Consider the following 47,759-nt stretch of genomic DNA (forward strand, 5'->3'; position numbering starts at 1 on the left):
CCACCTGTGACGGGCATCGGCGAAGTCCGATCAAGATTCCCCGCGCGGTGTCGAGAAGGCCGCCCGAGTTCGGGCCGTACGCCATCATTCTGTCGATACCTCCTGTTGCGCCCGAACGGAATCCGCCACGCATGGCGGCCAAAGAACCCGTGCGGTACGCATCGTCGCGCCTTGTCCCCTAGAAGGCGCCCTATGCCATGATTTGTGGATCGAAGGGCGTTGTGCCAGAGCAGCGCTGGAATCGATACCCGCTTGTGACCGATCCGGGATCGAGCGAATCAGCCTGCGAGAGCCAGTACTTCGTCGAAGCCGGCGACCAGGGCGTCGTAGAAGACGTCGAAATCCGGTATGGCAGTGGTGTCGACGTCGATGCCCAACGCGCACCTGTCGACATAGGTGAGCAGCGTGACGTTGACCGCCGAGCCGATGGTCGGACCGAAGGCGTACTGCGCGCGCACCGGCGCGCCGCCCAGGAATACCGGAACGGGTACACCCGGCACGTCGCTGGCGACGAAATCGACGTGACGCAGCACCGAGCCGATGTACCAGCGGGGCATCAGGTTGAGCACCCCGGCGATCCGCTGCGTATAGGGGACGGATTCCTCGTTGCGCACCGCGCCGGCGCGCTGATGGATTTCCTTGATCCGAGCAGCTGGGTCGGCCTCACCCGCGGGCACGTCGAAACGCATCAGCGTGATCCGGTTTCCACCCATGCCGTCGGCCTTGGTCCGCAGGCTGATCGGCATCGACAGATGCAGGTCGCCGACCTCGACGCCGTGCTTCTCGTGATACCGGCGCAGCCCACCGGCCACGCCCGAAACGAACGCGTCGTTGAGCGCACCACCGCACCGGTGCGCCGCCTCGCGCAGTTCCGGCATGGGCACCTCGTGCACCATCAGATGCCGGATCAGGCCGCGGTCGGTCACCAGTGAAGAGCCGGGCCGACTTATCGGTCGCATCATCCGGTAGACCGATCCCGCCATGGCCGCCGCGGATCGGGCCGTCGCGACGGGCCGGCGCACACCGCCGTAGACCAGCCGTGGTGCCGTTTTGGCCGCGCCGACAACGGCGTTCGCGAGCAGGCCGGCGTCGTAGCGCCAGGTGTCCCGGTAGCCGGCGACCCACGACGGCCTGGACGCCTCCGGCTCGGGCGGCAGCGGCTCGTGCTCATACAGGTCTTCGGAAAGGTTGAACAGGTTCATCGCGATCTGCACGCCGCCGATGCCGTCGGTGAGTGCATGGTGGAATTTGCAAATCATCGCCGCGCCACCGGTTTCCAGGCCGTCGATGAACGTCGTCTCCCAGAGCGCGCGGGCCCTGTCGAAGTCCTGCATCTCGGCCAATCGAGCCAGCTCGAGCACGTCGTCGAGCGTGCCGGCCCCCGGCGCCACACCGCGCCGGACGTGGTAGTCGAGGTCGAAGTCGGGGGCGTATTCCCAGCGGGGCGGGGCCGGGGGCGGAGAGGGCACCACCCGTTGCCGAAACATCGGGAGCTTGCGGCTGATCAGGTCGAAACGTTCGCGCACCTCGTCCCAGTCCGGGGACCGATCCAGCAGCACGACACTGACCACGGTCGATCGCAGCCGCGGATCGGTTTCCATCGCCCACGTGAACGCGTCGCTGTTGCGTAGAAATGCCGTCATGGTGTGCTCCGGGCCTAAACCTACGACCGGGGGCGGCAAAGGTCAGCACATCATTGGCAGCCAATGACTTTGGTCCCTCGACATCGGGCCATTCGTCAAGGCGTTAACGCCGCGAAATCATGTCCCCGGCTCGGCGTCGGCGAATTCGCAGAAGGCCGTGTAGGCCCGAGCGCCGTAAATGGTCGGCCGGCCCACCATGCATGAGGATGGTGACGCCGATGGCCTCCGCGGCCTCCTCCGGGGTGGCTCCCGCACGGGCGGCCGCCTGCGCATGCGACGCGATGCACCCGTCGCAGCCCTGGACGACCCCGATCGCCAGCGCCATCAGCTCTTTGACCTTGTGGCTCAGCGCCCCATCGGCCAGGGCAGCACCGCTCAGGGCCGCGAACCCCTTGTACACCTCGGGGATTTGCTTACGCAGCTCGCGGTGCTGGGGCAGCAGCTCCTGCAGGACGTCGTGATGATGATGTTGGTCTGACATGTCGGCCTACTCCGCGCTCACCGGCGAAGCGCTCTCGAGTGACCCGATCGCGGCTCGCAGCCGCTCCCCGACCTCTTCGGCGACCGGACGCAGCTCCGGCTCACCGGTGACCTCGACCAGCAGTCCGGGATTCATCGCCTCGACGAGCACCGTGCCGGCTTCCTGCGGGTCGGCGCGCACGACGACGTTGCACGGCAGCAGCAGGCCGATCTGGCGATTCGCCTCCACGGCGCGATGCGCCAGCGGCGGGTTGCAGGCGCCGAGGATCAGGTAGTCCTCCATGTCCTGCCCGAGCTTGGCCTTCATCGTGGCCTTCACGTCGATTTCGGTGAGCACGCCAAAGCCCTGCTCCGCCAGCGCCTCACGGGTACGCGCGACCGCGTCCTCGAAAGAGGTGCGCAGCGGCGTTGCAATCGCGATGTCCATCATGACTCCTTCCATTAGTGCCCGAAAACGCTCAGGCGAGCGCCAAGAACAGCTTCTCCAGCTCGGCCTCGCTCAGCGGCGCGGCGCCGTCGGCGGTGCTGCCCGTGACGCACTCCTTCAAGCCGGTCGCGACGATCTTGAACCCGGCGCGATCGAGGGCGCGCGAGACCGCCGCGAGCTGAGTGACGACGTCCTTGCAGTCGCGGCCCTGCTCGATCATCGAGATCACGCCGGCCAGCTGGCCCTGGGCGCGGCGCAACCGGTTGAGCACCGCGGCGATGCTGTCTTGATCGCCAATCATCTTGCATCCTCCGTCTCCCCGTGCCCGCTACCCACGCGGTACCCCAGGGGGTATTGATCGGTCCAAGCCGAATATACCCCACAGGGTATGGATTGTCACCCTAGACATCGAGCCGGAAGGACTCCACGGTGGCGACGGCCAACGCCCGGAAGGCCACCGAGGCTCCGGGCCTCAGAGGATGGCCCCGAGGTCCTTCGCCCGGGCGATGTCGTGCCAGTCGACGTCGAGCTCGAGCAGGATCTCCTCGGTGTGCTGCCCGTGTTCCGGGGCGCGGGCGGGCGCCGGCGGGGTCTCGTCGAATTGGACGGGCGCCGCGACGATCCGGTATTTCTCGCCGTGGTCGTCGACGTTGGTCACGACGTACCCGTTTGGTTCGACCTGCGGGTCGTTGAGGGTCTCCCGCGGCGTCGCGAGGGCGCCCCACACCCCCGGTTCGTCCGCGAGCACCGTTCGCCAGTGCGCAAGATCGTTGCGGGCGAACGCGTTCGCGAAGATCTCGGTCGCCGCGGCCGCGTTGGCGATCAGGTTGCTCGACGGCACAAAGCGTTCGTCGGTGGCCAACTCGCCCAGGCCCATCCGTTCACAGAAGCCGGCCCAGAACTTGTCCGGCTGCAGGAAGACCAGCTGAATCCACCTGCCGTCCTTGGTCTTGTACCGGTTCACCAGCGGATTGATGGCCAGCCCGGGCGGGGCGCCCGGAATGCCGTCGATGTCGAAGAAGTCGGCCGCCGAGATCGACGGCGCGATCGCCCACATCGCCTGCGCCAGCAGCGAAGAATCCACGATCGTCGGTTCGCCGGTGCGCTCCCGGTGAAACAACGCGGCACACACCCCGCCGGCCAGCGTCGCGCCACCCTGCAGGTCACCGAACCCGGGGCCCTGGACAGCCGGCGTGTCGGTGCCGAAGGGCGTCAACGTGTATGCCACCCCACCGCGCGCCAAGTAGGTGGCGGCGTCGAACCCGCCGCGATCGCGGTCCGGACCGCGGACCCCGAGCCCGGTGCCTCGCGCGATGATGATCTTCGGGTTGAACCCGCGGATGTCCTCGACGGTGAGCCGAGCCCGCTCCAGCGCGCCGGGCAGCCAGTTGGTCAGAAACACGTCCGCGCTGGCCAGCAAGCGGCCGAACAGGTCGCGGCCCACCTCGGACTTGATGTCGATGGCGATGCTGCGCTTGCCGCGATTGCCCAACTCGAGGATGAAGTCGGCGTCCGGGCGGGCCGCTTCGCGGGTGAAACCACCGACCACGAGCGCGCGACCGGGATCCCCAGCGGTGACGCCTTCCACCTTGATCACGTCGGCGCCCCAGTCCGACAGGGCCGCCCCGGCCGACGGCACGTAGGTCCACGACGCCAACTCGACCACACGGACACCGCTGAGTACCCGGGACAAGTCAGCTGCCTTTCTTGCTATTTTAAGTATTCTAGCTAGTCTCAGGGATATCGACAGCCCGGCTGCGGCCACGCGCGGTTTTCGTGGAACAGATGCGATGGGGCCGACCATTGGTCCGATCCCGCCCCGCGATGCGGTGAGTACGCGCCCCTCGAGCTCTTTGGTTACGAATAGCTTTGGCCCCCAACGAGGGTCGCTGGTTTAGGCTCCGCGGCAAAGGACGGGACATGGGCAGGGTGACGGGCAAGGTGGCCTTGATCAGCGGGGCCGCGCGCGGGCAGGGGCGTTCGCATACGCGGCTGCTGGCCGCGGAGGGGGCCGACATCATCGCGGTGGACATCTGCGCGGACATCGAAACCAACGAGTATCCGCTGGCCCGGCCGGAGGACCTCGACGAGACGGCGCGGCTGGTCGAGAAGGAGGGGCAGCGCGCGCACACGGCGATCGTCGATGTGCGCGACCGGGTGGCCCTGGCCGCCGCGATCGATCAGGGTGTGGCCGAGTTCGGCCACCTCGACATCGTGGTGGCCAACGCCGGCATCTGCCCGCTCACCGCGGGCCTTCCGCCCCAGGCATTCGCCGACGCCGTCGACGTCGACCTGCTCGGGGTCCTCAACCTGGTGCACGCGAGCCTCAAACATCTGCACGCCGGGGCGTCCATCATCGTGATCGGGTCCAACGCGGCATTCATGTCGTCGCTGAACACCGGCGGCGGCGTGTCCGGAGGTCCCGGAGGGGCCGGCTACGCTTTCGCGAAACTGGCTGCGGCGCACTATGTCCACGACTTCGCCCTGGCGCTCGCGCCGTTCAGCATCCGGATGAACGCGGTGCATCCGACGAATGTCAACACCGACATGCTGCACAGCGCGCCGATGTACCGCGCGTTCCGGCCGGACCTGCCCGAACCCAAGCGCGAGGACGCCGAACCCGTCTTCCCGGTGGTCCAGGCGATGCCCATCCCCTACGTCGAACCCGAGGACATCAGCGAGGCCGTGTTGTTCCTCGCCTCGGACGCGGCGCGCTACGTCACCGGCCAGCAGCTCCGCGTCGACGGGGGCGGCTTCCTGAAGGTCAAACCGTGGTCGGGCGGGTGAGGTTGATGCCGCCAGTCATCCTGCCGCGCAACGAAAGTGGAGGCTCGTGGTGAGCGTTGAGCGTCACCTCTACGAACTCATGGTCCTGATGAAGGCGGCCGACGACCGGCTTTCCAAGGGCATCGGCACCGGCGAGTTCATGTGCGTGTACTGGCCGTCGCGCGGCCAGGAGGCCATCGCCGCCGCGATGGGGGTGTCGCTGCGACCCGACGACCAGCTGGTGACGACGTACCGCGGGCTGCACGACCTGATCGGCAAGGGCGTCCCGCTCGAGGAGATCTACGGGGAAATGATGGGACGCACCGTCGGCGCGAGCCGCGGAAAGGGCGGCACCATGCACATCGCCAACCCCGCCAAGGGCGTCATGCTCTCGACCGGGATCGTCGGCGCCGGACCGCCGGTGGCCGTGGGGCTGGCGATGGCCGGCAAACGCAAGGGCCTCGACCGCGTGACGGTGGTCAGCTTCGGCGACGGCGCCACCAACACCGGCTCGTTCCACGAGGCCGCCAACATGGCCGCGCTGTGGGACCTGCCGCTGGTGTTCATGTGCCAGAACAACCTGTTCGCCGAGATGACGCCGACCTCGGACACGATGAAGCTCGAGCACGTCGCCCAACGGGCGGCCGGCTACGGCATCCCGGGGGTGCGCGTCGACGGCAACGACCCGCTGGCGGTGAAATCGGCCCTGGACGAGGCGCTGCGGCGGGCCCGCGCCGGCGCGGGTCCCACGTTCATCGAGTGCGTGACCTTCCGCTTCCGCGGCCACTACTTCGGCGACCGGATGCCCTACATCCCCAAGGAGCAACTGGCCGCGGCCATGGCGGCCGACCCGGTGCCGCGGTTCCGCAACCACCTCGCCGAAGCCGGCATCTGCGACGCAGACGAGCTCGACCGCATCGACCAGCAGGCGTCGGCGACGGTGGAGAACGCGCTGGCCACAGTCATGGCCGCCGAGCCACCCTCGATCGACGAACTCGACCACGACGTGTACGCGACCCCGATCAGGTACCCGGTGTAAACCCATGGACGACAAAGAGATGACGATGCGCGAGGCGCTGAACCTCGCGCTCGACGAGGCGCTCGCGGCCGACGACCGGGTGTTCCTGCTCGGGGAGGACATCGCCGATCCCGGCGCCTCGGGACCGACGGCCGGGCTGTCGACCAAGTACGGCCACGAACGGGTGCTGGACACGCCCATCTCCGAGGCCGCGATCGTCGGCGCCGCGATCGGTGCCGCGATCGACGGGATGCTGCCGGTCGCCGAGATCATGATCATGGACTTCATCGGCATCGCCGCCGACCAGCTGATCAACAACGCCGCCAAATTGCGGTTCATGACGGCCGGGCGGACGACGGCGCCGATCACCATCCGCACCCAGGTCTACGCCGGGCTGGCCACCGGCGCCACGCACTCGCAGAGCCTGGAGGCCTGGTTCATGCACATCCCCGGCATGAAGGTGATCGTGCCGTCCACCCCACGCGACGGGAAAGGCCTTCTCACATCGGCGATCTTCGACGAGGACCCCTGCCTGTTCATCGAGACGATCCGGCTGCAGGGCAAGAAGGGTCCCGTTCCCGTCGAACCCGGCTTCTCGATCCCCCTCGGCCAGGCCGACATCAAGCGGCCCGGCACCGACGTGACGCTGATCGCCTACGGCCGGCCCGTGCACGACGCGCTCGCGGCGGCCGACACCCTGGCCGAGCAGGGCGTCAGCGCCGAGGTCGTCGACCTGCGCACGCTGGTGCCGCTGGACGTCGAAACCCTCGTCGAATCCGCTCGCCGCACACGGAGAGTCGTCGTGGTGCACGACGCGGTCCAATTCGCCGGCCCGGGGGCCGAGATCGCCGCCACCCTGCAGTCGGAGTTGTTCGGCGAGCTGGCCGCGCCCATCGAGCGGGTCGCCGCCCGGTTCGTCCCCAACCCGGCCGCCGCGGCGCTCGAGGCGCAGGTGTACCCGTCGCCGGCGCGCATCGTTGCCGCGGCGCTCGCTACGTACCGGGGCGCCCTCGACCGGGCCAAAGTGCATGGCTGACTTCGTCATTCGCATTCCGCGCGTGTCGGTGGCCGTCTCGGAGGCCGAGCTGACCGGCCTCCTCGTCGACGCAGGCGAGCGCGTGGAGGAGGGCACACCGATCTATGTGATCGCCACCGAAAAGGTGGAACAGGAAATCGAGGCCGGTGCCTCGGGCATCGTGCAGTGGACCGGACAGGTCGGGACCACCTACGACATCGGCGCCGAAATCGGCGTCATCACGTCATAAGAAAGGGACGCAAACAGATGGATCTCAACGAGACCCGCGAAAGAATCGTCTACGAAAAGGAAGGCCCGATCGCCCGCGTCACGCTCAACTGGCCGGAGAAGGCGAACGCCCAGGACCAGAAGCTGGCCGAAGAAGTCGACGCAGCGCTGCTGGACGCGGACCGCGACTACGACATCAAGGTGCTGATCCTGAAGGCCAACGGCAAGGGCTTCTGCTCCGGGCACGCGATCGGCAACAACGCGGTCGACTACCCGGATTTTGCCACCGCCGCAGGGGTCATGGGCACACCGTGGAAGCCGCAGACCGACCTGTTCGTCAAGCCGATATTGAACCTCTGGGAGTTCTCCAAGCCGACGATCGCGGCCGTGCACGGCTATTGCGTCGGCGGGGGCACCCATTACGGGCTGACCACCGACATCGTGATCGCCGCCGAGGACGCGTACTTCTCCTACCCGCCGCTGCAGGGCTTCGGCATGCCGTCGGGTGAATGCTCCATCGAGCCATGGGTTTTCATGAACTGGCGCCGCGCAGCCTACTACCTCTACCTCGCCGAGGTCATCGACGCCAAGCGGGCGCTGGAGGTGGGGCTGGTCAACGAGGTCGTTCCGAACGACCAACTGGAGGCGCGGGCCAACGCGATCGCCCGCCACATCGCCCAGGCGCCGCTGACGACGCTGCTGGCCACGAAGGCCAACCTCAAGCGGGCATGGGAGCTGATGGGCATGCGGGTGCACTGGCAGAGCTCCAACGACCTGGTCGCGCTCGCGTCGATCAGCAAGGACGTGCAGCAGCTGATCCAGACGGTCTTCAAGGACAAGGTGCTGCCGTCCGAGCAGGCCCGGCGCCAGGCGGCGGCAGCCCAGACCGACGGCGCCGCAACCACATAGGCCCGCTGGTGAACATCGCCGACCACGCGAGCACCGCCGCCGAATCGCCGGCCCTGCTCGTCGCGGACGGGCGCACCATTTCGTACGGCGAGCTGTACGAAAAGAGCCAACGCGTCGCGGCCACCCTTCATCAGGCTGGGCTGCGGCGCGGCGACGGTGTGGCCCTGGTGCTGCCGAACCGGCCCGAGTTCTTCGAAATCACCTGGGGCTGCCAGCTTTCCGGGCTCTACTACACCGCCGTGAACACCCACTTCACCCCCGAAGAGGTCGCCTACGTCATCGACGACTCCGACGCCAAGGCGGTGTTCGTCGACGCGTCAGAGGCTTCCGGGGGTGACCTCGCCGAACACGTCCGCGCGGCCAACGCACGCGTCGGGATCCATGTGGCCGTCGGGGGCGCACTGCCGGGATGGCGTTCATACGACGACGCGCTGGCGGCGGCGGGCGACGCTCCGCCGCTGTCGGACGGGTCGGAAATGCTGTACTCGTCGGGCACCACGGGACGGCCCAAGGCGGTCCGGCGGTCGCTGCCGACCGACGGCAACGGGTCGTGGGCCCAGTCGGTGCTGGAGCTGGCGCTGATCCACAAGTACGGCATGGACTCCTCCAGCGTGTACCTCTCCCCCGCGCCGCTGTATCACGCCGCCGGGGTGAACTACACCATGGCGGTGCACCGCGTCGGCGCCGCCTCGATCCTGATGCGCAAGTTCGACGCCGAGGCCGTGCTGCGATTGATCGAGACCCACCGCGTCACCCACGCCCAGTTCGTGCCGACGATGTTCGTGCGCATGCTCAAGCTGCCCGAGGCGGTGCGGCGCAAGTATGACGTCTCGAGCCTCGAATGCGTGATCCACGCCGCGGCCCCGTGCCCGGTGGACGTCAAGCACCGGATGATGGACTGGTTCGGCCCGATTATCCACGAATATTACGGGGGCACGGAGGGATTCGCGGGCACGACGATCGGCCCCGAGGAGTGGCTCGCCCACCCCGGATCGGTCGGCAAGCCGTTCAGCCCCGTTCATGTGGTCGGCGATGACGGGGTCGAGCTTCCGGTGGGCCAGTCCGGCGAGTTGTTCTTCGAGGGCGGGCCCGAATTCGAGTACTTCAAGGATCCCGCCAAGACGGCGTCGGTCTCCAACGAGCGGGGCTGGCGGTCGCTCGGCGACATGGGCTACGTCGACGAAGACGGATACCTCTACCTCACCGACCGCTCGACGTTCATGATCGTTTCGGGCGGGGTGAACATCTACCCGCAGGAGGCGGAGAACCTGTTGATCATGCATCCCAAGCTCGTAGACGCGGCGGTGTTCGGCGTGCCCAACGACGAGTTCGGGGAGGAGGTCAAGGCCGTCGTGCAGCCGGCCGACGGCGTCACGCCCGGGCCCGACCTCGAGGCGGAGCTCATCGCGTACTGCCGGGCCCACCTGGCGGGCTATAAATGCCCGCGCACAGTCGAATTCGAAGCGGAGCTGCCCCGCGACCCGAACGGGAAGCTGTACAAGAGGCGCATCCGCGAACGCTACTGGCAAGGGCGGGCATCGCGGATCGTATGAACGAGGGAACGGACATGGTGACTACCGAAAGCACCCACACCGACGTGAACTGGACACCCCTACCCGTGCCGTGGGCGGTTCAGCGGCCCGACCGGATCCCCAAGCAGCGGTACTACGACCCGGAGTTCTACGCCCTCGAAAACGAGCTGCTCTGGCCACGCGTGTGGCAGATGGCCTGCCGCCTCGAGGAGATCCCCAAGGCCGGCGACTACGTCGAGTACGAGATCCTGGACGAATCGATCATCGTCGTCCGGCTGGACGCCGAAAACGTACGCGCCTACCACAACGCCTGCCGCCACCGCGGGGTAAAGCTGGTGGAGGGCAACGGAAACCGCCGCACCTTCGTCTGCCCCTTCCACGGCTGGTGCTGGGCCATCGACGGGCGCAACACCTTCGTCCTGCGGCCCGAGGAGTTCGCCGAGGAAAACCTGAGCCCGGACGACCTGCAACTCGTCCCGGTCAGATGCGAGCTCTGGGGCGGATGCGCGTGGATCAACCTCGACGACAACGCACCACCCCTGCGCGACTGCTTCGAGCCGTTCGCGTCGATCTATGACGCCTGGAAGGTCGAGTCGCTGCGCGTCGAATGGTGGCAGGCGTGCCGGCTTCCGGTGAACTGGAAGCTGGCGACGGCCGCCTTCATGGAGGGCTACCACGTCCCGCAGACCCACCCGCAGTTGCTGCCGTCCTCCATGCCCGCCACGTCGAAACCGCCGGGGCTGGCCCGGACGAACCTGTACTTCATGCGCACCCTCGGCGAGGGCATGGCCGGGATGACCCACGAAAACGACGTTCGCATCGCCGAGGGCCTGCAGACCATGGAGTTGCCGGCCGACCCGGCCGCGGCGATGGCCGCCTGGCGGGCCGCGCTCAACGACGCCATCGTCAACTGGCACCGCGCCCGGGGCTGCGACATGCCGGACCTCAACGAGCTGGAGCGGCGCGGCATCACCGAAGCGATCAACTTCGCGTTCCCGCACTACTTTCTGCTGCCGCAATACAGCAGCGCCTCGTCATACCGGATCCGTCCGCTCGGCCCGGAGGAGACGCTGTTCGAGATCTGGTCGCTCACCCGCATCCCGCCGGACCAGGCTACCGACAAACCCACCCCACCGGAGCCCATGGCGCCCGACGACCCGCGCTGGCCGCCCATCCCCGCCCAGGATTTCTCCAACCTGCCGCGTCAGCAGAAAGGCCTGCACTCCAAGGGGTTTGAATTCATGCGGCTGTCGGACCGGATCGAAGGGCTGATCTCGAACTTCGAACGGGTCATCGACGGCTTCCTGGCCGGCCTGCCCTACGACGTGCTAGTACCCGCGATCCAGAAGACCAACACCACCATCGACGTGCCGATCGCCGACCTGGGTTTCGGCTCGGAGGGGCGATGACCACCCGCTGGGACCGCTCCGTCGACCTGCTCATCGCGGGCAGCGGCGGTGGCGGCATGGTGGCCGGCCTGGCAGCGATCGACTGCGGCCTCGAACCGCTGATCCTCGAGAAGCAGGCGCTGGTCGGGGGCTCGACGGGCCTGTCGGGCGGCATCGTGTGGCTGCCCAACAACCCGCTGATGCGGGCCGAGGGCATCGCCGACTCGCACGAGGACGGGATGGCCTACCTGGCCGACGTGGTGGGCGACATCGGCGCCCCCTCCTCGCCCGCGCGCCGCGAGATGTTTCTCACCGCGGGCTACGAAATGATCAATTTCCTGATCCGCAAGGGCGTTCGGCTCATCCGTTGCGCCGGATGGAGCGACTACTACCCGAATCACAAGGGCGGCAACGAGTCCGGGCGCGCCATCGAGGGCATCCCCTTCGATGCCGCGCAGCTGGGCGATTGGAGCGACAAGGTGCAGCCGCCGCTGGCCAAGAACTATGGATTCGTGGTCCTGACCAACGAATTGCGTTCGGTCCAGTACTACAACCGGTCGCCGCGCGCGTTCGCCGTGGCGACCCGGGTGTTCCTGCGGACCGCGGCCGCGCGCGCTCGCCGCCGGCAGATCCTCACCAACGGCGCCTCGCTGATCGCCCAGATGCTCAAGGCGCTCATCGATCTCAGCGACGGGCAACCCCCGCTGTGGATCAACGCCGCGGTGGAGGACCTCATCGTCGAAGACGGCCGCGTCGTCGGGGCGCGGGTTTCCCGCGGCGGCGTGCCGCTGAACGTGGAGGCGCGCAAGGGGGTCTTGCTGGCGGCCGGTGGATTCGGCCACAACAAGGAGATGCGCCGCCAATACAGCGGCGATCAACCCAACGAGGCGCAGTGGTCGATCGCCAACGCCGGGGACACCGGCGAGGTGCTGCAGGCCGCCATGCGGCTGGGCGCCAAGACCGACCTACTCGACGAAGCCTGGTGGCTGCCTTCGGTTTTCATCAAGGACGGCGGTGCCGCGGCCGCCTCGCTCGGCTCGGGCCGGCAACGGCCCGGCGCCATCTACGTCGACGCGACCGGCCGGCGATTCTGCAACGAGTCGAACTCCTACGTCGAGGTCGGCAAGGCGATGTACGCCAACAAGGCGGTCCCCTGCTGGATGATCTTCGACGACGGGTACGTGCGCAGGTATGTCACCAGCACCAACCCGCTCAAGCGCAACCAGAACCTGCCGCCCCAGCTCATCGAGAACGGCGCGGTCAAACGCGGCGACACCATCGCCGACCTCGCCCGCCAGATCGACCTGCCCGCCGACGAATTGGCGCAAACCATCCAACGGTTCAACCGATTCGCCGCCAAGGGCCTCGACCCCGACTTCGGGCGCGGTCAGTCGGCCTACAACGACTGCCTCGGCGATCCCGGCTACCGGCCCAACGCCGCCGTCGGGCCGCTCGACCGCGCGCCCTACTACGCCACCAGGGTCTTCCCGGCGGACGTCGGGACATGCGGGGGCGTCGTCACCAACGAGCACGCACAGGTCCTCGACGAGCAGGACCTGGTGATCGAGGGCCTCTACGCCACCGGCAACACCACCGCGACGGTGATGGGCCGCACGTATCCCGGCGCGGGCGCCAGCATCGCCAGCTCGATGGTGTTCGGGTACGTGGCCGCGAGGCACGCCGCCGGGCGCCGGATCGCCGGCGAGAACGCCCGCTAAGTCCCGCGAGCAGACGCAGAATCGCACCATGCCGTGGCGAAATGCGCGATTCTGCGTCTGCTCGCGCTAGGAACTCTCGTCGCGGCCGACGAAATCCCTTGGCTTCATGCCGGATTGCATGAGTTCGGCCCGGCGGGCCTGCACGTCGGAGGCGGCGCCCACCATGTTCGTCAAAATGTGGCTGACCTGGAGGTGGACCCGCATTCCCATCAATTCCCAGGCCCGCTTCACGTTGTTCTTGACCGCCATCAGCGTCGTCAACGGGATCTGGGCGATCCTGCGCGCCATCTCCTCGACGGTGCGTTCCAGGTCTTCGCGCGGCACCACCTTGTTGAGCAGACCCCAGTCGAGCGCTTCCTGCGCCGAGAGGGTGGGCGCCAGCAGCAGCCAGTCCATGGTGCGATGCCAGTTCATCAGCAACCACGGCTCGATCATGGTGTGTCCGCCGGGCTCGCCGAGGCTTTGGGCAAGCGGCATCTGGAAATACGCGTCCTCGGACGCGACACAGAAATCGGTCAGCAGGCCGAGATAAATCCCACCGCCCATGCAATAGCCGTGGATCGCCGAGATCGTCGGCTTGGGAAACTCCCACAGATAGAGCGTGGGCCACAGAAACAGGTCGGCGGTCCCCTTGTACAGGTCCTCGAACGTGTTCCCGAAGTCCGGGTAGGGGTTCTCGTCCGGGCCCCAGCGCGCCACGTGTCCGCCGCAGAAGCCCTTGCCGTTGGCCTTGATGATGACGACCTTGATCTCTTTGTCGCGGTCGGCCTCGTGTAGGCAGTCGTCGACTTCGGTGACCAATACCGCGTCCTTGGTGTTGGCCTTGTCGACCCGATTCAGGATGATCCGCGCAATCGGCGGTTCGCGTTCATAGATGATCGCTTCGAGCACGCGCCGCTCCATCTCGGTGACATTACCGGACGCCCACATACCGGAATTCGCTTAGCGGTTGCGTTAAGTTCACGGCGGGAGTGAAGTGTATTTGGCGGCTCTGGACCGTGCCGCGGGGGAATCAAAGGCGGCCGCTTACATCCTGACGACGAAGGGAGCCCTGCTCATGACTCCTGTGGACCGGGAAGCCCAGCTGGACTTGGTAGCCCGGCTCAAGTCCTCCTATCCCGAACTCCCGGACGCGCCCACCCCCGATCTCATCGATCACGCGCGCTTCAGCGCCTACACCAAGACCCCGCACGATGTCGGAGGCGAGCCCGATGCGCCCCTGGAATTCGAGAACAAGCAGTACGAGGCCTGGGAAGAGAACACCTACGTCACGTGTGAGGTTCTCGGTTGGCGCGGCATCTGGCTGTCCGAAGAGCGACGCCGAATCGGCAACGTCGACGTGGGCCGCGCGATCTATCTCGGGCTGCCGTATTACGGGCGCTGGCTATTGGCCGTAGCGCGCATCCTCGTCGAGAAACACCACATCGGGCTGAGCGAGCTGGCGGAGCGCATGGCCGAGGTCAAGGCGCGCTACGAGGGCGGCCTGCAGGGAAAACCGTTGGAGGCCAAGCCAAGGTTCGAAGGGGATCCCGACGGGGTCAGACGCAATTCGCACCACACGCACGCGGTCGGTATAGGCGACCCGCAGGTATATGCGGGACGGGCCGGGGACCCGAAGTTCAAGGTCGGCGACAAGGTGGTGGTGCGGGAGCTTCCCGCGCTGTTCTATACCCGCACCCAGGAATACGTGCGAGGCGCGACGGGCGAGATCGCGAAAGTCTCCTATGAAAGCCCCGCCGCCGAGGACGAGACGTGGGACGGGCCTGATCAAAAGCCCGAGTGGTTTTACATCGTTCGCTTCAATCTGTCCCAGCTGTGGCACGGCTACACCGGTCCCGGCAATGACACGCTGCAGACCGAGATCCCCGAGCGGTGGCTCGAAGCGGCGGGCTAGCTTTCGCTCACGGACCGAAAGGACTTCGTATGACCGATCACGACCACGATCGCACCGCCGCACCCATGGTGGATGAAGTCACCGACTTCGAAGTCCTCGAGATCGCCCTTCGCGAATTATGTATCGAGAAGGGGATTTTCACCGCCGAGGATCATCGGCGCTTCACCGAATTCGCCGAACAGATCGGCCCCGCTCCCGGCGCTCGCCTGGTGGCTCGGGCCTGGCTGGATCCAGACTTCAAGAAGCTGGTGCTTGCGGATCCGCTCGCCGCCAGCAAGGAAGTCGGGGTCGACTGGCTGGAACCCACGGGTTTCGGAACACCGAGTGACTTCACCGCTTTTCAGGTCCTGGAAGACACCGAAACCCTGCATCACGTCATCGTCTGCACGCTGTGTTCCTGTTATCCGCGTCCGATCCTCGGCAACTCGCCCGAGTGGTACCGCACCCCGAACTATCGGCGCCGCATCGTGCGCTGGCCGCGCCAGGTGCTCGCGGAATTCGGGCTGTACCTGCCGGAGGAGGTCGAGATCCGGGTGGAGGATTCCAACCAGAAGCACCGCTTCATGGTGATGCCCGTCCGCCCAGACGGAACCGACGGCTGGACGGAGGACCAGCTGGTCGAAATCATCACGCGCGATTGCCTGATCGGTGTCGCGCTGCCCAAGCCCGGCGTGACGACCAATGCGATCACCCAGACCCGCCCCGCCATCCACCCCGTAGGTCAGTAAGCATGAGCACTCCGCAGATCGCTCCCCTGGCGAAAATCGTTGAACGCAACCAGGTCTGGAGCCGCATGGCGGCCGACTACGGGGTTGACAACCCGGTGCCGCCCTGGAAGAGCAGCCTCGACGGCATTTGCGACGCGCTCGATCAAAGCGCCTGCGGCCCAGACATACTCGATTTCGTCGACCGCCGCAACGAAGAGGACGCCCTATCGGCAACCGTGTACACCGACCTGCCGTACCCGGAGAACCGGCTGGTAGCGCTGGCGCACTCGCTCGTCGTGCGCGGCGTCATCGGCGAGGCCGAACTGGAGGAGCGCCTGGCCGCGGTGCGAGCCAGGCTGGAAGCTTGACCGCTCAGCGGCGAGCCAACAGCCACGCGTGACCGTCGCCCTCGCCGACGTCGAGGAGGTCGAGTCCGGCGAAGGCGGCGGGCAGCTCGCCCGGCGCGGCGCGGAACGGTCCCGGCGCGGCACCGACCTCGCTCAGCGCGGCGACGGCCAGCAGCCCGCCCGGCGCCAGGCGCTCGATGATCGCCCCATCCAGGCGGCGGTCCCGGAAGTTTTGGCACAGGATGACGTCGACGGGCGGCCCGGCGGGCAGCCCGCCGTCCAGGTCGAAGACGTCGAAGCGACAGCGGTCTCCGACGCCGGCGAGCCGGGCCAACTCGCGCGCCTGCTCGATGGCGACCGGGGAGACGTCGCACCCCCAGACGTCCAGGCCGCGGCGGCCCAGCCACACCGCGCCGCGTCCCTGCCCACACGCGAGGTCCAGGGCGCGTCCCGACGTCGGAAACAGCTCGGCGTGGCGCGCGACGAAGCCGGGCGGCCCGACCTCGCCCACCGGAGGTGGCCCGCCCGTGGCATACCGCTCGTCCCAGCGACGCCGGTCGTCGTCGGCCATGGGCGCCACCCTAGATTGCGCACCGCGTTTCTACACTGGACCGGTGTCTAGCGAGGCGGCTTCTCCGACCGACGCCGGGACGGGCCGCCGCTCCGACCGCCGGCCGGCGCAGACGATCCGCAAGGTCCTCGACGCCGGGCTGGAGGAGCTGCGCGAATCGTCGTACGCGACCCTGACGATGCGCGCGGTCGCGACCCGCGCGGGCGTGTCCCCGGCCAGCGCATACACGTACTTTCCGTCGAAGAGCGCGCTGGTGGCGGCGGTGTACCTGCGCTTCCTGCGGGACCTGCCGCTGCACACCGACGTCAACGACACCACCCAGGCGCGGGTCAGCGCGACCCTGCGCGACATGGCGCTGATGGTCGCCGACGAGCCCGAGCTGGCGACCGCGTGCGGCGCGGCGCTGATGGCCGACGATCCCGCGGTCAAGCCGCTGCGGGAGCAGATCGGCGAAGAGGTGTCCAGGCGGATCGCGGCGGCGCTGGGTCCCGGGTGGCCGCGCGCGGTGAAGTCCGCGCTGCAGATGACGTTTGCCGGGGCCCTCCTGACGGCCCGGTTCGTCAGCTACGAAGAGATTGCGGGGCAGCTCGACGAGGCCGTCGGCCTCATCCTGAAAGCGTCCGCCGCCTAAAGGCCAGTGGCCCAATCGGATCGTTATTATCCAGCTGTGAGGATCGGCTGAGCGTGCGCAGTCACGGCTGGGCAGGGAACGCGCCCGCCTCCGATGAGGAGGCGATCGAGCGCATCCTGGATGCCGCGGACCGGATCATCGACGAGCGCGGCCAGGCCATGGGAATCGCCGACGTGGCACGGGCCCTGGGCGTGACGCGCCAGACCGTGTACCGCTACTTCCCCGGCACGCAGGCGTTGCTGGTGGCGACGGCGATGCGCTCGGCCGACGGGTTTCTCGATCGCCTGGCGACCCAGCTCGAGGGCGTAACCGACCCGGTGGTGGCGATGACGGAGGGCATGGCCTTCGCCATCGAGCAGCTGGCGTCGGACAATCAGCTCGCGTTCGTGTTGCGCCACCGCGGCGGGCAGGGCGTCCCCATCATCTCCGATACCGCGTTGGCGTTCGGGCGTTCGATGCTGCATCGCTTCGACATCGATTGGCAGCACTACGGTTTCGACGAAGCCGGACTCGACGAACTGAACGAATTCAGCCTGCGGGTGCTGCACTCCTTCCTCGCCGACCCGGGCCGCCCGCCGCGCAGCGGCGCCGACCTGCGGCGCTATCTCACCCGCTGGATCGGGCCCGCGATCGCCTATCCACAGCTGGTGCACACCATGGACGCGCTTCGGGGAGCCGAGCCGGTGCGAGCGCGCGGGCGCCCGTCAAGGGCGTCCTGATACCGCCCAAGCGAACCGACGTTGACGACCGACGAAGGGAGGGGACGTGGTGGGGCTGGGACAACTCGCACTGAACAGTGCGCCTGTTTTCGGTGGGCTGATGCTCGCTGTTGCGGCCGGTCAATTCAGGGGGCCGGACTATCGAGAGCTCATCAAACAGGACATGGACCTGCTGGAGCGACTCCCCCCGGAGGCGGTCGCGCGACGCGCCGAGCTGCGGCGCAGCATCGACGAACGCATCGACGACCTGGTCGAGGTGGCCGACAGGAATCGCGCGCTGCGCAAGGCCGCGCTGACCTACCGGGGTAATTGGCGGGACGTGGTGCTCTTGCTCTGCGTGGTGCTGTTCACCATCATCTGGTGGGAAGTCGACCACAGCCGGGGCAATTGGCTGCCGATGTTCGTCTTGCTGATCCTGCTGTCGGTGGTCACCGCCGCCTACGCGTTCCGCGGTGTGCTGCGCGCTGCCCGTTCACTGGTGCACAGGAAGGACATTCGGGACCGCGCCGACGGATCGACTTGATCACATCTCATCCCCCGTTCGACGTGCCTACGGCACGCGTACATCGACCGTTCCGGTGCGCCTGGTAGCGCGCTGACCTGCGATATCTCCGGATCGCCGAGTCGTTGGGTGCCGCCCGGATGTCCCGCCGCCGCCCGGCGCTCGCCGAGCAGCCGTCATGACGTTGTGACAAAATTTTCTCCGTGCCGCTTCCTCCCCTCGCCCGCGTCATTTGTGCTGCGGTGGCGCCGATTTGGGCGCTGCTGGCCGCTCCCGTTCCCTCCGCATCCGCCGAGCCGTGCCCCGATGTCGAGGTGGTATTTGCCCGAGGTACCACCGAGCCTCCCGGCGTGGGCCGGGTCGGGCAGGACTTCGTCGATACGCTGCGCTCGCGCGTCGGCACCCGATCGCTCGGCGTGTACCCGGTCAACTACCCGGCCACCACGGACTTCCCCACCGCGATCGACGGCATCACCGACGCCGGCCACCACGTCGAGTCGATGGCGGCGAACTGCCCCCGAACCAAGATGGTGCTGGGCGGATACTCCCAGGGCGCGGCGGTGATGGGCTTCGTCACCGCGAACCGGGTCCCGGACGGGGCGAACCTCGCGCAGCCGCCCCAGCCGATGCCGCCCGACGTCGCCAACCACGTCGCCGCCGTCGCCCTCTTCGGCAAGCCGTCGACCCAGTTCATGAGCATCATCAACGAGCCCCCGGTCACGGTCGGTCCGCTGTACGAGCCGAAGACGATCGAGTTGTGCGTGCCCAACGACCCCGTCTGTTCGGGGTCGGGCTTCCCGGCCGCGCACCGGCAATACGTCGAGGCGGGGATGGTCGATCAGGCCGCCGATTTCGCGGCTGGCCGGCTCTAGTCGATGGGCGCTGGGTGCCGCCCATCGCGGCGCCCGCACCGGCCGGAACCGCTTGCGGCACACCCGAACCCAAGGCGAATGAAAAGTCAGCCGGAAGCGCATCGGGCGCGCAGCGTCGGGACGCCCGGGCCGGTCAGGTCATCGCAATAGGCCCGGCGCCCGGCCATCGCCATCGTCAACGCGAGCGTCGTCCCGGTGACCAGCGGGCCGGCGCCGGTCGCGAAGGAACCGTCGGTCGCCTCCAGCCGCAGACCCTCGATGGCGCTGCGGCTGCGTACCGCAAAGTCCCGTCGCGCATAGAACTCCGCCACCGGGGCGACGACGTCCACCGGCGGCGTGCGCTCGAGCCCGAGGGGCCGCCGGATGTCTTGGGCGTGCACGACCACCTCCCCCAGCCATGCGGCGGTCGGTCCTAGTGGCGCGGTGGTGCTGGTGATGACGCGCCGGAACCGCGCGAGTGTCTCGGCGGGTGTCGCCCCTCTGTGCTGGGCCAGCCGCCGCTCGTTGTGCAGGTCGAAGTCGAATCGAGCGCCCAGGGCACTGGCGAACCAGCGCAGCGGGCCGGTGCTCGCGGCGGCCGTGAGGTGGGCTACCACCTCCTCGATGACCCACCGCCCACACAGCGATGGTTGCGCCCATTGCGCGTCGTCGAGCCCGGCGAGATCGTCGGCGAGCGCGGCGCGTTCCGCGTGGGCCGCCGACCAGAGGCCGTCGCGGATGGCACCTTCGGACATGTACGCCTCCAATTCACGGCGGGGATGACGCCGGTGTAGACCGCCGCCGGGCCCCAAAGTCATCGGCCCGCCGAGACTCAGAAGCGGGGACCGCCCCCCGTGTCGAGGGCTTCGAGCGCCGCGTCGATGTTGGGGATGATCGTCGGGCCGTACCCGCTCACCAGGTGCGCGAGCGCCCGCGCGATGTGCGGACCGACGGCGGCGGCGGCGAGGACGTCCTCGGCAATGGCCACGCCACCGACCACATGGGCGGCGCGGAGCCGGCCGTCAGGGGTCACTTCGTAGCGCCAGTCACCGATCTGAACACGCTCGGGCTGCGACCGGAACACGCCCCGCCGCGCCGGCGTGACGAGCACGCCGGGAACGGCGCCGAACACCTTGACGACCAGGGCGACGCCGCCGGGGCCGGATAAGGCCGTCCCGATGGCGTGGCTGACCCGCTCCTGATCGAGGCCCGTCATCAGTCACTCAGCGGCAGGACGAACGACGGCGTCAGGGTCTGCGGCTCGCCGCTGCGACGCACCGCCGTCCCCGCCACGTAGAACTCCACCGTGTGATGTCCCCACGCGTAGTTCGAGATGGCGAAATGGACCCCGACAATGCCGTTCGCGCCGTCGCGCTCGGCCTCGCTCTGCATCCGCGACATCGCCAGCTCCCGGGATTGGTAGCTGCCCTGCGTCCACTGCGGCATCTCGGCGTTGCGTCCCGCCTGCTTCAGCATCTGCATAAACCCTTGCACCGCAACGTGAAACACGCAGTTGCCCATCACGAACGCGACCGGGGCGAATCCGGACCGCAGCAGCGTGGTCAGGTCCTGGCCGGAAAGGTGGCTGGTGAAGGCCTGCCCGTTGGGGCGCCGAAATGCGCCGGGCTTCGCGGTGTAGCGCACTGCCGTGCCGACCGCGATGAACTCGAGGTGCTCGCCCTCCCCCTGATGGCGCCAGTCCAGGCGAACGCCCACCACGCCGTCCGCGCCCAGCGAATCGGCCTCGGCCTGCATCCGCGACATCGCATTCCAGCGTGCGCGGTACGTCGCCTCGGTGAGCACCGGCAGCTCGGACTGCTGCCTGATGCCGGTGAACTGATAGCCCACGTGATAGACCGACACGCCCATCACCAGCTCGATCGGTTCGAACCCCGCGCCGTGCAGCAGGGCGAATTCGTTGATCGACAGATCGGTCGTGAACACCTTGCCTGCGTGCGACAGCCGTTCGCTGGCGACTGGGTCGAGCGGGTTCGGTTGCATTGTCTTCAGACCCTCCTCCGGTTCGGAGGACAGCGTAGCCCGGCGACGGCCGCGCCGACGGCTAGCGAACGGTGTCACCGACCCGATTTTTTATGTCCATCGCCGTGGACACCAAAACCATAATTGGCGTACATTCGGATGGACATGAAAAAGCGGCAGTACGAGATGCGGGCGCGGGGGGAAGCGAAAGCTGCCACGCGCGAAGCCGTCATCAACGCGGCCATCGACACCTTCACGGCCGAGCGTTCGTTCTCCGTCACTCTGGGTCCCGTCGCCGAGCGGGCCGGCGTCACGGTGAAGACGATCCTGCGGCACTTCGGCAGCCGGGAGGCGCTCATCGAGGCCGCGTGGTCACGGGTGTTCGGGGAGGCGGTCGCGGAGCGGTCGGCGCTGCCGGGCGATCGGGACGCGTCGCTGGCGGCACTGATCGTTCACTACGAGCGTCGCGGCCCCATGATTCTGGGCGTGCTCGCCGAGGAGGACGAAGATCCGCGCGCACAACACATGTGCGACGCCGGCCGGGTCGCGCATCGTGCGTGGGTGGAAGAGGTTTTCGAGGCATGCCTGCCACGGGAGCGCGAAGACCGTTGCCGCCTGATCGACGCCTTGGTAGTAGCGACCGACGTCTACGCGTGGAAGCTGCTCCGCCTCGACCGGGGTTTGTCGGTCGACGAGGTCCACGACCGGATGCAGCTGATGACCGAGGCGATTTTGGCGGCGGCCACCGCGGCGCCGCGGAGCGCGATCGAGGGGAGGTCGCCGTGAGGATCTTGTTCGTTGCGGTGGACGGCGGCGGAAACATGCCTCCGCAGTTGGCGATCGCTCGTGCGCTGCGAGGTCGCGGCGCGCGGGTGTCCTTCCTCGGCCATGAGGGGGTGCGCGCACAGGTCGAGGCGGCTGGTTTTGCCTTCGAATCGTTCGGCACCGGACACCATTTCGATCCGAGGGTCAGGCGGTCGTTGTTCGCCATGATGGCCGACTTCGCCAAGACCGCGATGGACCGCGAACTCGGCCGGTGTGCGGTGGATGTCGCACGGCGGCAGGGCGCCTCCGCGATCGTTGTCGACGTCATCCTGACGGCCGGGATTTCCGAGGCGCTGAAGGCCGACATCCCGACCGTCGTGTGCGTGCATTGCTTTTACCGTGGCATGCAGGACCTGGCCTCGAGCCCGATCGGGTGGTTGCAACGGCTAAGGGGCACCCCGCCGCTGGGTGCGGAGCGAAGCGACGCGCTGCAGATCGTCACGGCACGGGCCGACCTCGACCCCGTGCGCGGCGCTCCGCCCGTTCACCACACCGGGGTCGCGTGGCAGGGTGTTCCGAAAGCGGCTGCGGTGCAGCCGATCCCGCGTGTTCTCGTCAGCCTGAGCACCTGCGCGTTCGCCGGTCAGCGACGCATGCTGCAGAACATCCTCGACGCGGTCGGCCCGTTGCCGGTGCAAGCGACGGTCACGGTCGGGCCGGGGATTGACGCGGCGGGGTTGCGCGTTCCCGACAACGCATCGCTGCATGCCTGGCTTGACCACGACGAGGTCCTCGCCACCGCATCGCTGGTGGTCGGACACGGTGGTCACAGCACCACGATGCGCGCCTTGTCCTTCGGCGTCCCCGTGATCGTGATGCCGGCAAACACCCTGATCGACCAGCGACGCGTCGGCGCGGCGGTTCGCGACGTCGGCGCCGGTCTGCTGCTGAGAAAACACGCCCGACCGGACCGCATCCGGGCGGCAATCCAGACGGTGCTGACGGACCCGAGCTACCGACGGGCCGCCGCCCGGCTCGGGGCGCAGATCCGTGAGCGCGACGGGGCCGAACTCGCCGCGGATCTGATCAGCGAATTCATCAGTGCCAAGCAGCAACCGAAGCCCCTCGACGGTGGCGGCCCCAGATCGGCTTGTGCGTCTTAGCGGCCGACCGCCCAAAGACGGTGATCCCCGGATGAACCGAACCCGTATGGAGCTCGTTATCTGAAGTACCGGCGCTATTGGGGTGCGGCGTGAGCGCGGGAGGATCATGTTTCCACGGGTGCTGACCATCGAGCTGCGCGACGTGGTGCGCGAATACCGGGTGGGCGGTCAATCCGTGCGCGCCCTCGACGAGATCAGCCTGCGCCTGGAGGGCGGGCACTTCATTTCGGTCGTCGGGCCGTCGGGCGCCGGCAAGAGCACCCTGCTGCATCTGCTGGGCGCCCTGGACTCCCCCGATTCGGGGTCGATCGAATTCGACGGCGACGAGATCGGCCGCCTCAGCGACGAGCAGCAGTCGGAGTTTCGCCACCATCGCGTCGGCTTCATATTTCAGTTCTTCAACCTTCTGCCGACGCTGTCGGCGTGGGAGAACGTCGCGGTGCCGAAGCTGCTCGACGGCGTGCGGCTCGGCAAGGCCAAACCGGACGCGATACGGCTGTTGGAGCGCGTCGGCCTCGGCAACCGGACCGAGCACCGGCCCGCGGAGCTGTCCGGCGGCCAGATGCAGCGGGTCGCCGTCGCGCGCGCGTTGATGATGGATCCCCCGCTGATCCTCGCCGACGAACCGACCGGGAACCTCGACTCCGCAACGGGCGGGTCGATCCTGTCGCTGCTCGGCGAGGTGGCCCACGAACCGGGCCGCGGCCGGCTGGTGGTGATGGTGACCCACAACTCGGAGGCCGCGGCCGCGACGGACCGGGTCATCACGCTGCAGGACGGCCGCGTCGGCGCCGATCAGCGCGCGGGGGTCATGGTGTGACGCCGGCGTCGGGGATCGCCGCCGCGGCGAGCCGGCTGCGCCTGTTCAGCCTGCGCGAACTCGCGGTACATCGCCGGCGCACCAGCGCTTCCGTCGCCGTAATGGCGGTGTCCGCAATGTATCTGGTCGCGGTGTTCGGCATCTTCGGCTCGATCAGCGGATCGGTCAATCGCCTCGCCGACGGCATCGCGGGGATCGCCGCGTTGGAGGTGTCGGGCATCACCGACGCGGGCTTCCCCGAAACGATCGCCGCCGACGTCGCCGCGGTGCCCGGGGTCGCGACCGCGGCGCCGATGATCCGGACGACGGCGTCCACATCGTCGGGCCCGGTCCTGTTGTTCGGCGCCGACGAGCGCCTGGCCGCCCTGGGCGGCGCCCTCAAGGACGCGTTGAAAGGCGGGTCGCCGGGAGCGCTGGGAAACCCGTCCGGCCCAAGGGGCCCGGCGGACGCGGTTCGTGTCGGACCGGGTGTCGGCCGCGCCAAGGGGGACACGTTCCAACTGGGGTCCCGGTCGGTGACCGTCGGCGAGGTCCTCGCGGGCAAGCACGTCGCCGCGCTCAACGGCGGGCACTACGTCCTTGCCCCACTTGCCTTGGCGCAGAACATCACCGGCCGCGACGGCCAGCTCGACTCCATCCTGATCACCACCAAACCCGGCGCCGATCTTGCTAAGGTCCGCGCCGCGATCACCACCGCCGTGAACGGCCGAGCCATCGTCGCCGACCCCAGCATGCGGGCCACCCGCGCCGGCGACGGCGTCAAGCTGATGAACTACATGGCCCTGATGGGCGCGATGGTCGCCCTGATGGTCGGCGCCTTCCTGATCTACACGACCATGACCATGGCGATCAGCCAACGGCGGCCGGTCATTTCGATGCTGCGCGCAATCGGCGGCCGTCGGGCCACCATCGTCCGCGACATGCTCGCGGAGGCCGCGATCCTCGGGATCATCGGCGGGGCGCTCGGCTCGTCCCTCGGGATTCTCTTGGGCCGCATCGCGATTGGTCGACTGCCACCGGCCATGACGCAGGGACTGGAGGCCCGCATCGAATACTGGCTGCCCGGCTACGCAATACCGGCCGCCGTCGCGGCGACCGCCCTTACCAGCGTCGTGGCGTCGGCGATGGCCGCGCGTCAGGTGTACAAGGTCGCACCTATCGAGGCGCTGGCGCCCGTCGGGGTTTCGGCCGCGGACCGCGTGCCGCGATGGCTTCGCATCGCGAGCGGGATTGGCGCCCTCGTGGTCTTCGCCGTCTCCATCGCCGTCGTCGTCGACCAGCGGGGCGTCCTCGCGTTCGTCGCGATGGCGGCGGTGTTCTCCGCCGAGATAGCGCTTGGGTTCGCGCTCAGCGCGCCCATCGTCAACGCCACCGCCGCGGCGGCACGGGGGTTCGGCTCCGTCGGGGCGCTTGCGGCTGCGACCATCGAGCGGGCGCCGCGACGGGTGTGGGCGACGGTGATGACGGTGCTCATCGCGGTGGTCACCACCGTCACCATCACGGGCACCAACGCCGACATGATCCGTTCGGCTCGGGGCATCTTCGCGCCGGTCGCCGGCGTCCCGGTCTGGGTGAGCGCGAACTCCCCCGACAGCTACCCCACAGATGCTCTGCCGCAAGGCCTTTCGGAGAAGGTGGCCGCCTTGCCGGGCGTCCGGCACGTCACCGAGGGCGCGCTCGGGTTCGCCGAAGTCGGCGGCACCCGGGTAATGCTCGACGGCTTCTCCGCCGGTACGGCCGATCCGCTGTACCGCGCGCTCGACCCGCGGATCCGCGACCAGGTGCTCGCCGGCCGGGGCGTGGTGCTCTCGCAGAACCTCGGCACGACGCTGCACGTTCACGCCGGCGGGCAATTGCGGATGCAGACACCGCACGGCGTGCGGCAGACAACGGTGCTAGCCCTGGTGCCGTACTTCTCGACGGTCATCGGCACGGTCGGGATGGGCATCGACCAACTGCGCGGGTGGTTCGACCGCCCCATCACGACCACGTTGGAGATCGCCGCTGCTCCCGGCGCCGACGCCGGCCGCCTCCTCGCCGACGTGCGCCGAGCGGTGCCCGGGCCGAACTACGTGTACGACGGTCGCACGAAGCTGGCCGGGCTTCAGGCCCCGATGCACCAGAGCATGTTCATCGCGAACGCCGTATGGATCATCGTCGTGTTGGTGGCCGCGGTCGCGCTGCTCAACACGCTGACGCTCTCGGTGCTGGAACGGCGCCGCGAACTCGGCGTGCTGCGCGCGATGGGATCCAGCCGGCGGTTCACGCTGCGGATGGTGCTGGCCGAGGCGACCGGCATCGGCGTCGTCGGCGGCGCGCTGGGGCTGGTGTTCGGGTTGGCCGACCAATGGCTGTTCAGCCTGGTCAGCGGTGACATGATGAACTTCCAGGTCACCTTCCGGCCCAGCTGGATGGCGGGCGCGTTCACGCTCGGCGCGCTGGCGATCAGCCTGCTCGGCTCGGTCCCGCCGGCGCGGCGCGCGGCACGGCTCAACATCATCGACGCCGTCAGCGTCGAGTAGCCGGTCCTTAGTTCGCGGGCACTCCCCTCCGATGCCCGCGGACGATCAGAAGCCGAGCGGAAGAAGCGCGGTGAACACCGGCGCCAGCGGATCCGTGACCGGAAGCGCGAAAGAACTGTTCAAGAACGGGGCAACCGGACTCTGGAACGTCAGAATCGTCTGCCCGGGCGCACCCAAGCCCAACGTGGTTTCTCTCCCAGAGGTCACCGAGGCCGTGAAGAGTGGGCTCGAGATGTTGGTCGCGACAAAGTGGTTGTCGTCGGGATCGGCCTCAGACGTCGTTGAGAACAAGCCCCCGAAATTCGTGACCTGCCGCATGAAATCCGGGTCGCCGGCGACGGGGTTGGTGACAGGGCTAAGGCCCAGCGCCGACGCGAGCTGGGTGGCCAGGTTATGCAATGGCGCCAGCGCCGCGCCGGCGGCCGAGGCGCCGGAGTGATAGCCGACCATCGCGGACACGTCCTGCGCCCACATCTGCTCGTACTCGGCCTCAGCGGCCGCAATCGCCGGCGCGTTCTGGCCGAAGAGGTTCGACATCACCAACTGCACGAACCCGTTCCGGTTCGCCGCCACCTGCAACGGATGCACCGTGGCCGCCACGGCCGACTCGAACGCTCCGGCCACCGCCCGGGCCTGCCCGGCCGCGCCCGTCGCCTGGCTCGCGGCCTCGCTCAACCACCGGCTGTACGGGGCCGCCGCGGCCGTCATCGCCGCCGCCGCCGGACCCTGCCACGCCTGCTGGGTCAGGCCCGACGTGACCGAGGAAAACGACGACGCCGCCGACCCCAACTCGGAGGCCAAACCATCCCAGGCCGCCGCCGCTTCCAACATCGGCCCGGAACCCGCGCCCGAGAACATTCGCGCCGAATTGATCTCCGGTGGCAATACCGAGAAATTCATGACCACAGTCCCTTCCCTGAGGGCCGCGACAATGTGCCGGCGCAGTCATCACCGACAACACGCAGCGTCTAGGACTACACGAAACAGGGGCGCGGTTAGTTCAATGTCGCTCCGGATACGGCTTGCACCGGGTTCGGCACCCTATGCGGCGGGTGTGATTGCCAGCGCGAGTTGCTTGGGCGCGAAGACCAGCAGGGCGGTAGCAAGCCCGCTGGTGGGCGTGCCCAGGACGGTAACGGCCAGAGGGAGCTGGCTGTTGACGAGAATCGCGGCAGCAATGCCCGCGACACCAGTGCCGGTCGCGACCCCGGTTATCGTCCCGGTTATCGGGGTCGGCGGTACGAGAAGTCCATCCAGCGGAATGTTGAAGTCGGCGGTGCCGTTCGCGAACGTGACGGTGCCCAACAGGGGGCCGGGGCCGAGATTTGTGCTGAACGTCGGCAGGGGAATTGACACCGGAAGGCTCGTCTCCCCGTTGAGGAAGGCGTCGGTCACGACGGCCGGCGCATCGATGAGTGTGCCGATCGCGCCGGTCAGGTTGCCGGTTTGCAACTCGCCGACGAATTGCGATGCGCTTGCCGATAACGCGCCGAACGCGTTTACCGGCGCGCCCACGGCGTCGATGAGAAGCGCCGCCGGCAATCCGATATCCGTCGTAAGAGTGGCACTGAGACCGCCGGTCCCGAGCCCGAGAAGCGCGGTTGCGTTGACGGACGTGTCCGTGAGCGTATTGATCACGTTGGTGAAGTTCTGCGAAACCTGTGCCGGAATGGTGCCGGGTGGCAGCAGGTTGGTGAAATTCTGAGCCACCATCCCCGGAATGGTGAGGATCGGTAACAGGTCCCCCAAACTGCCCGCCGGCGTGATGGAGATGGCAAGCCCGGGGGGCACCAGGACATCGCCGGTTTCGGTGATGTCCGCGCCGGTGACAAACAGACCCACGAAGCCCTGGACAATGTCGCTTACCGCGCCGCTGACGTCGCCCGCCATCAGGGCCTGCACGGCGGATTGGAAGGCCGCCGGCAATTGCTCCAGGCCGACGACGAAGTCACGGGCAGCGTTCTGCAGGGACGTCGCGATGATCTGGGCGTAGGCCAATTGGTTCGCGATGATCTGCTGCACAAGGGGGGCGGGGTCGAAGGCCAGCAGCGCCTGAATGGCCGCCTGGATGTTCGCTGGGAGGCTCGCCAACACCGCGGGAAGGTTCTGCAGTACGTATTCGACGCCGGCCGCGATCGTCCGCGCATAGGCGATTTGGTTGTTGAGGAACTGGCGCAGGAACGGCGCCGGATCGGCGGCTATGGCGCCCCCGAGTGTCTGCAAGTTTGCGGCCGTGTTGCCGATCAGCGTTTGGTAGGGGCCGGCGATCGACGCGAGCCCGGTGCCCGCGGCCGGCGCCAGTAGAGCCGCGTAGCCGCCGGAAAATGCTTGCGAGACAACCCCGCCGACGCCGCCCTGCAACTGCAACACGGCGGCGCCCTCGGCGCTCGCATATGCGCCCGCGGCGGCGGCCAACGCCCGCACAAATTCCTGATGAAACGCGGCTGCCCGCGCACTCAGCGCCTGAAATGCCTTGCCCTGCGAGGCAAATAACGCCGCAACCGCCGCCGACACTTCATCCCCGGCGGCGGGCAGCAAAGCGGTCGTCGGGGCCGCCGCCGCGAAGCTGGCCGCGCTGATCGTTGACCCGATGCTTTCCAGATCCGTCGCCGCCGCTGTCACGATGTCCGGCGCCGCGATGACAAATGACATGTGCTGGCCCCTGTCGCCCGATGCTGCAAATCGATCACCTGATGGCGTCAGGTGAGGTTGCTCGATGGGCCGCCACCGTTAGGGCACAGTCCCGGACGCCGCACGGCTCACCGGGCTTGATCAGGCCAGCCTACAACTCGGTGACCCAGCCGACAGACGAATGAGCGATCAATTCGCGAGGCGCTGGTGGCCTCCGCCGCGAACCTGGGGAAAGTTCGGCTATCCCAACCACTTCCGCGAATTTCAAGCGTTGCCCTCGACCAAGGTGGCGAAGCCCTGCAGATGCGGCTTGCACGGGAACGGCACCGGAGTCCGGATGCGGCGCAGCCCCGAGGTGTCGAAGCCGGCCGCGGCAATCGCGTCCACCGTTCGGCGGTTCGGGTGGCAGCCGGCGGCAAACCACGACCATGGCCCCGCGACCAGATCCTGGAACCGGCCCGTCACCCCGTCGCCGCGGACATGCTCGAGCACCACCAACCTGCCCCGCGGGACCAGCACCCGCCGGATCTCCGCCAGCGTCGCCGCCACGTCGTCGACCGAGCACAGCACCAGCCCGACGTGGACCGAATCAAAACTGTTGTCCGGGAAGGGAATCGACTCGCCCGCGCCGTCCACGATGTCAACGGCGATGCCGTGGCGATCGGCCACCCGCGACGCCATCCGCCGGAACGCGGCCGCCGGCTCCACCGCGGCGACCGACGTCACGCCTGGCGGCACGAACTTCAAATCGGTCCCCGGCCCCAGGCCGACCATCAGCAGCCGGCCGGTTGCGTGTGCGATCGCCGCTCGGCGATATCGGTTGTAGAAGAGCCGGTCGAAAATCGGCTGACCGAACCGATATATGTATGGGAACAAAGGATTTCCGCGCGTTATCTGCCACCTAGATCCAGCCGGAACGGCGGGTATTCGTCACTCATCAACGATACATACGCCGCCACCCGGTAACGCCACCGAACGATCCCCATGAGCAGGTCGAACATGCCGCGATGCGTGGACCCCTTGCACAGCAACCACGCCGCGTTGATGACGCAAAGCACCTGCAGGAGCGGCTCCATCGCCCAGCACAGCACTATCTGCGGGAGCCCCAGCAGCCACCACTTCACCAGCACCGCCCAATTGGTGAGGCGCTCGGGGTAGTCGACGATCAGGTCACCGGGATAGTCGGGCCGCGACGCCAGCGTGAAGGGCGGGTACTTGTCCGTGCTGTTCATCGGGAAGCGGTAATTCATGACCCGCCACGACCACCGCAGCACCCCGACGTTGAAGTCGAATATCGGGCGGGGGTAGCGCCCGGTGAACAGGATCGCCACCCCGGCGACGATCGTGAGCAGCGGATACACCAGATAGAGCAGGATCAGTATCGGGTAGTGCGGGACGGCCAGCACGCACCACTTGACGAGCCAGAGCCAGCGCGAGGGTGTCTCCAGATCCCCGCGCACCCGCACCGGACCGTCGTCGCCTGGCACCGCCGCCGGCCCGTTCATCGGCGGCCCGACGCGATCGGCATTGCCGTCCCGAGGCGGCGATCGATCGCCGCGGACAGCCGGCGATGACTCGTGCACCGCAGAAACGTGGTCAGCATCCAGGTGTGTACCCGGTCGGGGATCATCGTGGCCGGCCACAACACCGACTCGCCGTGGGCCACCTGTAGCGACGCGACCCGGGACACGGCGCCGACCCGGCGGCGCCGGGCCTTCTCGTACCGGCGCAGCGCGGCGGCGATTTCCTTGGCGAGATCCCCGGGCCCGCTGTCGACCCGGACACCGGACAGCTCCCTGCGCAACACCATGGTGTCCAGCAGCGCCTGATTGGTTCCCTGCGCGAGCGTGGGCGGCATGGTGTGGGCGGCGTCGCCCAGCAGCGTCACCGGACCGGCGCCCAGCGGGCGAAGCGTCGGGTGCCGAAAGTGCGGGTAGGGCGAGCCGGCCAGGTCCGCGTCGGTCAGCGTTCGCAGGACAAGGTCGACGGTGTCGGACCAGCCGGAGAAATTCGACCGGATCACGTCGATCGGGCGGCGCGGCCTGACGAAGTCGTGGGACCAGGGCAGGTCGAACCACCACTGGACATCGCGGCCCCCGGCCGGCCAAACGCCGGTGTTGCCGCGCTCGCCGATGACGATCATCGCCACGCGCTTGTCGACGATGCCGGGAAGGCTGACGAGCCCCTGCCAGCTGCACCAGCCCGTCGGTTCGGCGGCGGGGGCACCGACGACATCGCGCACGACGGAATGCAGGCCGTCGGCGCCGATGACCAGGTCGCCACGGGCCTCGGTGCCGTCTTCGAATTCGACGTGGACGCCGTCGGTATCCGTCACGACCCGCGCCGCGCGGGAGTTGCAGCGGATGCGATCGGTCGGGAAGCCGTCCAACAGCCGTTCCAGCAGGACGCGGCGCGGAACCATCCGCACCGGCGCACCCAGCCGGTCGACCACCGCGTCCACGTCCAGGCTCGCCAGCTGGTGTCCCCGGGAGGTCAGCACCCGCACCCGGGAAAGCAGTTGACCGGCCCCGTCCATGTCGACGCCCAGTTGCCGCAGCACCGCCTCGCCGTGGGACCAGGTGGTCACCGCGCCGCCGCCGGCACTGGTGTCTTTGCGCTGGTCGAAGACCGTGACGTCGTGGCCATCGCGCAGCAGTGCGCGCGAGACGGAAATCCCGCTCACGCCGGCGCCGATGACAAGTATCCGCAGGGGGCTCGTCACTTCATTGGATACGTGCCAGCGCGCCTACCGGTTCAACGAATCCGGTCAGCTCGCCGGCCTGCCGACCATCTTGTGCAGTTCCTCGACCGACCACGGTTCGGCGTCGTGGTGATCGCGGTAGGCGAGCACCCGCGGCGTCGGCCGGTCAAAGCTGCCGACGAATCCGCCCGCGGCCACGAAGATCTGGCCCGTCACGCCGCGCGACAAGTCGCCGGCGAGATAGGCATAGAGCGGGGCCACAAACGCGGCCGGGGCGCTGTCGAGCGAGGCTCGCATCGTCACCTCGTCGAGCAGCCCGCGGCGGTGCAGGTCCGCGATGTGCTCTTCGTACTGGGTACCGGTGGACAGCCGCGTTCGGGCGCCGGGGCACACCACGTTGGCCCGCACGCCGTGGGGTTTCAATTCCGCCGCGATGGCCATGGTCAGCGCGTTGACGGCACCCTTGCCCGCCGGGTAACCCGTGCCGCCGTAGTCCCCGAGAAACGCCACCGAGCTGGTGTTGACGATCGAACCGTGCCCCTGCGCCGCCATCACGCGGGCCGCGACCCGGCACGTGTGAAATGCGGTACCCAGGTGCCCGCTGATCAGGCGGTCGAATTCCTCCGGCGAGATGTTCAGGATCGACGAACCCGCGGGCTCGGCGATCCCGGCGCAATTGATCAGCGCGTCCAGCCGCCCGTACGTGCCCACGCACGCGTCGACGAGCGCGGTCGCGGTGCGCTCGTCGTCCGCGGCCCCGACCACCGGGGTGACGCGTCCCCCGGTGTCCGATATCGCGGCGGCGGTCTCCGCCACGGCGTCGGCGTCGCGCCCGTTGACCACCACGCCGGCGCCCAGGTCGCACAGCAGTTCGGTGACCGCGCGTCCGATGCCGCGACTCCCGCCCGACACCACCACGCCGCGCCCGTCCAGCATCGGATCAGCCATCGGCGCGCGCTTCGCAATCCTCCGAATGCCCTGTGCGAGCGACCTTCTCGCTGGCGATCAATAGTTCGTGCGCGGGCGTCGCAAACATGTGCCGAACAGTACCCAGGCGCGCGGGGAATGAGAAGCCCGCAACTGAGGCGCGTCCGGGCTATCCCGCCGCGATTGCCCGCACCCGGCCACCCAGCGCCAAGGCGTCTTACAGCGGCGATCAGCGAACTTCCAAACATGAACGACAATTCGCTCCCAGGCGGGCTGAGCTGAGCGCGATCGCAGGTGCGCCCGACGGGGCGTATAGTCCTTAGTGAAGTCCGTTTCTGGACAGGTCGCCGTTTAGCTAAAAGCGGTCAGTCAGCCGCACTGCTGCTGAGTATGGCGTGGCTCCGGCGGAAAACACTCCGGTCACCCCTCGTTGTTGCTGCGTGCGCTGATCACCGACTTCTCCGGGGCGGATACAGGTGTAGCGGAGGCGACTGTGCGCATATCCTGCGATGCCTCGCTGCACACGACCCAGAAAGTGGGCCAATAATGCAAATCCCTTCCCGTACAAATCTTTTCGCGTCGACTAGCCGATGACCGGCGTAGCGACGCCCGCCCGACCAACTCGACCAGCCAGAACCCAGACGGACGATTCCTACGACGATGTTGTCGAGATGTTCGTGGTGCTGCGCCGGTTGCCCGCGGAATCCCACGAGTACGGCCGGCAGCGCGAACGGATCGTCGCTCGGTGCCTACCGCTGGCGGACCACGTGGCCAGCCACTTCGCCCGGCGCGGGGAAGGTCTCGACGACCTGACCCAGGTTGCGCGTCTCGGGCTGATGAACGCCATCAACCGCTTCGACCCGGACAAGGGGCCCAGCTTCATCGGGTTCGCGGTGCCCACCATGATGGGCGAGGTTCGGCGGTACTTCCGCGACTACAGCTGGGGCATGCGAGTGCCGCGACGCCTGCGCGAACTGCACGTCCAAATCAGCCGCACCACGAGCGATTTGGCGCAAAAGCTGGGGCGAGCGCCCACCGCCGGTGAGCTGTCTGCCGTGCTGGAGGTCCCGCGCGAGGAAATCATCGAATGCCTCGTCGCCGGCGATGCCTACCGGCTCGACTCCCTGGATGCGCCCCTTGGCGCCGACGGCTCGGGCAAGCCCCGCCTGGTGGCCGACGCGGTCGGTGGCGTCGACCCGCAAATCGAGCACATCACCAACCGCGAAGCCGTGCGTGCCATCGTCGGCGCACTCCCCGAGCGGGAACGTCAGGTGCTGCACATGCGGTTCTTCGAATCGATGACCCAAAGCCAGATCGCCGAGCGGATCGGCGTATCGCAGATGCAAGTCTCTCGCATCCTGGCCCACACCCTGCGCTGCCTGCGCGACCGGCTGGAGTAGGTCGCTGGCTACCGGCCCGCCCCGGCAGGACCTTCGGTGACACCCGGCGATGTACTGTGCGATTCGGGAACGGGTCGACTGTGTCGCCAGAATCAGCCTGGAAGGAGCGGGATGCGATGAGGGTTTCTCGGACGTTTCAGACGATGGTCGCCGGCGTTGCGCTGGCCGCGGCGCTGACGGTGGCGGTGGCCGGTTGCGGCAACAAGTCGGGGACCACCACGTCATCGACGTCGAAGCCGGGCGCGTCCGGCCCGGCGTCGACGACCGGCAGCGCGGCGCCCAGTCCCGCGGCACCGGCAGCCGACTACACGGGGCTGCTGATCAAGGCGACCGATATCAACGCGCCGATCCAGTTCAACGCCGGCCCCCCGACCAACAACCCGAATGGGCAGCCCGGCGCCGCCATTACCTTCAGCACCGACGACAACAGCCACGTCATCAAGGACACGATCCAGGTGCTCGCGGATCCCGGCGCCGCGACGAACGCGCTGAACGCGGCCAAGGGCGCGCAGGGCGGCATCATCAAGAATCCGGCGACGCAACCGTTCAACGTCGGAACGGGCGGAACGACCGTGTCCGGGAACTCGCCCGACAACTCCAAGGGCGTCTTGGTTCTGCTGTTCACCGAGGGCAAGGCGTTCGTCACCCTCGAATTCGACGGCCCGGTCGACTCGCTCCCCCCGCAGGACTTCGTCACCGACGTGGCCCAGAAGCAAGACGATGCCGTGAAGAAGGGGCTCGGCGGCTGACGCATGGACGTCGTCAGCGGCCTGCCGGCTCATGCCCTATGGCTGCATCTAGTGGTGGTGCTGGTCCCTCTGACCGCCGTGCTCGAAATCGTGTGCGGCCTTTGGCGGGCGGCCCGGCGGGGCCAGCTGATGTGGCTCACGCTGGCGCTGGCCACCGCGACGATGGTGATCACGCCCATCACCGTCAACGCCGGAGAATGGCTCTATGACCTCAGGAAAAAGCCGAGTCCCATCCTGCAGGAGCATGCCGAGCGGGGCAGCACCATGGTCTATTTCGCCGCCGCCATGCTGGTGGTCGCGGTCGGGCTCGTGGTGCTGCGCGTGGTCGAACGCCGATCCGACAAGCGCCGAGTGGTCGCTCATCTCGTTGTCGCGATAATCGTTCTCGCCGTGGGAATCTCGTCGACCATTCAGATCTACCGCACGGGCGACGCGGGCGCCCAATCGGTGTGGGGCGGCGAGATAGCACGGCTGAAGAAGTCCAACGGGACTTAGCCGCGGCACCCATGCGGCGCCCCGCTTCGCCCCGCTCCGGCGCCCTCGCGATCGCCGCGGTTCTCAGCCCACGCTGAGTGCGACGCGCGCCCACGCATTGTTGGCGTACCCGCGCGGGTTCCACAGCGAGGCCGCCGACTCCGGCTGCGTCGCGCCGGTGTCGTCCCAGGCGCGGGCGGTGATGTGCAGCGGCCCGGGCGCGACGTCGACGACCAGCGACCACGGCCGCCACGACCACTTGCTGACCGCGCGATGCAGGTCGGCCTGGCGCCAGGTGAGTCCGTCGTCGAGGGACACGTCGACGCGTTCGAGGCTGCGGCCGTCGCCGGCGATTCCATAGCCGCGGATGGTCAACGGGCCCCGGGACACCCGATCGCCCTCGGTGGGTTCGAGAATGTCGCAGTTCAGCGCCAACGACGACAACGCGATGCCCTCCCCCGCGGCCGCGGCGTCGGGGTCGCCGTCTGAGGGCAGGATGCGGTAGTCGTGCGCCTGGAAGTAGTTGTCCGACGGACCCTGTTGCACGGTGACGGCCGTGACCCATTTGACGCTGCGCGCCCCGATGTATCCGGGCACCACCACCCGGACCGGACCGCCGTGGGCGCGTGGCAGCGGTTCGGAGTTCATCTGCCACGCCAGCAGAACCTCCGGCGCCATCGCCTTACCGAGGGGGATAGAGCCGCCGTAGCGCTGGACGGGCCGAGCTTCTGCGGCGACGTCCGGCGCTTGGAAAGCCACGTGCAGCCCGTGGCCCTGGCGCGCCCCGGCGGCCGCGAGGACGTCCGCCAGCCGGACACCGCGCCACTCGGCCGTCGAGATCGCCCCGTGCGCCCACGGATCCTTGCCCGGGATCGGCCGCACCCGCAGCATCTCGGCGCGGCGATTGCCCGCGCAGGCCAGGGTGGCCACCACATCGTGCTGATCGAATTCGGTCGTGAGCTGCTCATACGTCAGGGTGAGCGGTCTTGTCACCAGCCCGTCGACCGCCAGCTGCCATTGCTGCGGCGCGATATCGGGGAACGGGCCGTGGTTGCGGGCGTAGAACGCGTCGGTCGGGGTGATGTCGCTGCCGGCCAGTACCGCGGGTGGCGGTTCGGCGTTGTACGGCAGGCGTCCACGCACGATCATGTCGTCGCGCTTGCCCCACAGCGCCGTGGCCGGGGCGATGGCGCTCGCTGTCATGTAAGCAATCGTTTCGGAGTTCAGCCGCCGCGACCAGGGGGATGAATTTTGTGGGGTCACAAGCTTTACTTGTGACCGGTGCGGATCTCACAACGCCGCCTTGTGCCCCCGGAGGATCGCCATGCCGCTCAGCACCCACATGCCCGACCTGTCCGCATTCGAGATCTTCACAGCGATCGCCCGGACCGGCAGCCTGGCCGCCGCCGGCCGGGAATTCGGGCTGACACAGCAGGCCATTTCGGCGCGGCTGGCGTCGATCGAGGCGCAAACCGGCATCGCGCTCGTCGTGCGCACCCCGCGCGGGTCGCGGCTGACGCCCGCCGGAGTCGTCGTCGCCGAGTGGGCGGATCGGCTGCTCGACGTCGCCCAGTACGTCGATGCGGGGTTGGCGTCACTGCGATCCGAAAGGCGCAGGCGCGCCAAAGTGGCGGCCAGCCTCACGATCGCCGAACAGCTCATGCCGCGCTGGCTGGTATCGCTACAGGTCGCGGCGAGCCGGCTGGGCGCCGCGCCGCCGGAGGTCATCATGACCGCCACCAACAGCGACCAGGTGATCGCCTCCGTGCGCGAGGGCAAAGCCGATCTCGGATTCATCGAAACCCCATACCCGCCAAAAGGTCTGCGCAGCCGGGTGGTCGGGCACGACGACCTGGTGCTGATCGTGCCCGCGGACCACAAATGGGCGCAACGCCAGCGACCTGTCACCGCCGCGGAACTGAGTCAGACTCCCCTGGTGACCCGCGAACCCGGATCGGGGACGCGCGACTCGTTGACCACGGCGCTGCGCCACGCGCTGGGCGACTCGACGCCACAGGCTGACCCGGTCCTCGAACTGTCCTCCGCCGCCGCGGTGCGCGCCGCCGTCGTGGCGGGCGCCGGACCCGCCGTGATGAGCCGGCTGGCCGTCGCCGACGACCTGGCGATCGGACGGCTCCGCACGGTGGAGGTGCCGGAGTTGAACCTGCGACGCCAACTGCGGGCCGTCTGGGTGGGCGGGCGTACACCGGCCGCCGGGGTGGCGCGGGACCTGCTCTCGCACATCACCAGCGCGCCCGCTGGTTAGCACCCTTGCCCGCGGCTGCACCGTCACATATGTTCCGTTGGTGGTGACGAGCGTCATTCACGGACACTGCGACGACGCGTTCGACAAGGTCGGGGCCGCGCTGGCCGACAACATCTCCTGCGGAGAAGAAGTCGGCGCGTGCATCGCCATCGACATCGACGGGGAAACCGTCGTCGACATCTGGGGCGGCTTCGCCGACGCCGCACGCACGATCCCCTGGGCCGAGGACACCATCGTCAACGTGTGGAGCTCCACCAAGACGGTCACCAGCCTGGCCGCCCTGATGCTCATCGACCGCGGCCTGATCGAACCGACCGCACCGGTGGCCGAGTACTGGCCGGAATTCGCGGCAAACGGCAAGCGCGACATCGAGGTTCGCCACATCCTGTCGCACACGTCAGGCGTGTCCGGCTGGGACCTGCCTTTCACCACCGAGGACATGTACGACTGGGAGAAGGCCACCGCGGCCCTGGCGGCCCAGGCGCCGTGGTGGGAGCCAGGAACCGCCTCGGGGTATCACGCCCATAACCAGGGCCATCTCATCGGTGAACTGATCCGCCGCGTCGCGGGGCAGTCACTCAAGGAGTTCGTCCGCGACGAAATCGCCGGCCCGCTGGGCGCAGACTTCCAAATCGGTGCGGTGCGAGCCGATTACGACCGGATCGCCGAGATCGTTCCGCCGCCGCCCCTCGAGCTGCCACTCGAGGCGCTCCCCGAGGACAGCCCGATGCGCAAGACCTTCAGCGGGCCGCCGCCCAACGCCGAGGCCGCCAACACGCCGGCCTGGCGCGATGCCGACATGGGCGCCCTGAACGGTCACGGCAACGCACGGTCGCTGGCTGCGATCCTGTCGGTGATTTCGTTGGGCGGCAAGGCCCGTGGGGTTCGGCTGCTCAAGCCCGAGACCGTCGAGCTGATCTTCGAAGAGCACGCCAGCGGCGTCGATCTCGTGCTGCCATCGCCGCTGCGGTGGGGCCTCGGGTACGGCCTTCCCCAAAAGGACGCGCTCCCCTACGTTCCCGACGAGAAGATCTGCTTCTGGGGCGGGTGGGGCGGCTCGATGGTGTTGATGTGGCCCGACCGGAAGGCCACCGTCTCCTACGTCATGAACAAGATGGGGCCGGGCGTTCTCGGTTCGGACCGCATGGCGATGTACGGGAAGTTGATCTTCGACGCGCTCGCGCCGCGCTGACGGTGGGCCCGCCGCGGCGCCGGCATCAACGGGCCCACCTTCAGCAGGCGAGGGCCGGTTTAGCGGTGACATAATCCTGCCGCCCAGGCAGGTGACTTTTTGCGGACTGGTAGGCGATGACATCGGTTGTATCGGAACGATGCAGATCCCTTGCAGCGCAGGGGATTGTGCGCGGTTGCCGCGGCGGATATGGTCAAGAAGTTCACAGGACAGTCCCAACCCAACCACGGAACTCCAACGAGGGGGTGCACCGTGAGACAACCGGAACTAACCAGCCTCATCGGCCTGCGCGACAGTGACGGCGATCAGCTACACCTCGTTCGCCTCGATCGGGCCAATGGCTCCCGCAGGTATTTGATGGCAATCGGTCAGGAGAGGGTGTTCCTGACTCCCGGCGATCTGGATCGGCTGAGCACCGTCATCCGGGGCGAAGTAGGTGGCCGGAATGACGATCTGAAGGCCGCGTTTAGGCTCCTCGCCCACGCAATCTGGCTCATGATCATCGTCGCGGTGTTGTCGCTGCTCGCGTCCGCACTCACCGGGCCATTGTTTGCCTACCCCTGGTCGAACTGAGAGCCGGTCAGCCGGTCGGCGTGAGCAGAAACAGGCGGAACTGGCGCCCGCCGGCGCGGTCTTGGGCGATCTGATAATTCGGCCAGTGCGCGACCACCCGGGCCCATGCCTCGGCGCGCTCCTCGCCGCTGAGCAGCCGCACCTTCGCGACGAAACGGTGCCCGCGCCTGCGCACCGTGACCCGTTGCGCCGCTTTGAGATTCGCCGACCACGACGGGTGCCGGGCGAGGCCCCAGTTGGACCCGACCACGATCAGCGAATCGCCGTCGGGGACGCACTGCACGGTCGCCGTGCGGGCCAGGCCCGTCTTGCGCCCCGAGGTGGTCACCTGGATGTTGGGCACGCCGGTCAGGTCCAGGACGCCGATGCGCCCGTTGGTGGCGAACCGGAGGAAGGCTTCGGCCCCCTGGGCGGCCGCTCGCCCCCGCAGGATCAGCCACCGGTATGCCGTCGGGTTTCGCGCCACCCGCTGCAGCGGATTCACACGCGTACTGTATTCCGGCCCGGGAAACTACGCCGTGACCGACAATCGCCGAGCCGGTAAATCCGCAGGAGAAGTACGAGTGCAGGCCTGCAAAACTTCAGGCTCGGCGCGTTGTCGGATCTCGGGGGCGCGGCGTTAAATAAATTGCTTGATTTAACGTGGGGCGCGGTGTTCACTGGGGCGATGAGCGCCCAGAGGATGGCCCGCTCCGGCAGGTCGACGGGCACCCGCGAGGCGATCTTGTCGGCAGCGGAGGTGCTGCTCGCCGAGCGCGGCATGTATGCCGTGTCCAATCGGCAGATCAGCGAGGCGGCCGGCCAGGGCAACAACGCCGCGGCGTGCTACCACTTCGGGACCAGGACCGACCTGCTCCGGGCGATCGAAAGCAAGCACCGCGAGCCGATCGAGGAGCTGCGCGCGCAGATGCTGGCCGACATCGGCGAATCGACCGAGCTCCGGGACTGGGTGGGCGCGCTGGTGCGCCCCCTCACCGATCACCTGGCCGCGCTGGGCACCCCCAGCTGGTATGCCCGGTTCGCCGCCCAGGCGCTGGCCGACCCGACCTATCGCCACGTCGTCACCAAGGACGCGCTGACGTCGCCGCTGCTGGTGCGGACGATCGACGGCATCAACCGCTGCCTTCCTGAGCTCCCCAAGCGGGTGCGCTCCGAGCGCATCTCGATGGTCCGCAACATGCTGATGCACACCTGCGCCGAACACGAGGCAGCGCTGGCCGAGCACGGGCCGCGGTCGCGGTCGAGCTGGCCGGTCGCCGGCGAGGGGCTCATCGACGCGATCGTCGGGCTGTGGCGCGCACCGGTGCACGTGAACGCGGCGGACGACAACTGAGGAGCGGGATGACCGATACCAGGACCGACACCGACGTCCCGGAGTTTCCGATGACGCGGGCGCCGGGCTGCCCCTTCGCGCCGCCGCCGGAAGCCTTGGCGCTCAACGACACCAAGCAGTTGAGCAGGGTTCGAATCTGGGACGGCAGCACCCCCTGGCTGATCCACGGCTACGACGCGATCCGCGCATTGTTCACGGACTCGCGCACCAGCGTCGACGACCGGCTGCCGGGCTACCCGCACTGGAACGCGGGCATGTTGGCGACGGTCCACACCCGGCCCCGTTCGGTCTTCACCTCCGACGCCGAAGAGCACACCCGGTTTCGCCGGATGCTGTCAAAACCCTTCACCTTCAAGCGGGTCGAAGCGCTGCGCCCGGCGGTGCAGAAGATCGCCGACGACCGCATCGATGCCCTGCTGGCCGGCCCCAATCCCGGTGACATCGTCAGCACCCTGGCGTTGCCGGTGCCGTCGCTGGTGATCAGCGAGATGTTGGGCGTCCCCTACGAGGACGCGGACTTCTTCCAGGAGCAAGCCCAACGGGGCACGGGGCGCTACGCGACGGAAGAGGACACGGCCAAGGGTGCCGCCTCGTTGGCGAAATACCTGGCCAACCTGATTCGCGCCAAGATGCAAAGCCCCTCCGAGGATTTGGTGTCCGACTTGGCCGAGCGGGTCAATGCCGAGGAGCTCAGCGTGCGCGAGGCGACGCAACTGGCGCTCGGCGTGCTGATCGCCGGTCACGAGACCACCGCGAACATGATCAGCCTCAGTGTCGCGGCGTTGCTCGAGCACCCCGAGCAGCGGGCGCTGCTGCGCGACGCCGACGACCCGAAGGTGATCGCCAACGCGGTCGAGGAACTGATGCGCTACCTGAGCATCATCCAGACGGGTCAGCGTCGTATTGCCGTGGAGGACATCGAGGTCGGCGGCGAGACCATCCGGGCCGGCGAGGGCATCATCCTCGATGTCGCGCCGGCCAACTGGGATCCCCGGCAATTCCCTCACCCGGACCGGCTGGACCTGTTGCGCGAGGACGGCGCCCATGTCGGGTTCGGCTACGGCCGCCACCAGTGTGTCGGCCAGCAACTGGCCCGGATGGAACTGCAGATCGTCCTGCCCACCCTGCTGCGCCGGGTCCCGACGCTGCGGTTGGCCGCGCCGCTCGAGGAGCTGCCCTTCAAGCACGACACCCTCGCCTACGGCGTGTACGAGCTCCCCGTGACATGGTGAAGCCCGACCTGGCCCTTGAGGTGCCCGATCTGTCGGGCCGCTGCGCGCTCGTCACCGGCGCCAACAGCGGGCTCGGGCTTGGCCTGTCGAAGAGGCTCGCGGCCGCGGGCGCCGACGTGGTCATGGCGGTTCGTTGCCGGGCCAAGGGCGAAGCCGCCATCGCCGAGGTCCGCCGGGAGGCGCCACGGGCCAAGCTGACCATCAGGCATCTGGACCTGTCGTCGTTGCGGAGTGTGGCGGCGCTGGGCGAGGAGCTGGTCGCGGCGGGCCGGCCGATCGACATCCTGATCAACAACGCCGGCGTCATGACGCCGCCGCGGCGTCAGGAGACGCGCGAAGGTTTCGAATTGCAGTTCGGCACAAACCATCTGGGTCACTTCGCGCTGACCGGACACCTGCTGCCGTTGCTGCGCGCAGCGAAGTCCGCTCGGGTGGTGACCGTCAGCAGCATCGCCGCAACCCAGCGGAACCTCGACTTCGGCGATCCGAACGCCCACCATGGTTACCGACCCATGCGCTCCTACGGAATGGCCAAGCTGGCGCAACTGATGTTCGCGATGGAATTGGATCGGCGCAGCCGCAGCGGCGGTTGGCGCCTGATGTCCAACGCGGCGCATCCCGGGCTGAGCAAGACCAACCTGCTCAGCGGGGCGTCCTACGGGCGCGACACGCCGACTCTGCAGGCCCGTCTCACCCGGCTGACGTGGCGGCTGCTGCCGTTCATGTGGCTCGACGTCGACGAGGGCATCAAGCCGACGCTCTACGCGGCCGTGTCGCCGGACGCCGACGGCGCAAAATACTACGGCCCGCGCGGCCTGTACGAAACCGCCGGGGGCGGCGTCACGTTCGCGGGTGTCCCCCGCTTGGCGCGTAGCGAGGCCGACATGGAGCGGCTGTGGCAGATGTCCGAACAACTCACCGGCGTCGCGTACCCCGGATGATGCCGGCGGTGACCACTGTGGAGGGACGATACGAACGATGATGTCGAGTCGAACCCGCACCCTCTACCCCGAGGGGGTGATCGGCGCACCCAAACACCGCCACGGTCACGCCGCTGGGTGTCCCACCGGCCTGCCCGCCGGCACGGAAGTGTTCTCGGCCGACAACCACATCTCGGTCGCCGACGACATCTTCTACGAGCACTTCCCGGACGACCTGAAGGATCACGCGCCCCGTATCTGGTACGAGGACGGCGCTTACCTGCTCGGACGCCCGGGCCAATCCATGGTGGTCGGCGATTTCAGCGCGGTGCTCATGCAGTACGACGACCTGGCCGGCGCGGTGAGCAGCAACATCGACGCCCGCGTACGCGAACTCGCCGAAGACGGGGTGGACAAGGAATTGGTGTTCCCCAACGCGGTGCTGGCGTTGTTCCACTATCCCGACAAGGACCTGCGGGAGCGCATCTTTCGCATCTACAACGAACACATCGCCGCCGTGCAGGAGCGCTCTGGCGGCCGCTGCTACGGCGTCGGCCTCGTCAACTGGTGGGATCCGCGCGGAACCCGGCGCACGCTGACCGAGCTGAAAGCGCTCGGGCTCAAGACGTTTCTGATGCCGATCAGCCCCGGCAACGACGACAACGGCCGGGCCATCGACTTCTCCAGCGCCGCGATGGACGCCGTCTGGGGCGAGATCGAGGACGCCGGGCTGCCGGTCGCCCACCACATCGGGGAGAGCCAGCCCAAGGTTCCCAGCGAGGTCAACAGCGTCGCAGTCGCGATGATGGTCAACATCGACTCGTTCCGGGAGATGTTCTCCAAGTACATCTTCGGCGGCATCCTCGACCGCCATCCCCGGCTGCGGATCGGCTGGTTCGAGGGTGGAATCGCCTGGGTGCCGCCGGCGCTGCAGGACGCCGAGCACGTGCTGGCCTCGTACCGGCACATGCTCAAGGACCACCCGCAGCGCGACATCCGCTACTACTGGGACAATCACATGTGCGCCTCGTTCATGGTCGACGGGCTGGGGCTCGACCAGATCGAGGAGATCGGCATCGACAAGGTGATGTGGTCGTCCGACTATCCGCACAACGAAAGCACTTTCGGCTACTCGGAGCGGTCGTTGGCCGCGGTGGTCGACGCCGTCGGCCCCGAAGACGCCGTGCGGGTGGTCGGCGGCAATATCAAGAAGTTCCTGGGTGTCTAGCATGACCGACGCACTCACCGCCCGCGGCTCGGTGATCGACATTCCCGACGAGCCGGACTTCGCCCGGATGCGCGCCGAGACCGGCGCGCGGCTTCGCGCCGCGATGGCCGACCACGGCGTCGACGCGCTCATCCTGCTGATGAACGGCTACGTCGGATACGCGACTGGCGCCAGCTGGGCGTTGATCGACGCCGGCCTGTCGCACGTGGAGCGGCCGGTCGCCGTCGTGCTGGCCGACGACGAGCACCCGCATCTGTTCCTGCCGTTTCGCGCCGGGGCGTCCCTGGAACCACGCGATCCGCCGGTGCCCGACGACCATCTGCACGGTCCGGTCTATCTCGAATTCGACCGGGGTGTAGAGGATTTCGCCCGGACATTGGCGGAGCTGATCCCGCGGGACGCGACGGTGGCCGTCGACGAGCTCACCGGCGCGATGCGGCGATCGGCGGCCACCCTGTTCCCGGCCGGCCCGCCGTCGGACGCCGCGCTCGTACTCGGCGCCGCGCAATTGGTCAAGACGCGGGACGAGCTGTCCTGCCTTCGCCGGGCCTGTCGCATCACCGAACAGGCGGTGGTCGACGTGCAAGCGGCGTTGGCGCCGGGCGTGCGGCAGATCGACCTGTCGGCCAAGCTCGTTCGGCGCGCGTTCGAGCTGGGCGCCACCACCAACATGCTCGAGGCCATCTGGCAGGTGATGCCGAGTTCGCGGGAAGCCGGGGTGTGGACGACGCACGGCGACCTCGCGTTGCCCCTGCTGCCCTCGGCCCGCGAGCTGGCCGCCGGGGACGTGCTGTGGACCGACATCAGCATCAGCTATGCCGGATACTGCTCAGACTTCGGGCGCACCTGGGTGGTCGGCCAAGAACCCTCGCCCCGTCAGCAGGACCAATTTCGGCAGTGGCGAGCCATCCTGGACGAGGTGCTCCAGGTGACCAAGGCCGGTGTCACCTCGGGCGATCTGGCGCGTACGGCGATCGCGGCCAACGGCGGTCGCAAGCCTTGGCTGCCGCACTTCTATCTGGGCCACGGCATCGGCACCTACCCCGCCGAGGCACCAATGATCGGAACGGACCTCGGCGAGGAGTACGACGACAACTTCGTCTTTTCGCCCGGCATGGTGCTGGTCCTCGAGCCGGTGGTGTGGGAGGACGGCACGGGCGGCTATCGCAGTGAGGAGATCGTGGTGATCACCGAAGACGGCTACACGCCGATCACCGACTACCCCTACTCCCCTTATGGCGAGTGAGATTTCGCCCGACCCGCCGCGATTGCGGACGGGCCGTCGGGAACGGGCACTGGCCCAGATGGACGCACACGACCTCGACATCCTGGTGCTGGGGCGGCAATCCAACATTCGCTACGTGACCGGCGCGCCGCAGCTGTGGATAGCCGGGACGCGGCCGTTCGGTCCGATGTGCGTGGTGGTGCGCGCCACCGGGGACATCTACCTCAACAGCACCGACGACGAGGGCGTCCCCGAGGAGATCGGTCACGATCACCTCTACGGGCTGGCCTGGAACCCAATGACGCTGATCGACGTGCTGAAGAAGATCGACGGCGCCGAAGCCGCGCGCCGGGTCGGAACCGACGCCATCACACCGACTTTCGCGGCATTGCTACCCGATGCCTTCCCGAACGCCGAGCTGGTCGACGGCGAGCCGGCGATGCGGACGGCGCGGCGCGTCAAGACGCCCGACGAGATCGCCGCGATGGGCCCGGCGCTTCGAGTGGCGGAACGCGGACTCTCCGCCGCCGTCAAGGAATTGCGGCCCGGGGCGACCGAGCAGACGCTCGCCGGGGCCGCGCTGGAGGCCATGGCCGCGGGTGGTGTCAGCACGCCGGCCACCCAGGACGTCGCCTGGGTGACCTCGCGCGACCACCCCTGGCGGCGCGGCCCTCGCGAGGTACGGCCCGGTGACCTCGTCGCCTTCGCCGCGGGTGCGCTGGCGGAGGGGTACGTCGGTGAGGTCGGCCGGACCTGGCCGGCAGGTGAGGGGGCGAACGGTTCGACTGGGAAGCTGTTCGGGCGCTCGGATGCGCTGTTTGACAAGATGATCGCGGCCTGTCGCCCCGGCGCAGCCGCGACCGGGTTGCTCGCCGCGTATCAGGCGGCCGGCGAGCCCATACCGCCGATGCCCGTCGCGCACGGCTTGGGATTGGGTTTCGATCCGCCCGTCGTCTCAGAAACCCTGGCGGCGGCAGACGAAGACGACCGGCTCGACGCCGGGATGGTGCTGGCGATCACCGGCTATGTGTGGCAGGAGGGTGTCGGCGCGGTTCTTCGTCGCGACACCGTCCACATCACCGACGAAGGTGCAGAGGTGCTGACCGCCAGCCCGTCGCCGGGCTCCTGACGGCCGCCGGCCGACCTGCGGATTTCGCCCGCGTGTGCAAGGGTTAGCAGCATGAAGACGAGAGTATTGATGGCCACGGTCGGTGCTGCGGCAGCCTTGGCGGCCGGCGTCATGTGGACCGCACCATCGGCCTCCGCTGATACCCCGTATTGCAATTCGCTTCCCCCCAGGGATGCTCGTGAGTGCAACTGCGGATTCGACTTCGCCCCGGGCAGTCAGGAACTCCACGACTGCCTGTACGGAAACCCGGCCCCGGCACCCAAACCCTGATCCGCCTGGCGGCCGACGCCCGATCGAAAACTGCCTGCGGTCAAACGGGTTCGTCATCGTCTTCGCCGCGCAGCATCCGTTCGGGGTGGTGGAAGGAGTTGGTGCGGGGTTGTCCGCGGTCGAGATGCGGTGGGGGGATCCATTCGGTCTCACCGTGGGTGTTGGTGCGGGTGGTCCAGCCTTGTTCGGCGAGGCGGTTGTCGGGTCCGCAGGCCAGGGTGAGGTCGTCGATGTCGGTGCGCCGGGTGGTCGTCCAGCTTTGGGTGTGGTGGACCTGGCTGTGGTAGGCCGGGGCGTCGCAGCCGGGTTTGGTGCAGCCGCGATCGCGGGCGTAGAGCATGATGCGCTGGGCGGGTGAGGCGAGTCGTTTGGTGTGGTAGAGCGCCAGCGGTTTGGCGTCGTCGAAGATCGCCAGGTAGTGGTGGGCGTGGCCGGCCCAGCGGATGATGTCGGACATGGGCACCAGGGTGCCCCCGCCGGTCAGGGCTTTGCCGGTGGCGGCCTCGAGCTCCTTGAGCGTGGTCATCGCCACGATCGACACCGGTAGCCCGTTGTGGCTGCCCAGCTTTCCCGAGGAGAACAGGGCCCGCAGCCCCGCGAGGAAGGCGTCGTGGTTGCGCTGGGCGGTCGATCGGTGGTCGCGGCGCACCGCGTCCTCATCGGGGGTGTCGTCGATGACAGGGGTGTCGTCGTCGGGGTTGGCCGCGCCGGGGGCGGCCAGCTTGGCCAGCATCGCCTCGATGGCGGCGCGTAGTTCCGGGGTGATCAGGCCGCTGAGCCGTGACATGCCGTCGAAGTCCTGCTCGCCGAGGGTCAGGCCGCGCCGGCGGGCCCGTTGTTGGTCGCTGAACTCGCCGTCCGGGTGAAGCCAGTCCATGATCCGCCGGGCGTATTTGGCCAACTCGTCGGGCCG

General features: G+C 68.2%; 48 protein-coding genes and 3 pseudogenes. 31 read left to right on the forward strand and 20 right to left on the reverse strand.

Translation table 11 applies throughout. From position 1 onward, the window contains the following. From A9X00_RS32835 to A9X00_RS23595, 6 genes and pseudogenes are all read right to left on the reverse strand, one after another. A pseudogene (locus A9X00_RS32835) lies at positions 1-133 on the reverse strand (antitermination regulator); the annotation flags it as partial. A gap of 145 nt (positions 134-278) precedes the next feature. Continuing rightward, a complete protein-coding gene (locus A9X00_RS23575) occupies positions 279-1,643 on the reverse strand; it encodes a wax ester/triacylglycerol synthase domain-containing protein (protein ID WP_067158931.1) in 1,365 nt (454 codons plus the stop codon). Positions 1,644-1,760: 117 nt separating this feature from the next. Continuing rightward, positions 1,761-2,124, reverse strand: a pseudogene (locus A9X00_RS23580) (carboxymuconolactone decarboxylase family protein). Positions 2,125-2,130: 6 nt separating this feature from the next. Beyond that, complete coding sequence (locus tag A9X00_RS23585) at positions 2,131-2,550, reverse strand: DUF302 domain-containing protein (RefSeq protein ID WP_067159016.1); 420 nt, start codon at positions 2,548-2,550, stop codon at positions 2,131-2,133. Between the two features lie 31 nt (positions 2,551-2,581). Next, on the reverse strand, positions 2,582-2,851 hold the full coding sequence (locus A9X00_RS23590; protein ID WP_067158933.1) for a metal-sensitive transcriptional regulator: 270 nt from the start codon (positions 2,849-2,851) through the stop codon (positions 2,582-2,584). 171 nt (positions 2,852-3,022) lie between these two features. Then, the gene (locus A9X00_RS23595; RefSeq protein ID WP_067158934.1) at positions 3,023-4,243 is read right to left on the reverse strand and encodes a CaiB/BaiF CoA-transferase family protein; all 1,221 of its coding nucleotides are present in this window, start codon (positions 4,241-4,243) and stop codon (positions 3,023-3,025) included. Positions 4,244-4,470: 227 nt separating this feature from the next. On the opposite strand from A9X00_RS23595, the gene A9X00_RS23600 reads away from it, so the two are divergent. The 8 genes from A9X00_RS23600 (at position 4,471) to A9X00_RS23635 (ending at position 13,124) form a co-directional block, all read left to right on the forward strand. Beyond that, the gene (locus tag A9X00_RS23600) at positions 4,471-5,337 is read left to right on the forward strand and encodes a mycofactocin-coupled SDR family oxidoreductase (protein ID WP_067158935.1); all 867 of its coding nucleotides are present in this window, start codon (positions 4,471-4,473) and stop codon (positions 5,335-5,337) included. 79 nt (positions 5,338-5,416) lie between these two features. Beyond that, complete coding sequence (locus A9X00_RS23605) at positions 5,417-6,355, forward strand: thiamine pyrophosphate-dependent dehydrogenase E1 component subunit alpha (RefSeq protein ID WP_082975464.1); 939 nt, start codon at positions 5,417-5,419, stop codon at positions 6,353-6,355. Between the two features lie 4 nt (positions 6,356-6,359). Beyond that, positions 6,360-7,370, forward strand: a complete 1,011-nt coding sequence (locus A9X00_RS23610) for an alpha-ketoacid dehydrogenase subunit beta (protein WP_067158940.1) — start codon at positions 6,360-6,362, stop codon at positions 7,368-7,370. Continuing rightward, entirely contained in the window at positions 7,363-7,599 is a 237-nt protein-coding gene (locus tag A9X00_RS23615) for a lipoyl domain-containing protein (protein WP_067158941.1), read from the forward strand. Before A9X00_RS23610 ends, A9X00_RS23615 begins: the two co-directional genes overlap by 8 nt. Positions 7,600-7,616: 17 nt before the next feature. Beyond that, on the forward strand, positions 7,617-8,486 hold the full coding sequence (locus A9X00_RS23620; RefSeq protein ID WP_067158942.1) for an enoyl-CoA hydratase-related protein: 870 nt from the start codon (positions 7,617-7,619) through the stop codon (positions 8,484-8,486). 8 nt (positions 8,487-8,494) lie between these two features. Next, positions 8,495-10,039, forward strand: coding sequence for an acyl-CoA synthetase (locus tag A9X00_RS23625; protein WP_067158943.1), 1,545 nt, complete (start codon positions 8,495-8,497; stop codon positions 10,037-10,039). A 14-nt stretch (positions 10,040-10,053) separates the two neighbouring features. Beyond that, the gene (locus tag A9X00_RS23630) at positions 10,054-11,427 is read left to right on the forward strand and encodes an SRPBCC family protein (protein WP_067159023.1); all 1,374 of its coding nucleotides are present in this window, start codon (positions 10,054-10,056) and stop codon (positions 11,425-11,427) included. Then, positions 11,424-13,124 carry an FAD-binding protein gene (locus A9X00_RS23635; protein WP_067158944.1) on the forward strand — a complete coding sequence of 567 codons (1,701 nt, stop codon included), beginning with the start codon at positions 11,424-11,426 and terminating at the stop codon, positions 13,122-13,124. The genes A9X00_RS23630 and A9X00_RS23635 overlap by 4 nt, the downstream gene beginning before the upstream one ends. Before the next feature lie 66 nt (positions 13,125-13,190). On the opposite strand, the gene A9X00_RS23640 is transcribed toward A9X00_RS23635, so the two are convergent. After that, on the reverse strand, positions 13,191-14,027 hold the full coding sequence (locus tag A9X00_RS23640; protein ID WP_067159026.1) for an enoyl-CoA hydratase-related protein: 837 nt from the start codon (positions 14,025-14,027) through the stop codon (positions 13,191-13,193). Positions 14,028-14,181: 154 nt separating this feature from the next. On the opposite strand from A9X00_RS23640, the gene A9X00_RS23645 reads away from it, so the two are divergent. The 3 genes from A9X00_RS23645 to A9X00_RS23655 are packed head-to-tail and all read left to right on the forward strand — an operon-like array spanning position 14,182 to position 16,093. After that, positions 14,182-15,018: an SH3-like domain-containing protein gene (locus A9X00_RS23645; protein WP_067159031.1), complete on the forward strand. Its 837-nt coding sequence runs from the start codon at positions 14,182-14,184 to the stop codon at positions 15,016-15,018. 29 nt (positions 15,019-15,047) lie between these two features. Beyond that, on the forward strand, positions 15,048-15,746 hold the full coding sequence (gene scnC, locus A9X00_RS23650; protein ID WP_067158947.1) for a thiocyanate hydrolase subunit gamma: 699 nt from the start codon (positions 15,048-15,050) through the stop codon (positions 15,744-15,746). A 2-nt stretch (positions 15,747-15,748) separates the two neighbouring features. Then, positions 15,749-16,093, forward strand: a complete 345-nt coding sequence (locus A9X00_RS23655) for a thiocyanate hydrolase (protein WP_067158949.1) — start codon at positions 15,749-15,751, stop codon at positions 16,091-16,093. Positions 16,094-16,097: 4 nt separating this feature from the next. On the opposite strand, the gene A9X00_RS23660 is transcribed toward A9X00_RS23655, so the two are convergent. Continuing rightward, positions 16,098-16,643 (reverse strand): bifunctional 2-polyprenyl-6-hydroxyphenol methylase/3-demethylubiquinol 3-O-methyltransferase UbiG, encoded by a 546-nt coding sequence (locus A9X00_RS23660; RefSeq protein ID WP_067159034.1) that lies wholly within the window; start codon positions 16,641-16,643, stop codon positions 16,098-16,100. On the opposite strand from A9X00_RS23660, the gene A9X00_RS23665 reads away from it, so the two are divergent. The 4 genes from A9X00_RS23665 to A9X00_RS23680 all read left to right on the forward strand — a co-directional run bounded on the left by A9X00_RS23665 (position 16,642) and on the right by A9X00_RS23680 (position 19,367). Continuing rightward, positions 16,642-17,274 carry a TetR/AcrR family transcriptional regulator gene (locus A9X00_RS23665; protein WP_156772257.1) on the forward strand — a complete coding sequence of 211 codons (633 nt, stop codon included), beginning with the start codon at positions 16,642-16,644 and terminating at the stop codon, positions 17,272-17,274. The genes A9X00_RS23660 and A9X00_RS23665 overlap by 2 nt on opposite strands. A gap of 53 nt (positions 17,275-17,327) precedes the next feature. After that, complete coding sequence (locus A9X00_RS23670; RefSeq protein WP_067158953.1) at positions 17,328-17,993, forward strand: TetR/AcrR family transcriptional regulator; 666 nt, start codon at positions 17,328-17,330, stop codon at positions 17,991-17,993. A 100-nt stretch (positions 17,994-18,093) separates the two neighbouring features. Beyond that, a complete protein-coding gene (locus A9X00_RS23675) occupies positions 18,094-18,516 on the forward strand; it encodes a hypothetical protein (protein WP_197515246.1) in 423 nt (140 codons plus the stop codon). A gap of 182 nt (positions 18,517-18,698) precedes the next feature. Next, positions 18,699-19,367, forward strand: coding sequence for a cutinase family protein (locus tag A9X00_RS23680; RefSeq protein ID WP_369830788.1), 669 nt, complete (start codon positions 18,699-18,701; stop codon positions 19,365-19,367). 86 nt (positions 19,368-19,453) lie between these two features. Here A9X00_RS23680 and A9X00_RS23685 read toward each other — a convergent pair whose 3' ends face one another. The 3 genes from A9X00_RS23685 to A9X00_RS23695 all read right to left on the reverse strand — a co-directional run bounded on the left by A9X00_RS23685 (position 19,454) and on the right by A9X00_RS23695 (position 21,347). Then, positions 19,454-20,101: a maleylpyruvate isomerase family mycothiol-dependent enzyme gene (locus A9X00_RS23685; protein ID WP_067158957.1), complete on the reverse strand. Its 648-nt coding sequence runs from the start codon at positions 20,099-20,101 to the stop codon at positions 19,454-19,456. Between the two features lie 77 nt (positions 20,102-20,178). Further along, on the reverse strand, positions 20,179-20,562 hold the full coding sequence (locus A9X00_RS23690) for a DUF5073 family protein (protein ID WP_067158959.1): 384 nt from the start codon (positions 20,560-20,562) through the stop codon (positions 20,179-20,181). Further along, on the reverse strand, positions 20,562-21,347 hold the full coding sequence (locus A9X00_RS23695; RefSeq protein ID WP_067158961.1) for a heavy metal-binding domain-containing protein: 786 nt from the start codon (positions 21,345-21,347) through the stop codon (positions 20,562-20,564). Before A9X00_RS23695 ends, A9X00_RS23690 begins: the two co-directional genes overlap by 1 nt. 144 nt (positions 21,348-21,491) lie before the next feature. Here A9X00_RS23695 and A9X00_RS23700 point away from each other — a divergent pair, with 144 nt between their 5' ends. The 4 genes from A9X00_RS23700 (at position 21,492) to A9X00_RS23715 (ending at position 26,596) form a co-directional block, all read left to right on the forward strand. Continuing rightward, positions 21,492-22,112: a TetR/AcrR family transcriptional regulator gene (locus A9X00_RS23700; RefSeq protein ID WP_197515247.1), complete on the forward strand. Its 621-nt coding sequence runs from the start codon at positions 21,492-21,494 to the stop codon at positions 22,110-22,112. Further along, positions 22,109-23,254: a glycosyltransferase gene (locus A9X00_RS23705; RefSeq protein WP_082975465.1), complete on the forward strand. Its 1,146-nt coding sequence runs from the start codon at positions 22,109-22,111 to the stop codon at positions 23,252-23,254. The genes A9X00_RS23700 and A9X00_RS23705 overlap by 4 nt, the downstream gene beginning before the upstream one ends. 121 nt (positions 23,255-23,375) lie before the next feature. Next, complete coding sequence (locus A9X00_RS23710) at positions 23,376-24,074, forward strand: ABC transporter ATP-binding protein (protein WP_067159043.1); 699 nt, start codon at positions 23,376-23,378, stop codon at positions 24,072-24,074. After that, positions 24,071-26,596 carry an FtsX-like permease family protein gene (locus tag A9X00_RS23715; RefSeq protein WP_067158964.1) on the forward strand — a complete coding sequence of 842 codons (2,526 nt, stop codon included), beginning with the start codon at positions 24,071-24,073 and terminating at the stop codon, positions 26,594-26,596. Before A9X00_RS23710 ends, A9X00_RS23715 begins: the two co-directional genes overlap by 4 nt. A 395-nt stretch (positions 26,597-26,991) precedes the next feature. Here A9X00_RS23715 and A9X00_RS32130 read toward each other — a convergent pair. The 6 genes and pseudogenes from A9X00_RS32130 to A9X00_RS23745 all read right to left on the reverse strand — a co-directional run. Next, positions 26,992-27,496: pseudogene (locus tag A9X00_RS32130) on the reverse strand (PPE family protein); the annotation flags it as partial. Between the two features lie 141 nt (positions 27,497-27,637). Continuing rightward, the gene (locus tag A9X00_RS32595; protein WP_067158970.1) at positions 27,638-29,248 is read right to left on the reverse strand and encodes a PE family protein; all 1,611 of its coding nucleotides are present in this window, start codon (positions 29,246-29,248) and stop codon (positions 27,638-27,640) included. A 243-nt stretch (positions 29,249-29,491) separates the two neighbouring features. Beyond that, complete coding sequence (locus tag A9X00_RS23730; RefSeq protein ID WP_067158973.1) at positions 29,492-30,121, reverse strand: class I SAM-dependent methyltransferase; 630 nt, start codon at positions 30,119-30,121, stop codon at positions 29,492-29,494. Beyond that, the gene (locus tag A9X00_RS23735) at positions 30,118-30,687 is read right to left on the reverse strand and encodes a DUF4389 domain-containing protein (RefSeq protein WP_067159046.1); all 570 of its coding nucleotides are present in this window, start codon (positions 30,685-30,687) and stop codon (positions 30,118-30,120) included. The genes A9X00_RS23730 and A9X00_RS23735 overlap by 4 nt, the downstream gene beginning before the upstream one ends. A gap of 41 nt (positions 30,688-30,728) precedes the next feature. Next, positions 30,729-31,949, reverse strand: coding sequence for an NAD(P)/FAD-dependent oxidoreductase (locus tag A9X00_RS23740; RefSeq protein WP_232006915.1), 1,221 nt, complete (start codon positions 31,947-31,949; stop codon positions 30,729-30,731). A gap of 45 nt (positions 31,950-31,994) precedes the next feature. Continuing rightward, positions 31,995-32,876 carry an SDR family NAD(P)-dependent oxidoreductase gene (locus tag A9X00_RS23745; protein WP_067158974.1) on the reverse strand — a complete coding sequence of 294 codons (882 nt, stop codon included), beginning with the start codon at positions 32,874-32,876 and terminating at the stop codon, positions 31,995-31,997. Between the two features lie 569 nt (positions 32,877-33,445). Here A9X00_RS23745 and A9X00_RS23750 point away from each other — a divergent pair. The 3 genes from A9X00_RS23750 to A9X00_RS23760 all read left to right on the forward strand — a co-directional run bounded on the left by A9X00_RS23750 (position 33,446) and on the right by A9X00_RS23760 (position 35,499). After that, positions 33,446-34,255: a SigB/SigF/SigG family RNA polymerase sigma factor gene (locus A9X00_RS23750; protein ID WP_067158977.1), complete on the forward strand. Its 810-nt coding sequence runs from the start codon at positions 33,446-33,448 to the stop codon at positions 34,253-34,255. 143 nt (positions 34,256-34,398) lie between these two features. Next, entirely contained in the window at positions 34,399-35,004 is a 606-nt protein-coding gene (locus tag A9X00_RS23755; RefSeq protein WP_197515248.1) for a hypothetical protein, read from the forward strand. Positions 35,005-35,007: 3 nt separating this feature from the next. Continuing rightward, on the forward strand, positions 35,008-35,499 hold the full coding sequence (locus tag A9X00_RS23760; protein ID WP_067158983.1) for a DUF2231 domain-containing protein: 492 nt from the start codon (positions 35,008-35,010) through the stop codon (positions 35,497-35,499). A gap of 63 nt (positions 35,500-35,562) precedes the next feature. Here the strand turns inward: A9X00_RS23760 and A9X00_RS23765 are convergent, their stop codons facing one another. Beyond that, the gene (locus tag A9X00_RS23765) at positions 35,563-36,681 is read right to left on the reverse strand and encodes a sulfite oxidase (RefSeq protein WP_082975466.1); all 1,119 of its coding nucleotides are present in this window, start codon (positions 36,679-36,681) and stop codon (positions 35,563-35,565) included. 121 nt (positions 36,682-36,802) lie between these two features. Between A9X00_RS23765 and A9X00_RS23770 the strand changes: the two genes are divergently transcribed. The 3 genes from A9X00_RS23770 (at position 36,803) to A9X00_RS23780 (ending at position 39,509) form a co-directional block, all read left to right on the forward strand. Further along, the gene (locus A9X00_RS23770; protein ID WP_067158989.1) at positions 36,803-37,744 is read left to right on the forward strand and encodes a LysR family transcriptional regulator; all 942 of its coding nucleotides are present in this window, start codon (positions 36,803-36,805) and stop codon (positions 37,742-37,744) included. A 43-nt stretch (positions 37,745-37,787) separates the two neighbouring features. Beyond that, positions 37,788-38,936 carry a serine hydrolase gene (locus tag A9X00_RS23775; RefSeq protein ID WP_067159056.1) on the forward strand — a complete coding sequence of 383 codons (1,149 nt, stop codon included), beginning with the start codon at positions 37,788-37,790 and terminating at the stop codon, positions 38,934-38,936. A gap of 252 nt (positions 38,937-39,188) precedes the next feature. Then, a complete protein-coding gene (locus A9X00_RS23780; RefSeq protein ID WP_156772258.1) occupies positions 39,189-39,509 on the forward strand; it encodes a hypothetical protein in 321 nt (106 codons plus the stop codon). A 7-nt stretch (positions 39,510-39,516) separates the two neighbouring features. Here the strand turns inward: A9X00_RS23780 and A9X00_RS23785 are convergent, their stop codons facing one another. Next, on the reverse strand, positions 39,517-39,993 hold the full coding sequence (locus A9X00_RS23785; RefSeq protein ID WP_067158993.1) for a nitroreductase family deazaflavin-dependent oxidoreductase: 477 nt from the start codon (positions 39,991-39,993) through the stop codon (positions 39,517-39,519). Between the two features lie 168 nt (positions 39,994-40,161). Here A9X00_RS23785 and A9X00_RS23790 point away from each other — a divergent pair, with 168 nt between their 5' ends. From A9X00_RS23790 to A9X00_RS23815, 6 genes are read left to right on the forward strand one after another with little or no spacing between them, the layout of a single operon-like run. After that, complete coding sequence (locus A9X00_RS23790; RefSeq protein ID WP_067158995.1) at positions 40,162-40,842, forward strand: TetR family transcriptional regulator; 681 nt, start codon at positions 40,162-40,164, stop codon at positions 40,840-40,842. 8 nt (positions 40,843-40,850) lie between these two features. Beyond that, complete coding sequence (locus A9X00_RS23795) at positions 40,851-42,074, forward strand: cytochrome P450 (RefSeq protein ID WP_067159002.1); 1,224 nt, start codon at positions 40,851-40,853, stop codon at positions 42,072-42,074. Beyond that, positions 42,068-43,015, forward strand: a complete 948-nt coding sequence (locus A9X00_RS23800; protein WP_067159005.1) for an SDR family oxidoreductase — start codon at positions 42,068-42,070, stop codon at positions 43,013-43,015. The genes A9X00_RS23795 and A9X00_RS23800 overlap by 7 nt, the downstream gene beginning before the upstream one ends. Positions 43,016-43,055: 40 nt before the next feature. Next, complete coding sequence (locus A9X00_RS23805) at positions 43,056-44,222, forward strand: amidohydrolase family protein (RefSeq protein ID WP_067159008.1); 1,167 nt, start codon at positions 43,056-43,058, stop codon at positions 44,220-44,222. 1 nt (position 44,223) lies between these two features. Further along, positions 44,224-45,468, forward strand: coding sequence for a Xaa-Pro peptidase family protein (locus A9X00_RS23810; RefSeq protein WP_067159012.1), 1,245 nt, complete (start codon positions 44,224-44,226; stop codon positions 45,466-45,468). Beyond that, complete coding sequence (locus tag A9X00_RS23815; RefSeq protein ID WP_067159014.1) at positions 45,458-46,576, forward strand: Xaa-Pro peptidase family protein; 1,119 nt, start codon at positions 45,458-45,460, stop codon at positions 46,574-46,576. The genes A9X00_RS23810 and A9X00_RS23815 overlap by 11 nt, the downstream gene beginning before the upstream one ends. 310 nt (positions 46,577-46,886) lie before the next feature. Here A9X00_RS23815 and A9X00_RS23820 read toward each other — a convergent pair. Beyond that, a partial coding sequence (locus A9X00_RS23820) for an HNH endonuclease signature motif containing protein (RefSeq protein ID WP_156772259.1) occupies positions 46,887-47,759 on the reverse strand: 873 nt, incomplete at its 5' end.

The sequence above is a fragment of the Mycobacterium sp. 1245805.9 genome, from assembly GCF_001672915.1.
Lineage (GTDB): Bacteria > Actinomycetota > Actinomycetes > Mycobacteriales > Mycobacteriaceae > Mycobacterium.

Bases quoted from the DNA above. Each gene is read 5' to 3' on its own strand.
- A9X00_RS23605 (WP_082975464.1), top strand. From the start codon at position 5,417: ATGGTCCTGATGAAGGCGGCCGACGACCGGCTTTCCAAGGGCATCGGC.
- A9X00_RS23765 (WP_082975466.1), bottom strand. From the start codon at position 36,681: ATGACAGCGAGCGCCATCGCCCCGGCCACGGCGCTGTGGGGCAAGCGC.
- A9X00_RS23660 (WP_067159034.1), bottom strand. From the start codon at position 16,643: ATGGCCGACGACGACCGGCGTCGCTGGGACGAGCGGTATGCCACGGGC.
- A9X00_RS23575 (WP_067158931.1), bottom strand. From the start codon at position 1,643: ATGACGGCATTTCTACGCAACAGCGACGCGTTCACGTGGGCGATGGAA.
- A9X00_RS23665 (WP_156772257.1), top strand. From the start codon at position 16,642: ATGGGCGCCACCCTAGATTGCGCACCGCGTTTCTACACTGGACCGGTG.
- A9X00_RS23800 (WP_067159005.1), top strand. From the start codon at position 42,068: ATGGTGAAGCCCGACCTGGCCCTTGAGGTGCCCGATCTGTCGGGCCGC.
- A9X00_RS23610 (WP_067158940.1), top strand. From the start codon at position 6,360: ATGGACGACAAAGAGATGACGATGCGCGAGGCGCTGAACCTCGCGCTC.
- A9X00_RS23690 (WP_067158959.1), bottom strand. From the start codon at position 20,562: ATGACGGGCCTCGATCAGGAGCGGGTCAGCCACGCCATCGGGACGGCC.
- A9X00_RS23655 (WP_067158949.1), top strand. From the start codon at position 15,749: ATGAGCACTCCGCAGATCGCTCCCCTGGCGAAAATCGTTGAACGCAAC.
- A9X00_RS23755 (WP_197515248.1), top strand. From the start codon at position 34,399: ATGGTCGCCGGCGTTGCGCTGGCCGCGGCGCTGACGGTGGCGGTGGCC.
- A9X00_RS23630 (WP_067159023.1), top strand. From the start codon at position 10,054: ATGGTGACTACCGAAAGCACCCACACCGACGTGAACTGGACACCCCTA.
- A9X00_RS23585 (WP_067159016.1), bottom strand. From the start codon at position 2,550: ATGGACATCGCGATTGCAACGCCGCTGCGCACCTCTTTCGAGGACGCG.
- A9X00_RS23695 (WP_067158961.1), bottom strand. From the start codon at position 21,347: ATGCAACCGAACCCGCTCGACCCAGTCGCCAGCGAACGGCTGTCGCAC.
- A9X00_RS23795 (WP_067159002.1), top strand. From the start codon at position 40,851: ATGACCGATACCAGGACCGACACCGACGTCCCGGAGTTTCCGATGACG.
- A9X00_RS23645 (WP_067159031.1), top strand. From the start codon at position 14,182: ATGACTCCTGTGGACCGGGAAGCCCAGCTGGACTTGGTAGCCCGGCTC.
- A9X00_RS23635 (WP_067158944.1), top strand. From the start codon at position 11,424: ATGACCACCCGCTGGGACCGCTCCGTCGACCTGCTCATCGCGGGCAGC.
- A9X00_RS32595 (WP_067158970.1), bottom strand. From the start codon at position 29,248: ATGTCATTTGTCATCGCGGCGCCGGACATCGTGACAGCGGCGGCGACG.
- A9X00_RS23600 (WP_067158935.1), top strand. From the start codon at position 4,471: ATGGGCAGGGTGACGGGCAAGGTGGCCTTGATCAGCGGGGCCGCGCGC.
- A9X00_RS23810 (WP_067159012.1), top strand. From the start codon at position 44,224: ATGACCGACGCACTCACCGCCCGCGGCTCGGTGATCGACATTCCCGAC.
- A9X00_RS23700 (WP_197515247.1), top strand. From the start codon at position 21,492: ATGAAAAAGCGGCAGTACGAGATGCGGGCGCGGGGGGAAGCGAAAGCT.
- A9X00_RS23675 (WP_197515246.1), top strand. From the start codon at position 18,094: ATGCTCGCTGTTGCGGCCGGTCAATTCAGGGGGCCGGACTATCGAGAG.
- A9X00_RS23770 (WP_067158989.1), top strand. From the start codon at position 36,803: ATGCCGCTCAGCACCCACATGCCCGACCTGTCCGCATTCGAGATCTTC.
- A9X00_RS23685 (WP_067158957.1), bottom strand. From the start codon at position 20,101: ATGTCCGAAGGTGCCATCCGCGACGGCCTCTGGTCGGCGGCCCACGCG.
- A9X00_RS23750 (WP_067158977.1), top strand. From the start codon at position 33,446: ATGACCGGCGTAGCGACGCCCGCCCGACCAACTCGACCAGCCAGAACC.
- A9X00_RS23815 (WP_067159014.1), top strand. From the start codon at position 45,458: ATGGCGAGTGAGATTTCGCCCGACCCGCCGCGATTGCGGACGGGCCGT.
- A9X00_RS23640 (WP_067159026.1), bottom strand. From the start codon at position 14,027: ATGGAGCGGCGCGTGCTCGAAGCGATCATCTATGAACGCGAACCGCCG.
- A9X00_RS23590 (WP_067158933.1), bottom strand. From the start codon at position 2,851: ATGATTGGCGATCAAGACAGCATCGCCGCGGTGCTCAACCGGTTGCGC.
- A9X00_RS23615 (WP_067158941.1), top strand. From the start codon at position 7,363: ATGGCTGACTTCGTCATTCGCATTCCGCGCGTGTCGGTGGCCGTCTCG.
- A9X00_RS23805 (WP_067159008.1), top strand. From the start codon at position 43,056: ATGTCGAGTCGAACCCGCACCCTCTACCCCGAGGGGGTGATCGGCGCA.
- A9X00_RS23620 (WP_067158942.1), top strand. From the start codon at position 7,617: ATGGATCTCAACGAGACCCGCGAAAGAATCGTCTACGAAAAGGAAGGC.
- scnC (WP_067158947.1), top strand. From the start codon at position 15,048: ATGACCGATCACGACCACGATCGCACCGCCGCACCCATGGTGGATGAA.
- A9X00_RS23760 (WP_067158983.1), top strand. From the start codon at position 35,008: ATGGACGTCGTCAGCGGCCTGCCGGCTCATGCCCTATGGCTGCATCTA.
- A9X00_RS23745 (WP_067158974.1), bottom strand. From the start codon at position 32,876: ATGGCTGATCCGATGCTGGACGGGCGCGGCGTGGTGGTGTCGGGCGGG.